This window comes from Effusibacillus pohliae DSM 22757 (genome assembly GCF_000376225.1).
GTDB classification, from domain to species: Bacteria; Bacillota; Bacilli; order Tumebacillales; family Effusibacillaceae; genus Effusibacillus; species Effusibacillus pohliae.
In genome coordinates, this window is record NZ_AQXL01000111.1 from 1 (window position 1) to 44110 (window position 44110).

52 protein-coding genes, 3 tRNA genes and 1 pseudogene are annotated in these 44110 nt (G+C 55.1%); 37 read left to right on the forward strand and 19 right to left on the reverse strand.

The features are described 5' to 3' along the window. Positions 1-176 (forward strand): ATP-binding protein (locus C230_RS19660; protein WP_018131190.1); only part of this gene is annotated, 176 nt, incomplete at its 5' end. A gap of 52 nt (positions 177-228) precedes the next feature. On the opposite strand, the gene C230_RS0106355 is transcribed toward C230_RS19660, so the two are convergent. Further along, positions 229-783 (reverse strand): glycosyltransferase, encoded by a 555-nt coding sequence (locus tag C230_RS0106355; RefSeq protein WP_018131191.1) that lies wholly within the window; start codon positions 781-783, stop codon positions 229-231. A gap of 202 nt (positions 784-985) precedes the next feature. Here C230_RS0106355 and C230_RS0106360 point away from each other — a divergent pair, with 202 nt between their 5' ends. The 12 genes from C230_RS0106360 to C230_RS0106415 all read left to right on the forward strand — a co-directional run bounded on the left by C230_RS0106360 (position 986) and on the right by C230_RS0106415 (position 14655). After that, positions 986-2170: an MFS transporter gene (locus tag C230_RS0106360; RefSeq protein ID WP_018131192.1), complete on the forward strand. Its 1185-nt coding sequence runs from the start codon at positions 986-988 to the stop codon at positions 2168-2170. A 112-nt stretch (positions 2171-2282) separates the two neighbouring features. Continuing rightward, positions 2283-2708 carry a MarR family winged helix-turn-helix transcriptional regulator gene (locus C230_RS0106365; RefSeq protein WP_018131193.1) on the forward strand — a complete coding sequence of 142 codons (426 nt, stop codon included), beginning with the start codon at positions 2283-2285 and terminating at the stop codon, positions 2706-2708. A gap of 3 nt (positions 2709-2711) precedes the next feature. Then, positions 2712-3044 (forward strand): DUF3147 family protein, encoded by a 333-nt coding sequence (locus C230_RS0106370; protein WP_018131194.1) that lies wholly within the window; start codon positions 2712-2714, stop codon positions 3042-3044. 121 nt (positions 3045-3165) lie between these two features. Further along, the gene (locus C230_RS0106375; RefSeq protein ID WP_018131195.1) at positions 3166-4677 is read left to right on the forward strand and encodes a nicotinate phosphoribosyltransferase; all 1512 of its coding nucleotides are present in this window, start codon (positions 3166-3168) and stop codon (positions 4675-4677) included. Between the two features lie 14 nt (positions 4678-4691). After that, entirely contained in the window at positions 4692-5840 is a 1149-nt protein-coding gene (locus C230_RS0106380; RefSeq protein WP_026174178.1) for a glycerate kinase, read from the forward strand. A gap of 90 nt (positions 5841-5930) precedes the next feature. Further along, positions 5931-7637: an L-lactate permease gene (locus C230_RS0106385; protein WP_018131197.1), complete on the forward strand. Its 1707-nt coding sequence runs from the start codon at positions 5931-5933 to the stop codon at positions 7635-7637. Between the two features lie 205 nt (positions 7638-7842). Then, positions 7843-8862: a LacI family DNA-binding transcriptional regulator gene (locus C230_RS0106390; RefSeq protein WP_018131198.1), complete on the forward strand. Its 1020-nt coding sequence runs from the start codon at positions 7843-7845 to the stop codon at positions 8860-8862. A gap of 218 nt (positions 8863-9080) precedes the next feature. After that, positions 9081-11174, forward strand: a complete 2094-nt coding sequence (locus C230_RS0106395) for an amylo-alpha-1,6-glucosidase (RefSeq protein WP_018131199.1) — start codon at positions 9081-9083, stop codon at positions 11172-11174. Positions 11175-11197: 23 nt separating this feature from the next. Then, complete coding sequence (locus tag C230_RS0106400; protein WP_018131200.1) at positions 11198-12451, forward strand: ABC transporter substrate-binding protein; 1254 nt, start codon at positions 11198-11200, stop codon at positions 12449-12451. Positions 12452-12533: 82 nt separating this feature from the next. Further along, on the forward strand, positions 12534-13409 hold the full coding sequence (locus C230_RS0106405) for a carbohydrate ABC transporter permease (RefSeq protein ID WP_018131201.1): 876 nt from the start codon (positions 12534-12536) through the stop codon (positions 13407-13409). 12 nt (positions 13410-13421) lie between these two features. After that, positions 13422-14234 (forward strand): carbohydrate ABC transporter permease, encoded by an 813-nt coding sequence (locus tag C230_RS0106410; protein ID WP_018131202.1) that lies wholly within the window; start codon positions 13422-13424, stop codon positions 14232-14234. A 223-nt stretch (positions 14235-14457) separates the two neighbouring features. Continuing rightward, positions 14458-14655 (forward strand): hypothetical protein, encoded by a 198-nt coding sequence (locus C230_RS0106415; RefSeq protein ID WP_018131203.1) that lies wholly within the window; start codon positions 14458-14460, stop codon positions 14653-14655. A gap of 15 nt (positions 14656-14670) precedes the next feature. Here C230_RS0106415 and C230_RS19665 read toward each other — a convergent pair whose 3' ends face one another. Together C230_RS19665 and C230_RS0106425 are read right to left on the reverse strand one after the other, a co-directional pair. Further along, a complete protein-coding gene (locus C230_RS19665) occupies positions 14671-15291 on the reverse strand; it encodes a hypothetical protein (RefSeq protein ID WP_018131204.1) in 621 nt (206 codons plus the stop codon). A gap of 3 nt (positions 15292-15294) precedes the next feature. Continuing rightward, entirely contained in the window at positions 15295-15498 is a 204-nt protein-coding gene (locus C230_RS0106425; protein WP_018131205.1) for a hypothetical protein, read from the reverse strand. Positions 15499-15693: 195 nt separating this feature from the next. On the opposite strand from C230_RS0106425, the gene C230_RS0106430 reads away from it, so the two are divergent. Both C230_RS0106430 and C230_RS0106435 read left to right on the forward strand, forming a co-directional pair. Further along, entirely contained in the window at positions 15694-16932 is a 1239-nt protein-coding gene (locus C230_RS0106430; protein WP_018131206.1) for a protein kinase domain-containing protein, read from the forward strand. 76 nt (positions 16933-17008) lie between these two features. Next, positions 17009-17254 carry a SelT/SelW/SelH family (seleno)protein gene (locus C230_RS0106435; RefSeq protein WP_156807376.1) on the forward strand — a complete coding sequence of 82 codons (246 nt, stop codon included), beginning with the start codon at positions 17009-17011 and terminating at the stop codon, positions 17252-17254. Positions 17255-17334: 80 nt separating this feature from the next. On the opposite strand, the gene C230_RS19670 is transcribed toward C230_RS0106435, so the two are convergent. Continuing rightward, positions 17335-18186, reverse strand: a complete 852-nt coding sequence (locus C230_RS19670) for a GDSL-type esterase/lipase family protein (RefSeq protein ID WP_018131208.1) — start codon at positions 18184-18186, stop codon at positions 17335-17337. Positions 18187-18239: 53 nt separating this feature from the next. On the opposite strand from C230_RS19670, the gene C230_RS0106445 reads away from it, so the two are divergent. Continuing rightward, positions 18240-19166 (forward strand): ABC transporter ATP-binding protein, encoded by a 927-nt coding sequence (locus C230_RS0106445; protein ID WP_018131209.1) that lies wholly within the window; start codon positions 18240-18242, stop codon positions 19164-19166. Further along, positions 19159-20151: an ABC transporter permease gene (locus C230_RS0106450; protein ID WP_018131210.1), complete on the forward strand. Its 993-nt coding sequence runs from the start codon at positions 19159-19161 to the stop codon at positions 20149-20151. Before C230_RS0106445 ends, C230_RS0106450 begins: the two co-directional genes overlap by 8 nt. Before the next feature lie 105 nt (positions 20152-20256). On the opposite strand, the gene C230_RS0106455 is transcribed toward C230_RS0106450, so the two are convergent. Continuing rightward, on the reverse strand, positions 20257-21207 hold the full coding sequence (locus tag C230_RS0106455; protein WP_018131211.1) for an aldo/keto reductase family protein: 951 nt from the start codon (positions 21205-21207) through the stop codon (positions 20257-20259). A gap of 94 nt (positions 21208-21301) precedes the next feature. Then, positions 21302-22666 carry an RsmF rRNA methyltransferase first C-terminal domain-containing protein gene (locus C230_RS0106460; RefSeq protein WP_018131212.1) on the reverse strand — a complete coding sequence of 455 codons (1365 nt, stop codon included), beginning with the start codon at positions 22664-22666 and terminating at the stop codon, positions 21302-21304. A 95-nt stretch (positions 22667-22761) separates the two neighbouring features. On the opposite strand from C230_RS0106460, the gene acpS reads away from it, so the two are divergent. Next, positions 22762-23142: a holo-ACP synthase gene (acpS, locus tag C230_RS0106465; RefSeq protein ID WP_018131213.1), complete on the forward strand. Its 381-nt coding sequence runs from the start codon at positions 22762-22764 to the stop codon at positions 23140-23142. 60 nt (positions 23143-23202) lie between these two features. Here the strand turns inward: acpS and sda are convergent. Then, a pseudogene (sda, locus tag C230_RS21900) lies at positions 23203-23313 on the reverse strand (sporulation histidine kinase inhibitor Sda); the annotation flags it as partial. 316 nt (positions 23314-23629) lie between these two features. On the opposite strand from sda, the gene C230_RS0106475 reads away from it, so the two are divergent. The 3 genes from C230_RS0106475 (at position 23630) to C230_RS19675 (ending at position 27937) form a co-directional block, all read left to right on the forward strand. Next, positions 23630-24178: a phosphatase PAP2 family protein gene (locus C230_RS0106475; protein WP_018131215.1), complete on the forward strand. Its 549-nt coding sequence runs from the start codon at positions 23630-23632 to the stop codon at positions 24176-24178. Positions 24179-24305: 127 nt separating this feature from the next. Further along, entirely contained in the window at positions 24306-25454 is a 1149-nt protein-coding gene (locus C230_RS0106480) for a citrate/2-methylcitrate synthase (RefSeq protein WP_018131216.1), read from the forward strand. Between the two features lie 422 nt (positions 25455-25876). After that, positions 25877-27937 carry a YhgE/Pip domain-containing protein gene (locus C230_RS19675; RefSeq protein WP_018131217.1) on the forward strand — a complete coding sequence of 687 codons (2061 nt, stop codon included), beginning with the start codon at positions 25877-25879 and terminating at the stop codon, positions 27935-27937. A gap of 119 nt (positions 27938-28056) precedes the next feature. On the opposite strand, the gene C230_RS0106490 is transcribed toward C230_RS19675, so the two are convergent. The 3 genes from C230_RS0106490 to C230_RS0106500 all read right to left on the reverse strand — a co-directional run bounded on the left by C230_RS0106490 (position 28057) and on the right by C230_RS0106500 (position 29486). Next, positions 28057-28527, reverse strand: a complete 471-nt coding sequence (locus tag C230_RS0106490; RefSeq protein WP_018131218.1) for a VanZ family protein — start codon at positions 28525-28527, stop codon at positions 28057-28059. A 128-nt stretch (positions 28528-28655) separates the two neighbouring features. After that, positions 28656-29084, reverse strand: coding sequence for a CBS domain-containing protein (locus C230_RS0106495; RefSeq protein ID WP_018131219.1), 429 nt, complete (start codon positions 29082-29084; stop codon positions 28656-28658). Positions 29085-29153: 69 nt separating this feature from the next. Continuing rightward, positions 29154-29486 (reverse strand): DUF4383 domain-containing protein, encoded by a 333-nt coding sequence (locus C230_RS0106500; RefSeq protein ID WP_018131220.1) that lies wholly within the window; start codon positions 29484-29486, stop codon positions 29154-29156. Positions 29487-29689: 203 nt separating this feature from the next. On the opposite strand from C230_RS0106500, the gene C230_RS0106505 reads away from it, so the two are divergent. Then, positions 29690-29923, forward strand: coding sequence for a DUF3905 domain-containing protein (locus C230_RS0106505; protein ID WP_018131221.1), 234 nt, complete (start codon positions 29690-29692; stop codon positions 29921-29923). A 44-nt stretch (positions 29924-29967) separates the two neighbouring features. On the opposite strand, the gene C230_RS0106510 is transcribed toward C230_RS0106505, so the two are convergent. Further along, the gene (locus C230_RS0106510) at positions 29968-30945 is read right to left on the reverse strand and encodes a M23 family metallopeptidase (protein WP_018131222.1); all 978 of its coding nucleotides are present in this window, start codon (positions 30943-30945) and stop codon (positions 29968-29970) included. 11 nt (positions 30946-30956) lie between these two features. Next, entirely contained in the window at positions 30957-31109 is a 153-nt protein-coding gene (locus tag C230_RS22435; protein ID WP_018131223.1) for a hypothetical protein, read from the reverse strand. Positions 31110-31279: 170 nt separating this feature from the next. Between C230_RS22435 and C230_RS19680 the strand changes: the two genes are divergently transcribed. Then, entirely contained in the window at positions 31280-31540 is a 261-nt protein-coding gene (locus C230_RS19680) for a DUF2621 family protein (RefSeq protein ID WP_018131224.1), read from the forward strand. A 46-nt stretch (positions 31541-31586) separates the two neighbouring features. On the opposite strand, the gene C230_RS0106525 is transcribed toward C230_RS19680, so the two are convergent. Further along, on the reverse strand, positions 31587-32183 hold the full coding sequence (locus C230_RS0106525) for a hypothetical protein (RefSeq protein ID WP_018131225.1): 597 nt from the start codon (positions 32181-32183) through the stop codon (positions 31587-31589). 92 nt (positions 32184-32275) lie between these two features. On the opposite strand from C230_RS0106525, the gene C230_RS0106530 reads away from it, so the two are divergent. Next, on the forward strand, positions 32276-33475 hold the full coding sequence (locus C230_RS0106530) for an iron-containing alcohol dehydrogenase (protein WP_018131226.1): 1200 nt from the start codon (positions 32276-32278) through the stop codon (positions 33473-33475). On the opposite strand, the gene C230_RS19685 is transcribed toward C230_RS0106530, so the two are convergent. From C230_RS19685 to C230_RS19690, 3 genes are all read right to left on the reverse strand, one after another. After that, on the reverse strand, positions 33466-34323 hold the full coding sequence (locus C230_RS19685; RefSeq protein ID WP_018131227.1) for an alanine--tRNA ligase: 858 nt from the start codon (positions 34321-34323) through the stop codon (positions 33466-33468). The genes C230_RS0106530 and C230_RS19685 overlap by 10 nt on opposite strands. Before the next feature lie 161 nt (positions 34324-34484). Continuing rightward, positions 34485-35651: an LL-diaminopimelate aminotransferase gene (locus C230_RS0106540; protein WP_018131228.1), complete on the reverse strand. Its 1167-nt coding sequence runs from the start codon at positions 35649-35651 to the stop codon at positions 34485-34487. 13 nt (positions 35652-35664) lie between these two features. Beyond that, positions 35665-36384 carry an FAD-dependent thymidylate synthase gene (locus C230_RS19690; RefSeq protein ID WP_018131229.1) on the reverse strand — a complete coding sequence of 240 codons (720 nt, stop codon included), beginning with the start codon at positions 36382-36384 and terminating at the stop codon, positions 35665-35667. Positions 36385-36729: 345 nt separating this feature from the next. Here C230_RS19690 and C230_RS0106550 point away from each other — a divergent pair, with 345 nt between their 5' ends. The 7 genes from C230_RS0106550 (at position 36730) to C230_RS0106585 (ending at position 39955) form a co-directional block, all read left to right on the forward strand. Continuing rightward, complete coding sequence (locus C230_RS0106550) at positions 36730-37413, forward strand: TerC family protein (protein WP_018131230.1); 684 nt, start codon at positions 36730-36732, stop codon at positions 37411-37413. Between the two features lie 77 nt (positions 37414-37490). Further along, complete coding sequence (locus C230_RS19695) at positions 37491-38258, forward strand: enoyl-CoA hydratase/isomerase family protein (protein ID WP_018131231.1); 768 nt, start codon at positions 37491-37493, stop codon at positions 38256-38258. 73 nt (positions 38259-38331) lie between these two features. Next, positions 38332-38736, forward strand: coding sequence for an adenosylmethionine decarboxylase (gene speD, locus C230_RS19700; protein ID WP_018131232.1), 405 nt, complete (start codon positions 38332-38334; stop codon positions 38734-38736). Between the two features lie 76 nt (positions 38737-38812). Continuing rightward, a tRNA-Ala gene (locus C230_RS0106565) sits at positions 38813-38888 on the forward strand. A 124-nt stretch (positions 38889-39012) separates the two neighbouring features. Continuing rightward, positions 39013-39087 (forward strand) — tRNA-Cys (locus tag C230_RS0106570). A gap of 7 nt (positions 39088-39094) precedes the next feature. Next, a tRNA-Leu gene (locus C230_RS0106575) sits at positions 39095-39182 on the forward strand. Between the two features lie 200 nt (positions 39183-39382). After that, positions 39383-39955 (forward strand): phospholipase D family nuclease, encoded by a 573-nt coding sequence (locus C230_RS0106585; protein ID WP_083910483.1) that lies wholly within the window; start codon positions 39383-39385, stop codon positions 39953-39955. Positions 39956-40044: 89 nt separating this feature from the next. Here the strand turns inward: C230_RS0106585 and C230_RS0106590 are convergent, their stop codons facing one another. After that, positions 40045-40422, reverse strand: a complete 378-nt coding sequence (locus C230_RS0106590) for a type II toxin-antitoxin system HicB family antitoxin (protein WP_018131235.1) — start codon at positions 40420-40422, stop codon at positions 40045-40047. Beyond that, positions 40415-40660 carry a hypothetical protein gene (locus C230_RS0106595; protein WP_018131236.1) on the reverse strand — a complete coding sequence of 82 codons (246 nt, stop codon included), beginning with the start codon at positions 40658-40660 and terminating at the stop codon, positions 40415-40417. The genes C230_RS0106590 and C230_RS0106595 overlap by 8 nt, the downstream gene beginning before the upstream one ends. 134 nt (positions 40661-40794) lie before the next feature. On the opposite strand from C230_RS0106595, the gene C230_RS0106600 reads away from it, so the two are divergent. The 6 genes from C230_RS0106600 to C230_RS0106640 all read left to right on the forward strand — a co-directional run bounded on the left by C230_RS0106600 (position 40795) and on the right by C230_RS0106640 (position 43682). After that, positions 40795-40977: a helix-turn-helix transcriptional regulator gene (locus C230_RS0106600; RefSeq protein WP_026174182.1), complete on the forward strand. Its 183-nt coding sequence runs from the start codon at positions 40795-40797 to the stop codon at positions 40975-40977. After that, the gene (locus tag C230_RS22440) at positions 40962-41264 is read left to right on the forward strand and encodes a hypothetical protein (RefSeq protein ID WP_156807378.1); all 303 of its coding nucleotides are present in this window, start codon (positions 40962-40964) and stop codon (positions 41262-41264) included. The genes C230_RS0106600 and C230_RS22440 overlap by 16 nt, the downstream gene beginning before the upstream one ends. Positions 41265-41813: 549 nt before the next feature. Further along, positions 41814-42461 (forward strand): PB1 domain-containing protein, encoded by a 648-nt coding sequence (locus C230_RS21275; protein WP_156807379.1) that lies wholly within the window; start codon positions 41814-41816, stop codon positions 42459-42461. 163 nt (positions 42462-42624) lie between these two features. Then, a complete protein-coding gene (locus C230_RS0106630) occupies positions 42625-42888 on the forward strand; it encodes a hypothetical protein (RefSeq protein WP_156807380.1) in 264 nt (87 codons plus the stop codon). 156 nt (positions 42889-43044) lie between these two features. Further along, a complete protein-coding gene (locus tag C230_RS0106635; protein WP_018131244.1) occupies positions 43045-43236 on the forward strand; it encodes a type II toxin-antitoxin system HicA family toxin in 192 nt (63 codons plus the stop codon). 32 nt (positions 43237-43268) lie between these two features. Continuing rightward, complete coding sequence (locus C230_RS0106640; RefSeq protein ID WP_018131245.1) at positions 43269-43682, forward strand: type II toxin-antitoxin system HicB family antitoxin; 414 nt, start codon at positions 43269-43271, stop codon at positions 43680-43682. Between the two features lie 89 nt (positions 43683-43771). On the opposite strand, the gene C230_RS22940 is transcribed toward C230_RS0106640, so the two are convergent. After that, positions 43772-44110, reverse strand: a 339-nt coding sequence (locus tag C230_RS22940; RefSeq protein WP_169332833.1) for a hypothetical protein, incomplete at its 5' end; no start/stop codon positions are given.

Sequence of the window (44110 nt, forward strand, 5' to 3'; positions counted from 1 at the left end):
CGATCATTACGACCAACCTGTCGTTTGAGCGCTGGGGCGAAATCTTTCAGGATCCGGTCATGACCGCCGCCATGATTGACCGGTTGACGCATCAATCGTACATCGTCAACATGAACGGCAATTCATACCGGATGAAAGAAACGAAGGAGTGGCTGTCGAAGCAACAGTTGGCCTAATCTCAAGAAAAAAATCCGAAGGGGAATTACCGCCATCTGTAAGTTCTCTGTTTCACAGGTGGGGGAAAATTAAATGAGCGAATGGCGGAATTTTGGGTTGACAAATACACTCGGCTAATCTGCCTGTTTTCCAGCCTCCAACCGATTCTAAAGCGTCACGTTTGACAAATTGGCCATTTCCTCCAAGACCGCAACATCCAAGCATGGAATCTCGTCCTGATTGAAAAATGCTGCAATGGATGGCGAATTCACTGTCCTGTAACATTGTCCAGATGTTTTGGTTTCGATTATACATACGAACCCGAGTCTGAATACCGGACACAACTGAAGAGGCATCATCAATGACGATAATCTCAATGTTTTGATAGGTTTGATCTAATATTGAATATACGGTCTCCGCAATCACATTTTGTTCATTATGTGCCGGTATCAAAATGGAAACTTTTGGTTTATACGCAAGTTTGGTGCTAATCTTGCGATTGTAAAAACTGTACACGAGAACTGTCATCATATATAGGTTCAGTACAAGCATCAGATATTCAAGAACTTTTCCTGTCCAACCAAATAAACTGGCAAACGTGCTGATGACCAATAAGCTTCTTAGCATAATTGGGTCCCCTTTAAATAAATAAAATAAAAATTAAATAGCATTATTTTTGTGTTTGTGTAACCATGGTGATATGTATGCAGAAGAGGTCATCCGTATACCGATCCAGTGATCAGGGGTCCGTTTTTCAGCCCGAAAACAGGTCCCCGACCGTATGCCGATTTTGCATAATGGGGAATACCAACTAGGAAGGAGGGAATCGGTGTTGGCCTATCGGGACTGGTCAAAATCGATGCGGATGCTGCTTTGGATCGGCGTGTTGTTTACGATGGCCTCCGCGTTGTCTTCCGCGTTTGTCAATGTGTTTTTGTGGAAGCAGACGAAAAGCTTGCTGGCGCTCGCCGTGTACAACGGGTTGCAATATTCGATGATGCCGCTCGTGTTTTTTGTGGCGAGCCGGTTGTACAGGGTTCACCGGGAGACCTATCTGCGTGTCGGAATTTTTCTGCACGCGCTGTTTTATGGACTGGTGCTGTGGGCGGGGCACCGGGCCAATCCCTATTGGATGGGATTGCTGCTTGGAGCGGGGACCGGATTTTACTGGTATGGATACAACCTGCTGTCCTTGCGCCTGACTGAAAGCCGGGCGCGGGGGGAATTCAGCAGTTGGACCGGGATGTTCGGATCGGTTGCGACGATGGCGGCGCCGTTGATTTCTGGGTTTCTGATTACGTCGTTGCAAGGGGTCGGGTACACGCTGGTGTTTTCCCTCTCGCTCGGTTTTTTCGCGGCGGCGTTGGTGGTCAGTCATTGGTTGGATCCGGTGGAAGAGACAGAATTGCCGATGCCGGTGTTTCGGCGGCAGCATCCGAATTGGAACCGGGTGCTGATGGGCAATTTTTTTCAGGGCGTGCGGGAAGGCGTGTTCGTCTTCTTTGCGGCGATCATGGTGATGATCACGACGGGCAGCGAGTGGGGGCTGGGGAAGTATACGGCGGTCAATGCGCTGCTTTCCAGCCTGTCGTTTTTTGCGGTCGGCAAATGGCTGCGCTGGCGGTGGTACAACGAATCGATGCTGATCGGATCCTTCCTGTCGAGCGGCGCGATCGCCCTGTTCCTGTTCGAGCAGAATTACAAAACGATCATGTTGTACGGGATGATCACCGCGATTTTCACTCCTTTGTTTGCCGTACCGTTCGCCGCCCGGGCCTTTCACGTAATCGATGAAGCGCACGAACGTTACGAACGGGAATATATCGTGGAACGGGAAATCGTGCTCAACGCGGGACGCGTGCTGAGCATCGCCAGTTTTATCTCGACCTATCGCTATCTGCCGAAGGAATGGATCCCCGCCTATCTGCTGCTGATCGGCTCGATGCAGATTCTGGCGGTGCTGGTGCTCAGGAGCGTCGGATTCCGGCTGAAAAAAATGTGGGAAGATGCGTAAAATATCGGTACGCCGTTTAAGCGCAGGGCGGCGAATTTGCTGTTCATTTTCGTTTGATTTATATCGTTCATGTAGATATAATCGTTCTTAAAGAAGTATTGGGGGTGTGGGCATGAGCGATTTCTTGCGGTTGGCAGAAGAATTGTCCGCCTATTTTTCCGAAATTTACTATCATTGTCACCCCTCTTTCAGCATCAACCTGTCACACCAAGCGGTCCGGGCGTTGCAGCTTACGGCTATCAGGGGGGGAGTGACGGTGCAGGACGTAGCCGTTCATCTGGGATGCGCTCATAATACCGCATCCGAAATCGTGCGCCGTTTGGCGGATAAACAATTGCTCGTACGGACACGGAGAAAAGAGGATGAAAGAGTGGTAGAACTGCGGGTCACAGAATTTGGAAGAAAGATTCTACAGGAACAGACAGGTCTTGACGTTCGGAAGCTGAGCGGTGTTTTGGCTGCAATGCCAGCAGCCGAAAGGGAAAAGGTGCACTCCGGATTTGCGTTGCTTCTGCAACATCTGAGGGAGGAGACCTAAACATTGGCTGCTTTGAAAGTCATCGTTTCGGCTTTGATCATCCTGGCGGTCAATTGGCTTGCCAAAAAAAATCCGGCGCTCGCCGGCTGGGTGGCGGCACTGCCGGTGATCAGCCTGCTCTCGGCGGTCTGGTTGGCGGCCGATGAGAGAAGCCGGGCGGAGATCGCCGATTTTTTGCAGGGAGTGGCCTGGGGGCTGATCCCGACCGGCCTCATGCTGACTGTCATTGTGATCGCTTTACGTTCCGGATTCAACCTGTTTTTCTCCTTCCTGTTCGGTGTTGGTGTCTGGTTTGTCTATACCTGGTGTCTAAAAAGCGGTCATTTCTTTGGATGACGCTAAATGTCCCTATGCAGGAGACGATTTTGTTATTGCGGGAAGCAGGAGAAAAGGGAAAGACAGCTTGGGCGAATTGAGGTAAAATGGGAAACAAAAAGTGAGCAGAAAGGTGACGCATATGACCCTGTCGCGGGCGGCGGAGAGGCTGCAAGAGGTGCGGCAAAAACCGGTCTACCGGAAAAAATATTCCGCCCTGTTAACCGATCTTTACCAGTTGACCATGATGTACGGCTATTATAAATCGGGCAAGCTGAATCAGCGGGCTGTGTTCGATCTGTTCTACCGGAAAAATCCTTGTGATAACGGATTTGCCGTAGCGGCCGGCCTGGAAGAAGTTGTGGTGTTTTTGACCGGTCTTAAGTTCGAGGAGGAGGATATCGAGTATCTTCGCTCGCTCGAACTGTTTGATGAATCGTTTCTCGACGAGTTGCGCCGTTTCCGGTTTACCGGAACGGTGTATGCGGTGGAGGAAGGAACCGTTGTGTTTCCGCATATTCCGCTCTTGCGGTTTGAGGGGCGGATTTTTGAGCTGCAGTTGGTGGAATCGGCCTGTTTGTCGTTCATCAACCATCAGACGTTGATCGCTACAAAAGCGGCTCGTATGGTGCAAGCGACCCGCGGCGAGCTGTACGACCACTCGGACGAGTCGGTCGAATTCGGGCTGCGGCGGGCGCAAAATGCGGACGCCGCCACGTTTGGCGCGCGTGCTGCCTATATCGGCGGCTGCGTCGGCACCAGCAACGTGTATGCGGGGCAAAATTTTGGCATTCCGGTGGTGGGCACCCAGTCGCACAGTTGGATTTTGAGCTTTCCCAGTGAGTTGGAAGCGTTTCGCGCCTATGCCGCTACCTATCCGGATCGCACCACGCTGTTGGTCGACACGTACGACACGCTGAAAAGCGGCATTCCAAACGCGATCCAGGTGGCTCGCGAATTGCGGGAAAAAGGCTATCAACTGCGCGGCATCCGGCTGGATTCGGGCGATCTCGCCTGGTTGTCGAAAGAAGCGCGCCGAATGCTGGATGAGGCGGGGTACCCGGAGGTGAAGATTCTCGCGTCCGGCGATCTGGATGAGTATGTGGTGCGGGACCTGATTTTGCAGGGCGCTCGGATTGATACATGGTGTTTCGGCACCGCCCTGATCACCGGCAACGATTGTCCCGCATTGGGCGGCGTGTACAAGCTGGTGGCGGAAGAGGAAAACGGGGTGATGATCCCGAAGATTAAAGTGTCTGAAAATCCGGAGAAAATCACCAATCCGGGCTACAAAAAGGCGGTCCGGCTGTACCTGGAAAACGGCAAGGCGACCGCCGACCTGATCATGCTGGCGGATGAACAGTTGGACCCGTCCCGGCCGTTGACTCTGTTTCATCCGATTCACACCTACAAGCGAAAAACGATTCGGAACTATACGGTTGAAGAACTGCTCGTCCCGGTTCTGATCAATGGCGAGATTGTGTACGAACTGCCGGATGTACACCAGATCAGGCAGCGGGCGATCAAACAGCTTGAAGCGATGCCGCGGGAAGTCAAGCGGCCGATCAACCCGCATGCCTACCATGTGGACTTGTCGGAAAATCTGTGGAACCTGAAACAGCGGTTGTTGCAGGAAGCGAAGGGAGTTCAATGACCGGGGGGATGGATATGAAAATCGTGTTGGCGCCCGATTCCTACAAAGGCAGCCTGACGGCCAAAGAAGCGTGTGACGCGATGGAAGCCGGCATCCGCCGCGTGCTGCCGGAGGCGGAGATCGTGAAAGTGCCGATGGCGGACGGCGGGGAAGGAACGGTGCAAAGTTTGGTCGATGCAACGGGTGGACGGTTTATGACGCGGCAGGTGACCAACCCGCTCGGTGAGCCGGTGAACGCCCAATATGGGATCCTCGGCGACGGGAAAACGGCTGTCATCGAGATGGCGGAAGCGTCCGGGCTGTATCGGATCCCGGCTGACCGCCGCAATCCGTTGGTCACCACCACCTATGGCACGGGTGAATTGATCCGTGCCGCTCTCGATCAAGGGTGCCGTAAGTTCATTCTGGGCATTGGCGGCAGTGCCACCAATGACGGAGGCACCGGCATGGCACAGGCGCTGGGCGTCAAGTTTTTCGACAAGGAAGGGCGGGAACTGCCGTTTGGCGGAGGCAGTCTGGGCCAGTTGCAGCGAATTGATATGTCGGGCGTCGACCCGCGGCTGAAAGATTGCGAGTTCACGGTCGCGTGCGATGTCGACAACCCACTGACGGGACCAAACGGGGCAAGCCACGTGTTCGGCCCGCAAAAAGGGGCGACGCCCGACATGGTGGTTGAGCTGGACCGCAATCTTGCCCACTATGCGAAGATGATCGAACGGGATCTGGGCACATCGGTCAGCGATCTGCCCGGGGCGGGGGCTGCCGGCGGACTGGGGGCGGCGATGGTCGCTTTTCTTGGGGCAACGCTGAAGCGCGGGGTGGAAATTGTGGTGGAGGCGACCCGCCTGGCGGAGCATGTGCAGGGAGCCGATCTCGTTTTGTCGGGGGAGGGGCAGATTGATTTTCAGACGGAACGGGGCAAGACACCGTTTGGAGTTGCGAAAGTGGCACAGAAGGCGGGCGTTCCGGTGATCCTGATCGCCGGTTCGATCGGGCGTGGCGTGGAAGTTCTCTATCAACACGGGGTGCAAAGCGTATTTTCGATCGTCAACCGGCCGATGTCCCTGCAGGAAGCAATGGAACAAGCGCGAGATCTGCTGGCAGATGCCACGGAAAGGATCGTCCGAGTGGCGTTTGCAGCGGAAATTATCAAAAAAATATAAAAAGAGGGATTTGCAAGCGTTTTCATTCATGATATATTTGATCTGGGATGATCATATCATCATATCACCTGTTGACAAGGAGGTCAGCGAATGACAACGTGGACGCAAGTTACCAATCCGCTGAACAATCTGTGGCTGTCAGCATTTGTGGCCGCATTGCCGATTTTCTTTCTCGGTTGGGCGCTTGCCATCAAGAAAATGAAAGGGTATCTGGCTGCACTTCTCACCATCCTGCTGGCGACTTTGATCGCGATTTTTGTGTATGGGATGCCGACCGGTATCGCTTTGACGACTGATCTGCTGGGGGCGTTCAAAGGGTTGGCCCCGATCGGGTATGTCGTCTTGACCGGTGTGTTCCTGTACAACCTGACGGTGGAAGCGGGACAATTTGAGATTATCAAGTATTCGATTTCGAAAGTGTCGGACGATCAGCGAATACAGGCGTTGTTGATTGCGTTCGCATTCAGCGCCTTCATTGAAGGGGCGGCCGGCTTCGGTACGCCTGTTGCGATAGCCGCGGCGATGCTCATCGGTCTTGGATTTCCGCCGTTGTACGCCGCCGGATTGGCGCTGGTGGCCAACTCGATACCGGTTGCGTTCGGTTCGATCGGCATTCCGATCACCACGGCCGGCAGCGTCTCGGGGCTGAGTCCCGATTTGATCGGCGCGATGGCGGGCCGGCAGTTGCCGATTTTGACGCTGATCATCCCGTTCTGGGTGGTGATGATCATGGGCGGCTGGAAAGCGGCGAAAGGCGTGATGCCGGCGTTGGTGGTGTCCGGCGTGTCATTTGCTGCCGCCCAGTTCATCAGTTCCAACTACCTCGGGTATCAGTCGACCGACCTGATTGCCTCGATGACCGCGATCGCGGCGCTGATATTGTTGCTGCTGGTGTGGAAACCGAAGGACAGATGGACATTTGAAGGAATGCAAGCGACCGTTCCAGGCAACAAAGGATATCCCCGGCCAGCGGAATTGGAGTTGTCCGCGACTTCTCCAACACAAGCGACCGACACCGGTGGCCAGCGCTATTCGGGAAGTGAGATACTGCGGGCCTGGTCTCCTTACATCATTACTTCTCTGGTGATTCTGCTCTGGAGCCGCCAGTGGTTTAAGGATCTGTTTGATGTGAAAAAAGGGGCGAGCCAGTTCTGGGAAATCAAGTTTAACATGCCGGTCGTGCATAAAGCGGTATTGGTTGGCGGCAAAGCGCAGGACGCAGTTTATTCGCTGAACTGGATCACCGCTTCCGGCACGGCGATTCTGGTCGCCACCATCCTTGGCGGTCTGGTTTTGGGCATGTCGCCCAAGCGTTACATCGCCACCTTCGTCAAAACGTTGAAGCAGCTGGCGCTGCCGCTTGTCGCGATCGCCTGCTTCCTGGCATACGCCGAGTTGAGCCAACGGTCCGGCATGGGCACGACGATGGGACTGGCATTGTCAAAGACCGGTGCGGCGTTTGCGTTCTTCGCTCCGATCATCGGTTACATCGGCGTGTTTTTGACCGGATCGGACACCTCGACCAACGCGTTGTTCGGAAAATTGCAAACGGTGGCAGCGAAGGAAGTGGGGATCGATCCAATCCTCGCGGTCGCGTCCAACTCCACCGGCGGTTGTGCGGCCAAGATGATCTCGCCGCAGTCGATCGCAGTCGGCGCGGGTGCCACCAACATGGTGGGCCAGGAGGGCAATATCCTCCGGTTCACGATCAAGCACAGCCTGATTTTCGTGTTCCTGATCGGGATCATCTCCTGGCTGCAAGCACATGTGTTTACATGGATGATTCCTGGGCATTAAAAACAGGCGGATTCTCGCAAAAGCGAGTAAGCAAGCCATGCTTGCAAGAGGAGAACCTGATGCAAGCGAAGAGCGCTGACCGGCCGCGGTCTTGCGCTCTTTTTCATACGGTGACTGTCGAAAAATACCTATTGCCAAGACTGATGCCCTGGTTGTATGATGAAAGCAACAGATTGTCGAAAACGTTTTCAGGCGGTGTTGCAAAGTGGGCCCGACAATTCGCGATGTGGCAAAGGCGGCGGGGGTTTCGATTACGACGGTGTCGCGGGTCCTCAACCAATATGCGGACGTCAATCCGAAAACGCGGCAGAAGGTGCTGAAGGTCGTCGAAAAAATGGGCTACCAGCCGAACGCGGTAGCGCGCGGCCTGGTGATGAACCGCACGCGGACGGTCGGTCTGGTGGTGTCCGATCTGACAAAATCCCGGACCGGCCATCATTTCATGTTTGACGTTCTGTGCGGGATTAACGACAGGGCTCAGGAACTTGGCTATGATGTGGTGCTGTTTTCCACATCTCCGACCGCGCAGAGGAAAACCACCTATCTGGAGTTTGTCCGGCAGCGGCGTGTCGATGGTGTGATCATGATGGGGATCCGGCTGGATGATCCGTATACGCACGAAGTGGTGGAAGCGCCCATCCCCAGTGTGCTGGTCGATGTTCCGCTCACTTCCAGCACATGTTCGTATGTGACCACCGATAACGTGGCCGGCGCCCGAATGGCGACTGAATATTTGCTGCGTCTCGGGCATCGCCATATCGGGTTTGTCAACGGCCATCAGCAGGCGGCCGTCTCCCAGCAGCGGCTCGCCGGCTATACGCAAGCACTGGCGGCGGCCGGGGTTCCGTTTCGCGAGGAGTATGTGTATTACGGGAATTTCGAACTGGTGGACGGGGCCAACGGTGTGCAACATCTGAAACAGCAACATCCGCACATCAGTGCCGTGTTTTTTGCTTCCGACCTGATGGCGCTGGGCGGAATGAAATACATCCAGGCAAACGGGGGATGCGTGCCTGGCGATCTGTCGATCGTAGGATTCGATGATATCGACCTCGCTTCTCTCATGCAGCCGGCGCTGACAACCGTCCGACAAATGCGCTACGAGATGGGCAAGTCGGCGGTGGATACCCTGCTTCGCATGCTTGAAGATGGGGAGACCGGCAAAGGGATCGTGCTGCCGCCGGAGCTAATCGTGCGGGAAACCGCTCAACCGTTTGCCCAGTGAACGGGCGGCTTAGAAAAGAACGGGCTCCACTGTGGGCCGCAGGCACGGCTTCGGGTGGCTGGTGGCGCCAAGGCTCACGCTCATGCTTCCGCTTGCCGCAGGTGCAAGCAAGGGGTTGCCCGGTTACAATCGAAAACGTTTTCGGTATCGCGCGGCCATCGTATGACGTAACGAACCAACGACTTATCGCACGACCAAATGCAACCAGGGAGGCTGTCATGAACTATCGAGTGATCAAGGAAGACGATCTGTTTTTGCTGACCGATCCGGTCGGCGATATTCGGCCGGGCGAGGAACGGGGGTTCGGGCTATTTACGAAAGACACCCGGTTTCTCAGCCGGTACGAGGTTTCGGTAGAAAATCTGGACATGATTTTGCTGTCGTCGCATGCCGCGGAAAATTATATCGGCACGATCCGCTTGACGAACAAAGAGAAGATGGAAAACGGCGATATCAAAGTCTGGCGCGAATCGATCGCGATGGAAAGGAAGCGGTTTATTGAAGGAGGCGTGCTGTATGAAAGCGTATCCTTCCGCAACCACAATGCCTATCCGGTGGAATTGCAGGTCGCCGTCCGCGTCGATGCCGATTACAGGGATATGTTTGAAGTGCGGGGGTATCAGAACGGGCAAAAAGGAACGCTTCATCCTGTTGAAACGAGTTCCTGCCAGATTCGTCTGTCCTATACCGGGAGTGACCGGGTGAAACGGGCGACGATCGTTGCATTCGAACCGAAACCGAAAACGATTTCGGAAAAAACGGCCGTGTACTCGCTGTCACTCGCTCCGTTCGGCATGGCGCAGATTGCTATTTCGATCGTTCCGGTAATCGACGGACAGGCGCCGGAAATCAGGGACAGTGCGGAAGCGATCCGCCGCCTGCAGGCGTCCTATGCGGAATGGGAGCGGGAATGCACGGTTGTGGAAACAGACAACGAAGCGTTTAACGCGCTGGTGGCCCGCGCCAAGAAAGACATCCGCGTACTGCTCACCGATGTCGGGTACGGACGGTTTCCGGTTGCCGGGCTGCCGATTTTTGCGGTGCCGTTCGGCCGCGATTCCCTGATTGCCGCACTGCAGTTGATGGCGATCAACCCTGATGTGGCGAAAGGGACCTTGCGAACGATGGCGGCGTATCAGGGGAGCAAGCTCGACCCCTGGCGGGACGAACAGCCAGGCAAAATCATGCACGAGATTCGATATGGCGAACTGGCGAATTCCGGAATCATTCCGTTCACCCCTTATTATGGAACGATCGATGCGACTCCCTTGTTCCTCGTGTTGGCAGCCGAGTACTATGACTGGACGGGCGATGAGGAGTTGCTTCGCGAGCTGCTGCCCAATCTCGAACGGGCCCTGGAATGGGTGGATACCTATGGGGATCGCGACGGGGATGGATATGTCGAATATTTCCAGGAATCAAGCAAAGGGATTGCCAATCAGGGGTGGAAAGACTCGGGCGATTCGGTCGTCCACAAAGACGGCTCGCTGGCCCGGGCGCCGATCGCCCTGGCGGAAGTGCAGGGCTACGTGTATGACGCAAAAATCCGTCTGGCAACCGTGTTCGACCGTCTTGGGCAAACCGGGAAAGCGCATGATTTGCGGGAATCCGCCGCCCGGCTGAAGCAGAATTTTGCCCGCGATTTCTGGATGCAGGACGAACAGTTTGTGGCGATCGCGCTCGATCATGAAAAAAAGCAGGTCGAATCGGTCACATCCAATCCGGGACATTGCCTCTGGTCCGGTCTGCTGACCGAAGAACAAGCGAAACAAGTGGCGGATCGCCTGCTGGCGCCCGACATGTTCTCCGGCTGGGGGATTCGCACCATGAGCAGCCGCTCAACCGGGTACAACCCGATGAGCTATCACGACGGTTCAGTCTGGCCGCATGACAATTCCCTCTGTGTGATGGGACTCAAGCGATATGGATTTGAGGAGCATGCCAATCGAGTCATGGAAGGATTGATCGAAGCGGCGAAACATTTCGAGTACGACCGGTTGCCGGAGCTCTTTTGCGGTTATTCGAAAGAAGAAGGCTACCCGGTTCCCTATCCGGTGGCCTGTTCGCCGCAGGCGTGGGCGGCCGGAACCCCGCTTTTGTTTGTGCGGGCGATGCTCGGCTTGCAGCCGGATGTGCCGAACGGCGTCGTTCGTTTGTTCCCTTCCTTGCCGCGGGGGATCAACCGTTTGACAGTCCGCAATCTGCGTGTGGGCAACGGGTCGCTCGACCTGTTGATGCAAAAATACAACGATGCGCACACGACCTTCAAAGTGATTCACAATTCAACCGGCCTGCAAGTGATAGCCGGGTAAAAATCCAAAGGGGGCAAAAAAGGATGCACAAGAAGGCGAAAATGTTGTCTGGGATTCTGGCGGCAACCCTTGTCATGATGGGACTCGCCGGATGTAGCGGAGCCAACAAGGAGCAGGCTTCACAACCGGCCAAGGAAGGGGAAAAAATCACCCTGCGAGTCGGCGGCTGGGCCTCCAGTCCGGAAGAGCAAGCGATTCTGGACGCCCAGATCGCGGAATTCAAAAAGAACCATCCGAACATCGATGTCAAGTTTGAACCGGTGGTCGGCGACTACCTGCAGAAACTGCAGCCGATGATCGCATCGAAAACGGAACCGGATATTTTCTATCTGGATGCCTACGCGGCCCCTGAATTCATGGACAAAGGCGTGATCGAACCGATCGACGAGTATGTCAAGAAAAACAATGTGAACCTCGGCGACTATGAGGACGCTGCGGTCAAGGCGTTCCAGTGGAAGGGCAAAACGTACGGGCTGCCGAAGGATTACAGCACGCTGGCGCTCTTCTACAACAAGGACATGCTGGACAAAGCCGGCGTCAAACCGCCGACCAACTGGACGGAACTGAGGGAGGCGGCGAAAAAACTGACCAAAGACGGCGTTGTTGGCTTCTCGATGTCGGCCGAGCTGCCGCGTTACCAGCCGTTCCTGATGCAGGCGGGCGGATCGGTGTATGACGGGGAAAAAGCGACGTTCAGCAAACCGGAAAACGCCACGGCGATTGACTTTATCTATGGCGAAATGATGAAAAAGGACAAAATCGCTGCCTATCCGAAGACGCTTGGCAAGGACTGGTCCGGTGACGCGTTTGCCGATGGCAAAGCGGCGATGGTGGTGGAGGGTCCCTGGCTGATCCCGCACCTGGCGAAAAAATCGCCGAACCTCAAGTACGGCATCACCGAACTGCCGGTGAAAGAGGGTGGAAAACCGTCGAATATGATCTTTACCGTGGCGTACGCACTGTCCAAAAACTCCAAGCACAAACAGGAAGCGTTTGAATTGATGGTCTTTCTGACCGGCAAGGAAGGACAGAAGTTTGTGGTGGAAAAAGGTCTGGCGATTCCCACCAACAAGGAACTGGGCAAGGATTTCGCGACCAAGTACCCGGAACGGGCGCCGTTTGTCAAGGCGGTCTCCTATGCGACTCCGTTCCAGTACGGAACGATTGGCGTAAAACTGGTCGATGCCGGCAACAAGGCGGCGGAAGCGGTACTGCTTGGCGCGAAGCCGGACGCGAAAGCGGCCCTGGAAGAAGCGCAGGCCAAAATGGGTCAATAATCGAACCTGGTATGGGAAAAAGATGCTCGTTTCTGAAACAGCGGGCATCTTTTCCCATGATTTGCAAAAGGAGGGGAAGCCGGTGCGGACGCGCGGAGATTTGCTGACCGGATACCTGTTTGTGCTGCCGGTTGCTGTTTCGCTGACGGTGTTTCTGATCGGCCCGATTTTTTACGCGTTTTACATCAGCTTTCACGAATTTTCGTTCCTGGCTCCCGATCAGGCAACGTGGGTCGGATTGGAGAATTACGTGAAGCTGTTTCATGACCCCCGTTTTTTGAAAGCGGTGGCAAACACCAGCTTTTATTCGCTTGGCGTGGTGCCGGTTCAGATTTGTATCGCGCTGCTGCTCGCCTTGATCGTGGATTCGAAGATCAAGGGCAAAACGTTTTTTCGCGTGGTCTACTTCCTGCCGACCGTCACGTCGACCGTTGCGGTTTCGGTGATGTTTCTGTACCTGTTCAAAAACGACGGGATCGTCAATCTGCTTCTGTCCAAACTGGGAATCCCGACGGTCGATTGGTTCAACAGCATCCATTTTGCGCTGCCGGCGACGATGATGATGGCGATCTGGACCACGGTCGGCCAGTTTATGGTGATCTATCTGGCCGGTTTGCAGGACATTCCGAACGAACTGTACGAAGCGGCGGAAGTCGATGGAGCAACCCCCTGGCAAAAGCTGCGGTTTATCACCTGGCCGATGCTCAGGCCCACCACATTTTTCGTGTTGATCATGTCGATCATCGGCACGTTCCAGGTGTTTGACCAGATGTACGTGATTTCCAAGGGGGAAGGCGGCCCGCAGGACGCCACCCTGACGGTCGTGTTTTATCTATACCGCGCGGCGTTTAAAGATTTCAACATGGGGTATGCGTCCGCGATGGCGTTTGTGCTGTTCCTGATCATTCTGGCGCTCACATTGATCCAGAAGAAATTTTTCAAGGAAGAAACGGCGTGAGGAGGTGTGAGTATGTGGCGGAGAATGTCAAGATTGCTGTTTTACGCGGTGGTGATCGGCTATGCGGTGCTGACGCTGATTCCGTTTTTGTGGTCCCTCTACACCTCCCTGAAAACGACGCCTGAAATCGATAAACTGTGGGTGCCGTTCAGCCATTTGACGATAGAAAATTACAAGTATATTGTCACGCAGTTTCCGTTTTTCCGCTGGTTTCTCAATTCGGTGCTGATCGCGGTGGCGGTGACGCTTGGCAATTTGCTGTTTAACACGTTGGCCGGTTATGCGCTGGCGCGGATCCGGTTTCCCGGCCGCACGCTGCTGTTTTATGTGGTGCTGGCCGTGATGATGGTGCCGGGCCAGGTCGTGATGATTCCGGTCTATATCATGCTGGCTAACTGGGGCTGGATCAACACCTACTGGGGATTCACGATTCCGTTTCTGACTTCCTCGTTTGGGATTTTCCTAATGCGGCAGTTTTTCCTGTCGCTGCCGCGGGAACTGGAAGAGGCGGCCACGATCGACGGGCTCAGCCGTTGGGGGATTTTCTGGCGGATTGCGCTGCCGCTGGCCAAACCGGCGCTGGCCGCGCAGACCATTTTCATGTTCCTCGGCAACTGGAACTCGTTCATGTGGCCCAGCCTGCTTGCGTCGTCCGACGACATGTACACGCTGCCGGTCGGCTTAAACTCGTTCCACTGGCAGTATGTCGCTTACTGGAATGTGGACATGGCCGGCACGATGTTCATGACGATCCCGATGATCATCGTTTTCCTGATCTTCCAGAAATGGTTCATCAAAGGGATCGCGACCACTGGTCTCAAATAATGCTGCAAATGGCAGCAGCCTGATACTTACTGGAAGAAACCGCTCCGCGCAAAATGCGGTTCCCCGTAAGCGAAGTGACCACGTACAACGGTTTCTGACAGTTGCATAGCAAACGCCCGGAGACAGCACCCGGGCGTATTTTTTGTATATATATTCAATGAGACTTGGCCGCAAGCATAGCGAACCTTGTCTTCCGCATAAATAGTGGGGGAGGAGGGATAGCATGCGAGACATCACTTGCCACAAATGCGGTTCCGAATACTATTTGACGGTGCACCGGTTCTCCGGCAAAAGCAGCGGTTCGGTCCGCTGCCTGGTGTGCAGGACAGGGTTGGTCGCCTGGTCGAACAGTACCACCGCTTACTCTGCGAAGTTGAAAGTGCGGCGCACCGACCATCTGAAACCGAATGCCGGCTCGTGATCGCAGGTTGATTTTTTACAGGAAAAATGTCATGATCAAAGCGGTTAGGAGAATCAACAGAAAACCGCCGAATATGATCGCCGGCAGCGCATTGGCGAAAGTGCGGTTGCGCCGCGTTGCCGGTTCTGTTTCCCGGGAATGGCCGGGCAGCTCTTCTTCCAGGGCAAACTCGAAATCTGACACGTCAAACACCTGAACGGGAATCTCGGCATCGACGATACGTGCTTGCAAGGACGGCTCTTCCGTCAGCAGCGGAACGTTTTCCTTCACTGCGAGCACGATCAACTCCGTTTCGATCGGATCGAACGTTTCTCCGTAAGCGGCCGTGTCGACCGCGTTGACGACCTGAAAAGTGACTTGTTGATTGTAGAGAATCGGTTTGCTGACGGCCCATGGAGCGGTCAGGCACGACTCGGCCTGTTTGCGAACAAACGGATTTTCAAAAAATCGGATCAACCGTTCGATATTCGCCCGGATCGTCGCCTGTTCCGCTGCGTCGGCCGACAGGTTCTCATTCACCAGCAGCGGTAGCTCCTGCACGGTCGAATACGGCAACAAATAACGCACTGGCTGCAGCGGCTGCAGCAATTCGCCAAACATCGCCAGCACCACCGGCTCGGTCACGAATGTGCGCATGCCTTATTTTCCTCTATACCGCTTTTTGTAGTTACGGGCGGCTGAGTCGATCGCCGTGTATCCGACAAAAACCAAACCGTATGCGAGCATCCCCATGACATAGTACGGAATGGGTTCACCCGCCCGTTTGGCGAACGCGTACATAGCGGCGCCTGCGATTGCGATCAGCAGCGAAATCAGCAAGATGACCGTGTTTCGCGTTTGCATGCTACCAGCTCCTTCAACGAGAATGATACCGAAAAGGGAAACGGGTTTTCAACGGAAATTTCACAGAATCCATTGCAGGATTTTATCGAATTCGAACGAAATATAACAAGGCGAACCTGACAGTGAGCGGGTGATTGGCTGTTTCATGCCTGCATTTGTTGGAGTATTGACGATTGGAGAGAGGAGGGACAAGCGTTGCGACAGCGATTGTTTTCGGACCGTTACCGGTTGGAACAACGTCTGGAGACGGCGGAGGGATGGCAGTTGTATCGGGCGGTTGACGTTTGCTTCCCCCGCAATGTTCGGGTCACCGTCTTGTCCCGTCGCGCCCCCTCCGCGATCGAGTTAATCCGCACGCGTGTGCGATCTCTTGCCGGCCTTTCTCACCAGCATATCATCAGCATCTATGATGTGGAATGGGAAGCGGACGGCTGCCGGCTGGTGTCCGAATACCGCGAATGCCTGACGCTGCAGCAGGCGATCGGACAGGGGCGCAGATTTTCCCTGGAAGAAGCGGTTGCGATCGCGCTGCAGATCGCCGGGGCGATCGCGCATGCGCATCAGCAGCAGGTGCTGCATGGACAGCTGTCGTGTGACATGATTTGGATTTATGACCGCCATGCGAAGGTGGATTTCGTTTGCCCGCCCGCTCTGGAGGAATCCACAACGATCGAGGTGCAGGTAGATCTGGTAGCGCTTGGAAACGTGCTGCGGCAACTGTTTGCGGCGACATCGCTTGCCGAGAATCCGGACGTTCAGGCCAAAATCGGAGAGCTGCTGGACCGCTTGACTGACAACCGTCAGCCGTCCTATACGAACGCGGCAGACGTGGCCTACGACTTGAAAATGATTCTGACAAAAGATGTCTGTCCGCTTTGCCCAACCTATTTGCAACAGATCAACGAAACTACGCGCGTATGGGAGGGGCGGCAGGAAACCGGCGAGGCGTTTGCGAACGAGCGGTTCTCGTACAAGCGGCGGGAAAGCGGTTGGCCAATTTGGTCGGGCAGGATCCGCTTCCGTCTGGTACCGTATTTTATCGCTTCGATCGCTGCTGTGCTGGCGGGGATTGCCACATTTTTCCTGGTCTTCGCCAACCCGGACAAGGCAACTCCCGCGCAGCGGACCCCGGTGGCGGACAATCGGCCGGTGCATGTGGCGATGGCCGAAACCACGCAAGCCGCCTCGACGATCACGATTTCGCCGGCGGAACCGATTTCCCGGCTGGAGCAACGGCCGCGGCTAGTGCCCCAACTGGTCGGATTGCAGCAGCAGGAAGCGGAAAAATTGCTGCTTTCCCTCGGGATGCGCTACGCTTATTACCTGGAACGCTCCGACCAGCCGCCCGGCACGGTGTTTAAGCAGGCGCAAGCACCGAATACGCCGTATCCGCCGGGAGAGCGGGTCGTATTTTATGTGAGCAGCGGCAAATAGTGAGATAGCTTACGGTATGCAAGCGCGATTCCGGGTACAATATGGTGGCAAGTATAAGCACAAGGAGGCGTTTCCCATGGAGCAAACTGTCAAGGTGAGGATCGAATATTGCACGATGTGAAACTTCCTGCCGAAAGCCGTCAGTGTGACGGAAGAATTGCTCGGGCAGCACGCGAAGAGAATCGCGGAGTTGAGCCTGATTCCTTCATCGGGTGGCGTGTTTGAAGTGACGGTGGGGGACAAACTGATTTTTTCGAAAAAGCAGTTGAACCGGTTCCCGGAGGCTGGAGAAATTCCCAAATTGTTCTCGGACAATGCTTGATCAGCATATATGGAGCGGGCCGCGTGTGAACGAGCCGGCCCTGCAAGAAAACCTTCTTCGCCAGGCGAAGAAGGTTTTTTCTATATGACGTCTTGCAGCATGCGCTGGGCGATCGCCTGGTAGCCTTGCGCGTTCGGGTGGAACTGGTCGACGCTCAGCAGTTTGGAACTGTTCCATGCGAACAGGTCTTGCGTCGGAACCAGCACAGCGTACGGGTACTTTGCAAGCACCTGCGAGGTTTGCAGGTTCCATTCGTCCAGGATCTGGAGGGCCGTTTGCTGGGACTGGCCGGTCAGCGGGAACGGATTGTACAGTCCGACGAACAAGACGGGTGCCTTCCCGTTAAGTGACCGAATCTCTTTTAAAATCCGGTCAAGTGCTTGCAGATACTGCTCTCTCGTCTGTTTGGCCAGCTGCGGATCCGGCGCGGTAACCGGTCCGGCACCCCGCACCAGGTCATTGCCGCCGATCGACAGGGTGATCAGGTGGGCAGCCTGGATTTCCTTTCGCACATCGGGCGATTGGATGTATTGCAACAGCTCGGGCGCCTTCATCCCGTTGACGCCCAAATTGGTGGTCAGCACTTTGTTTGTTGTCAGCTTCTGGAGTTCCGTTGTCAGGTATCCCACATACCCCTGACCGGTCTCGTCTCCGGTGCCGCGGGTCAGTGAATCTCCCAAAGCGACAACCCGGTAGTTGCCGTTGACCCGCGTCGGCGAAGCGGCAGGAACAGCGTCGGAGGCAGCGGGTGTATCACTGCCGGAACCTGCGTTCGGTTTTGCCTGGCTGGCCGGGTGCTTGTCCGCCGCGGCTTGCGGCGGCGGGCTGGCCTGCGAATCGCGAAATGCGAGAATCGCTCCGGCGCTGAGGAGCGAGAGACTGACGATCGACGTGGTTGCAATTGTATACCAGATGGTTTTTCCGCTTTGCACGTTTAAACCTCCTTCGTTATGATTATAACAAGAAATGGTCGGGAGGCCTAATGATGGCAGAGACAGACGTGATCTTATCGGTGCGCGGACTGCAAAAAACGATCGGCCGCAAAAAGTTGATACACAATATCTCGTTCGACGTGTACCAGGGGGAGGTGTTCGGATTTCTGGGACCGAACGGCGCCGGCAAGACCACAACGATCCGCATGCTGGTCGGTCTTATGAAGCCGACGGCCGGGACAATTCGGATCTGCGGACATGACCTGCAGCGGCAATTTGTGGAAGCGATGCGATACGTCGGCTGCATTGTCGAGAATCCGGAACTGTACAAGTTCCTGACCGGCCGCGAAAATCTGGAACAGTTTGCACGGATGCTGGACGGCGTGACGGAACAACGGATCGAGCAGGTGGTCCGGTTGGTTGGACTCGAAAACAGGATTGACGATAAAGTGAAAACCTATTCGTTGGGGATGCGGCAGCGCCTCGGAATTGCGCAAGCGCTGCTGGCGGAACCGAAGCTGCTGATTCTGGACGAGCCGACCAACGGGTTGGACCCGATCGGCATTCGGGAGCTGCGGGAGTTTGTCAGGCGGCTGGCGGAACAGGAGGGGGTCAGTGTGTTTATTTCCAGCCACCTGCTGAGCGAAATTGAAATGATGTGCGACCGCGTTGCGATTTTGCACCAGGGGAAATGTTTGTACACCGGTCCGGTGAAAGATCTGGTGCAGCGGGAAAACGGCGATACTCGCTGGAGAGTAAGCCCGTTGCAAGAGGCGTTTGAGATGATCGCGGCACAGCCGTATGTCCAACAGGCAAAAATCGAAGCGGACGCGATCCGCTGCCAGATTGCCCCGGAACGAATCCCCGAGTTGAACGGGTTGCTGGTTGCGAAAGGAATCCACGTGTATGCCATTCAGCAGGTGTCTCCATCACTGGAGGATCTGTTTGTGGAAATGACGGGGAGGGACAGAATTGCGTAAGTTCGTCGGATTGGTGGAAAACGAGACGATTAAACTGCTCAAGCGAAAACGGTTCCTCGTTGTGGTCCTGATCCTGGTCGGGCTGGTCACCCTGTTGGCCTACGCCCAGCAATGGACGCAGCAACGGATGTTGCAGCGGGTTGGAACGCTCGAATGGAAGCCGGTTGTCCAGCAGCAGATTGCCGATTACGAAAGCCGCATGCGCAACGCTTTTCTGTCGGAAGACCGCAAGCAATTGTATCAGCTGCGTATCGAGCAGGCTCGCTATTACCTGGCGCACGACATCAATCCTGCCGCACCGGGAACGGCCACTTTTGTCAGAACGTTCATGGATGCCAGCGTGTCGCTGTTGCTGCCTTTGCTTGTGGTGACGCTGGCGGCCGATCTGGTGTCCTCGGAGTGGGGAGACGGGACAATCAAGCTGCTGTTGACCAGGCCTGTCCCACGCTGGAAGATTCTGGCCGCCAAATATGCGGCGCTCATCTTGTTCGTGTCACTGACCGTGATGGCGGCCTTTCTGTCGGCAACGGTCGTCGGGGGATTGTTCTTCGGGTGGATGGGCTGGACGATGCCGGTTGCCACAGGGTTTTCCATCGTGGGCGGGACGCTGGATACATCGGGCGCTCACACCATCCCGCAATGGCAATATATTTTGCGTTCGTATGGCCTGGGCTGGGTCGTCTGCATGGCGGTGGCCACCATCACCTTCACCGTGTCGGTCATTGTACGGCAGACAGCAGCTGCGATGGGGCTGATGCTGGCCGCGCTGATCGGCGGCAATCTGTTGCTCGATCTGGCCAGCTCATGGACGGGAGCGAAATATCTGTTCATGGTCAATCTGCGAATCACCGGGTATCTGTCAGGCATCGTTCCACCGATTGAGGGGATGTCGCTGCCGTTCTCGCTGGCGGTATTGCTCGCCTGGGGAGCCGCTGCGCTGGCGCTGGGATTTGCGGTGTTCACGAAACGGGATGTGCTGGCGTGAAAAGGCAGACCGGCTTACGGCCTGCCTTCGTTGTTGGTGCTGCTTGAAGCCGCTCGGGTTGCCAGCCTGCAGCCCCCCGCGGTTACTGGTTCAGCGGCTAACCGCCTACGATTCCAGTACCTCGTCGATCGCCTGCAGCAGATCGGGCGTCAGTTTCACGCCGGACGCTTTCACGTTCTGTTCGATTTGTGCCGGCCGGGACGCGCCGATGATCGCCGAGGAGACACCCGGCTGGCGGAGGATCCAGGCGAGCGCCAGGTTTGCCAGCGGCATGCCGGCTTCCGCCGCGATTTTTTCCAGTTGGGCTGCTTTTTGCAGGTTATTCTCGGTCAAATAGCGCTCGATAAACATTTTTTGTTCCGGGTTGGCGGCCCGCGAGCCTTGCGGAACCGGTTGGCCCGGCTTGTATTTCCCGGTCAGCAATCCTTGCGCCAGCGGAGAAAATACGATCTGGCCGACCCCTTCCCGTTCACACAACGGCAATACCGATTCCTCGATATACCGGTTGAACATGTTATACACAGGCTGGTTGGAGATGATCCGGTCATACCCGTTTTTGTCGGCCAGGTGCAGGGCATCATTGATTTGTACGGCCGTCCACTCGGACACGCCGACATACAGCACTTTGCCTTGTGTGACCAGGTCGTCCAAGGCCTGTAATGTCTCATCGAGCGGCGTTTCCGGGTCAAACCGGTGGCATTGGTACAGATCGATATAATCAACGCCCAGTCGCTTTAACGAAGCATTGCACTGTTCGATGATATGTTTGCGGGACAGTCCCCGGTCGTTTGGGCCGTCGCCCATCGGAAAAAACACTTTGGTCGCCAGCACGTACGACTCGCGCGGGTATTTGCGGAGCGCTTCGCCGACTACTTTCTCCGATTCGCCGCGGGCATACACGTTGGCCGTGTCAAAAAAGTTGATTCCCAGCTCGTATGCTTTGTCAATACACCGGATCGCCGTTTCTTTTTCGACAGAACTGCCGTATGTAAGCCAACTCCCCAGCGAGATTTCGGACACCCGCAAGCCGCTTTTGCCCAATTTTCGATAGTTCATGACGAATCCCCCTTCGCAAAAGATAGCTACCAAGTTTATCCTATTCGTGTTTGCCCGACCAATTCCTGCTCCTGTGGCAATATTCAAGGCGAGATTACGGGATCCGCAAGCCTTTCGGATAATGATTTTTCAGCGTGCCCTGCACGACTTTGCCCCAGCCCAGCGGAAACCGCAGCACACATACGAGCGTCCATCCCGGTTCCCGTTCCATCAGCAATGTTTCGCCGCGCAGGTAACGGTGAATGTTTGGATCGTCAGGGTGAAAGGATACGGAGCGGACAACATCCGCTTGCTGCAGCGTCATTGCCAGGGTATGGGACGGTTCAAACCGATTTTTCTTCAGTTCGCCCAGATGCAGCCCCGGCCTGACCCATTTCAGCCCTTTCAGATCCGGCAGGGGATCGGGGAGCCGATACAGATGCCCGCCTTGCAGCAAATAGTGCTCCGCAGGCCAAGCGGTCGACAGATTGTCCCGCACAAATGATTGAAAAAGCGCGACGGCCTCGGCGGGAGCTTTTGCCTGAAATGGCTTCCATCGCGGTTCCGGGCCGTCCGTTTTCTCCAGCAGAGCGGCAAAATGGCCTTCCCCGCGCAGCCGGTGGGGCCACAACCGGACGGCATGCTGCAGCTCGCTGCGGCCTTGTCCCCATTCCGGGCGGGCCGGCGAAAACAGGGCGGCGTTCGGGAACGGACGGATGACGAATTCCGGATGCCGGGCCAGAAAGCCATCCAATACGGCTTCGTTTTCTTCCGGTGCAAAGGTGCAGGTGGAATAGACCAGTTTGCCGCCGGGACGCAGCATTTTTGCCGCTTCTTCCAGGATGTCGAGCTGCCGAACCGCGCAATGGGCGGCGCTCTCCGGCGACCATTCTTCACATGCGGCCTGATCTTTGCGGAACATGCCTTCGCCGGAGCAGGGGGCGTCGACCAGAATCCGGTCAAACCAACCGGGAAAAGCGGCGGCCAGCCGGGCGGGCGTTTCATTCAACACGACGGCGTTACGGACTCCCAGCCGCTCGATGTTTTCCGCCAGGATCTTGGCGCGGCTGGCGGTGAACTCATTGGCCACCAGGATTCCCCGCCCCTCCATATAGGCGGCCAGATGGGTGGCTTTGCCGCCGGGCGCGGCGCACAAATCGAGCACCCGTTCACCCGGTTGGGGAGCCAGCGCGGGCGCGATTGACATGGCGCTCGGTTCCTGGATATAGTACAAGCCGGCCGTATGAAACACATGTTTGCCGGGAGATTCCCCGTCCTGATAGTAAAAACCCTGGGGGGCCCACGCAACCTGTTCCAGCCGGAAAGGGGAGATCGCGAGGAACTCCGCAACCGGGATTTTCAGCGTGTTGACGCGCAGCCCCGTTGTTTTCGGCTCTGTGTAACTATTGAAAAAAAGGGCGGCTTCGTCTCCCAGCAACTTGCTCATCCGGCTGATGAAAACTTGCGGTAAGCCTTTCATAATCGTGCCTCCAACGGTATGCTAGAAATTACTATACCACAACAGTGAAGGCCGCATGATGCAAGGCGCTGCCGAAATCTGGAGGTGCAGGCGGATTGTTGATCGGTGTCGACATGGTGGAAATCGGACGGATTGAACGACTTGCGGAAAACCCCGCATTTTTGCAACGGGTCTATACAGCAAACGAACTGCAGCTTGTCCAAGGAGCGTCAAAACAGAGAAAATTGGAAGTTCTCGCAGGGCGGTTTGCAATCAAGGAAGCTGTCGCCAAAGCGTTTGGCACCGGCATTTCCGGCGGACTGACATTTCACGATATTGAAACGATGCGCGGACCGAACGGAGAACCGGTTGTCAGCCTGCATGGCAAAGCGCGGCAACTGGCGGAGGCTGCAGGCGTGGTGCACGTTAAAGCGAGCCTGTCGCACGCGGCCGGCCTGGCGATCGCTTTCGTGCTGCTCGAACAAAATGCCGGTTGAATCGAGTTGGCTGATCGGCTGCAATTCAAGCCGAATGCGATTCGAGTTTTCTTTTCGCAGACCCCGCACTTGAATTTCTTTTCGCAGCAGTTCGATAAACTGCTCGTCCAGTTTCAGTTCCACCGCATGTTTGTATGCTTCCAACAATACTTCGTCGCTGAGCAAACGCATCTCGATCACCTCAGGGCGAAATTTTGGAATTTTTTCGTGTGTGAGACTATCGTATCATTCCCCTATGATCAGAACAAGTGTTCTAATTATCCACAAGGTGCTGTTGATAATGTGTGAACAGGTTGTGGAAAAGGTGTGGAAAAACTCTCCCGGCGTATCGGGGCCGGGTGTGAAAAAAGGGGATAAAGTTATACACAGTTTCTCCGGTCTGTCGTTTTGTGCCGAAAATTTTTTCCATAAGCAAAAGAGGGCATGTTCTATTTTCTTTTACCCAAATCTAATGCATAATAAACACATTGAGGGAGGAGAAATGGACATGCTGCGGGTTCGCACCCTGATTCTGGAAGGAGATCGGAAACTTCTCACTTCCCTGCTGCGGTTTCGTGCATTCAGGACATTGAACGCGTTGATGCGGGTAATCACTGTTTTCGGCGGGGCCGTCTTCAGTGTCGGAATCGTGTTGTTGCTTTTGCTTGTGTCGGACGGACGGACCAAACAAGCGGCGTCCGTGGCGGCTGTCGGGTTGGCGGGAAGTTTTCTGATCGTGCAATGCATCAAAAAAACGGTCAAACGCTTCCGCCCGTATCTGGTGATAGCGGAGATCAAGCTGCTGGGCAAGCCGCTAAAAGATCATTCTTTTCCATCCGGTCACACCACTTCGATCTTTTCCATCGTGACCGCTTTTGCGCTCGCGTTCCCCGCGCTGGCGGTATGGTTTTACGGATTGGCGGCGCTGGTGGGAGTTTCGAGGGTGTATCTCGGCTTTCATTATCCATCCGACGTATTGGCCGGCATTCTGATTGGTGCCGGATGTTCGATCGGATCGCATTTCGCGCTGCATTCCTGGTTATTGCAAGGCGCATAGCAACCGTGCTTTTTTTGCACCCTATTTGTGGATGGAGAAAATATGGTATTATATTCTAGCAGAATCTGCACGCGTACATAGAAATTCAGCATGGTCGCTGATATTTCATCAGGGGGTGGAAGACAAAATGACAACTCAAGTGAAAGCTGGACTGGAAGATGTAGTGGCGGGTACGTCCGAAATCTGTTTTGTCGACGGTGAAAAAGGCCGCTTGGTGTATCGCGGATACGATATCAACGAGCTGGTCGGAAAAGCCTCATTCGAAGAAGTGGTGTATCTTTTGTGGCACGGCAAGCTGCCCAACCGGACCGAACTTGACCAGCTGGAGGCCGAACTGCAAAAATATCGCGACATTCCGGCTGACGTGTTGGAACTGGTACGGACGCTGGCGCAACACCCGGCCGGTGCCACCGGCATGGAAGTCCTGCGGACGGCTGTCAGCTATCTCGGCGCCGTGGACGCGGACAAATCGATGGATCGGGAAACCCATCTCAAGCAAGCTGCCAAACTGATCGCTCTGTCCGCTTCGATCACGGCTGCCTTCGGCCGCTTTAAAAAAGGGCTCGAGTACGTGCCGCCGCGCAGCGATCTGAATCATGCGGCCAATTTCCTCTACATGCTGAATGGACAAGAACCTGACCAGTTGGCGGTCGAAGCGTTTGATGTAGCGCTGATTCTCCATGCCGACCACGAGTTAAACGCTTCCACATTCGCCGGCCGCGTGACGGTCGCCACATTGTCCGACTTGTATTCGGGCGTCACCTCCGCCATCGGCGCGTTGAAAGGGCCGCTGCACGGGGGAGCGAACGAAGATGTGATGCGCATGCTGATGGAGATCGGTTCCGTCGAGAACACGGCCAAGGAAGTGCAGGCGCGCCTGGACAGCGGCGAAAAAATCCCAGGGTTCGGCCACCGCGTGTACCGCAACTACGACCCGCGCGGCCTGGTGTTGAAACGGTACGCCAAGGAACTGACGGCGAAAGCGGGCAACACCAAATGGTTTGAAATGACCGAGATCACCGAGGATGTCGTGCTGAAACATTTCGAGAGAAAAGGCAAGGAACTCAAATACAACGTCGACCTGTATTCCGGCTGCCTGTACGATGCGATGGGTATTCCGGTCGAACTGTTCACCCCGATTTTTGTGATGAGCCGGATGTCCGGCTGGACTGCTCATTTCCTAGAGCAGTACGCGAACAACCGGATCATTCGTCCGCGCGCCGAATATACCGGTCCTGTCGATCTGGAATTCGTGCCGGTCGATCAACGCCAATAAGCAAGCAGCTTCGAACCCCTGCGTCAGCGGGGGTTTTTCGTTGTGGTACGCACAGCATGGGCGTCATCTATAAGGTGAAAGTCTCGAACGGGGGATCGCGAGCGCCTACCGTTAGCCAAAAGCAAGGGTTTCCGTCGTGAGGCGGGATCTGGAGAAGGCTGTTATAGCCCGGATGAGCCTTCAGGACAAGGTGGAATAAAAAAAAGCCAAAAGCTATGGCAGTAGCTCTCTTACTCGATTGTGGGCTGCAGGGATCCCGCGTGATCGGTCATGTTTCTTTGAATCGGGCAGCTTTGGAGAGATAACAGCTTACGATCAGGAAAATTGCAGAAGCGCAGCTGTTTATCGTTTTTGTACTGACTAGTCAGTTTAAAATAAGATAAGGGTGTGTTTTTAACAAACGGGAAAGGAGGGAATCTGCAATGGATGGTTTGCGCGTCGCCAAATACGAGTGGAGAGCCATTTTTCGCAATCCAAAAGCCATAATTTCGATCATTGCATTGCTGCTGGTTCCGCTCTTGTACAGCTACCTGTATCTGTGGGCGTTTTGGGATCCGTACGAACGGCTGGACCATCTGCCGGTAGCGGTGGTCAACCAGGACCAGGGCGCCGAAATGGACGGAAAACCGGTCAACATCGGCCAGGAATTGGTTGATAAACTGAAATCGGATCCCAAACTGAAATGGGAGTTTACGTCTTACGAGAAAGCACGGGAGGGGCTTGAAAACCAGCGGTATTACATGATGGTGCAGATTCCGGCCGATTTTTCGAAAAAAGCGGCGAGCCTGTCGCAAACAAAGCCGCAACAGGCGGAAATCCTCTTTGTGCCGAATGAAAGCCGCAATTTGCTGGCCTCCCAGCTGGGGGCGCGGGCGATGGAGGAAATGAGGGCGCAAATCCAGAGGCAACTGACGGAAAAATATGCGGAGGTTCTGTTTGAGAAGCTGGGTGACACCGGAAAAGGCCTGGCAGATGCCGCATTCGGAGCCTATCAACTGTCGGACGGACTGCTTACAGTAAAACAGGGAACCGTACAATTGCATGACGGTGCCGGCAAACTGTCCTCAGGTGCCCGCCAGTTGAACGATGGTGCCCAACAGCTGTACGGCGGACTGCAGAGCCTGGAATCCGGCCTGAAACAGGCGAGCGACGGCAGTGCGCGACTGGCAGCAGGACTTGCCAAGTTGAACGATAAAGGCAAGGAGTTGTCGCAGGGAGCCGGGCAGCTGGCCGCCGGGCTGCAACCGATTTCCCAGGCAATCGCCAGAATTGCCCCGGACTTGCAGCAAACCAGTACAGGACTGAAACAACTTGCGCCGGTCGCTGGCGACACACTGACGCAATGGCAGGCGCTGGTAGCTAAACATCCGGAATTGTTGCAGGATCCGGAAGGACAAAAACTGGCACGAGAGCTGGGCGAGATATCGCAGACTGTGCCAAAAGCGGCGGCTGCAAGCGAGCAGATTGCCACCGCGTTGAACCAGGCGGCTCCAGGCGTCGCCCGGTTGGCCGCTGGCAGCCAACAATTGGCAAGTGGTGTCGAGCAATATGTGACAGGGGTAGGACAGGCGAAAGACGGGGCCCAGCAAGTGGCCGAGGGTTTCAAGCGGCTGTATGAAGGAGCCGGCAAGCTGACGGCTGGAGCTGCCAACCTGGCAGCCGGAAGCGGTTCGCTGGCTGTGGGTGGAACAACGCTGCAAAACGGGGTCGACCGGTTGGCGTCCGGTGTGGTCAAATTGGCGGACGGATCCAAGGAGTTGGCGTCCAAATTGGCCGAAGGCTCACAGCAGGTGAATGACGGAATCGCCGATTCCAAAGACAAGGCGAACATGATCGCCGAGCCGGTGCAGTTGGAGGAAAACAAACTGCACCCAGTACCGAATTACGGTACAGGCTTTTCTCCCTACTTTATTTCCCTTGCGCTCTATGTCGGCGCGTTGCTGTTGTTTATCATTCTGGACGTCCGCCGGGTGGCGGTGCAGCCGAAACGGGCTACCGCTTGGCTGTTTGGAAAATTTTCCGTGTACGCAGCGATTGGCGTGTTGCAGGCGTTGATCGTCGGCTATTCCCTGCAGGCCGGACTGGGACTGCAGGTGGTCAACCAGCCGATGTTTTATGCGATGTGTATGTTGATATCTGTCACGTTTGTCGTTCTGATACAGGGGCTGATCACCGTTTTTGGGGAAGCCGGCCGATTTTTGGCGATTGTCATTCTGATGTTGCAACTGACATCTTCGGCTGGCACATTCCCGCTCGAGATGACGCCCGAGTTCTTCCAGTCGCTCAATCCGTACCTGCCGATGACGTATACGGTTGCAGGCCTGAAAGCGGTTATTTCGAACGGGGACAGCAGCTGGATATGGGCGAATGTCCGCACACTGGCGCTCTTTACAATAGGGGTTGCGGTGGTCACGGTGCTGTTGTCGCTACGCCGTTACCCGGGCGCAAAAACAAAAAGTGTGGCGGAAAGCGCCACCGCCTGATCGAGGACGTGACTCCACCCGATCTCCAGCGCGGAGGAGATGCCCGACATCTCCCGGACGCCTTTACCGTTCTTGCCAATCCAAAGGAACTTTCACCCGGCAAACCACGCCGGGTCTTTTTATGCACTTTTCCCGATGAGGACAATCAGAGCTATGCCGAGCGAATCGACCGCCACGTCGATCGGATGGCCTGTGCGGCCAGGGACGAACGTTTGGTGCCATTCGTCGGAAGCTGCATACAGCAGGGCGATGCACGCGCTCGCGAGCAGGATCTTGCAACGGGTGAGAGACGTGTATGCAAGCGTGCGAATCCAGAGAAACGTGAGGATCGCGTATTCGCTGACATGGGCCGCTTTGCGGATGAAAAATTCCAGCATGCCGTAAGGCTGTTTCCATGTCACCAAATCGTGGTCATAGTAAAATTCGATGTGCGGCAACCATCGCTCCAACGCGGATGCAGAGATCCAGGCGGCCAGTTTTGGCTTCAGATCCTGTTGCGCGTAAGGTTCTGCCGATTTCAGGAAGATCAAGGCCATGAACGCCAGTGTCAGCGCGAACCAGACATAGGCTCGCCAATTTTTTTGCAACATCAACGGGCACCCCCTTTCGGTGGAATTTCCTTTCCTGATTCTACCTTCAGGGCTGTTTTTTTGCCAAGGGGCAGGTGTTGGGGAATAAGGAAGGACAGGGCTCCCCCTGTCCTTTCCCACGCGATCGTTTAATGTTGCGGTTGGCTTGGTTCCGAAATCTCCGAGAGGGCGTAACCGGCCTCATTTTCGTGAATCGAGACGGTTGCCAGGTCGCCGATCGCCACGATGCCGACGAGACGGCCGTTTTCCACCACCGGCAAGCGGCGGATTTGGTGTTCAGCCATCAGATCGGCTGCCCGGTGGGCGTCCATATCCGGCGTGCCGGTCACCACAGAGCTGGTCATGCAGTTTTTGACGCGGGCGGTGTTGACATCCTGGCCTTTCGCCACCACATTCAGCACGATGTCGCGGTCGGTGACCACTCCCACCAGCTTGTCCCCTTCCACCACCGGTACAATCCCTACGTCGATATTGCGCATTATTTGAGCAGCCTGTACAACCGTGTCTTGGGGACTGCATGTTTGAACGTCACTTGTCATGAGTTCCCGCAATTTCATGGTATCGCCTCCTGATTCAAAGTAAGGAAAAAAAGACTGCGGAAGATCCCCCGCAGTCTGTAGGATGAGCTATTCGGCTGTCCGATATACTCCGGCCCACATTCCCCAGCCGCCGAGCGCAAAATGCAGCATGTTTTCGAGTGGTTCCAGGTGTATTCCCCCGAGCGGGGAGACGAAGAATCCGACGATGCCGAGCAGCAGCAGCAAAGGACCGGCAACGACGGCGTACAAGCGGGCTTTTTGGTTGGCTGCGGCCGCCAGCGCCAATACGCCCAGCATGAGATGGAGCAGATTGTGAACAGCATCAAACTGAATCAATCCGGCCAAATGGCTGACAAAAAAACCGAGTATGCCGAGAATCAGGAAAATCCAGCCGGCAGTGCGGGCGAACGTGGTTGCCAATTTGCATCCCTCCCGGAAGATCAATCCTGTCTACTACAGATAGATACGCGCCTGATACAAACCGTAAGACAGATTTTTTGATCGATACAGAAGGAGGGCTCGATTGGCGGGAGCGCCTCACCCGCTTTGCCAGCATGTACCGGATTGTGTTCTGTCATGAGCGCGTGCCGTAGAGGGGAGACTAGGAAGAGGAGGTGGGAACCATGGCCGACATCAACCCGCCTTTGCGGGAAAAAAAGGCACCCTGGCGGGATACGCCGCTGGAACACTGGAGCCGGGAGATCGATCCGGCGATCCTGTCGGGCGACCAGTGGGCGGACAATGAACGCGACCCAGGATCGGAGAGAAGAGAGAACCAGTACTTGCTGTCAGGCGAAGTTCCCCTGCTGGCTCCCTTTATGCATCCTACACATGACGTCACCTACGGGGATGAGTAGCCAAAAGCCCGCTCGATCGGATGAGCGGGCTTTTGTTGACGTTTTTATTTTTTCTGTGACTGGAGTTCCCAGCGGCGCAAATACGGCGTCGGGTCAAACGCAAATTCCCTCGTCCCGGTATCGCGATACATTCCGTAGTGCAGGTGGGGGGCGAATTTTCCGGATGTTCCCGGTTTGCCGTAGCCGGAAGAGCCGACATATCCGATCACCTGGCCAGGGGTGACGATGCTGCCGATCTGGATCCCTTTTTTGAAGCTGGACAGGTGGGCATAGTAGTGGTACACATTGTTGAGATCGCGAATTCCAATGCGCCAGCCGCCGTAATCGTTCCACCCTTTCAATTCGACGAACCCGTAAGTGGTGGCAACCACGGGCGTGCCGTAGTCGGCAAATATGTCGGTTCCTTCATGTATCCGCCTGCCGCCCCAGCCCCTGCGGTCCCCCCACGTGCTGCGGTAGGTGTAGTTGTACTGCTTGGGAATGGGAAAGGCGTTGCCGTGCAGTTCGGTTGTCCCAAACTGGTTGTAGATTCGGGCAAAATGGGTGATCCGGTCGACGATCAACGATTCGTGATAATGATTCCACAGCGCGATTCGGATATCTTCTTCCGAAGTGCCGTTGGTACCCAGCAAGATCCCCAACGCGTACAGGACATCCTGTTCGTTTTTCGGATCGGCGATTCCATCCTGGTTGCCGTCCCGGCCGATGCCTCCATAGACGCGAATCGTCCCCTCATAACGGTCCTGCTGGTTGGGATTGAGCGACCCGCACCACAACCCGGCCGGCATTTCAATCACCGTTTCGCCGGATCCCTTTTTTTTCTTCCATTGCAGACTGGATTCATATTGGTAAATCGCCGCAATGTAATACCATGGGACTTTGGTTGCCGCGGCCGCTTGCTTGAACTTCCCGATGGGATCCGAATGGGGGGCAGACTCGCCCCGATTTTCCGCGAAAGCGGGAGTTCCGGCCAGCAACGAGACTATCACGATATACAGGAGAACACGCAAAGCTTTCAGCATGGTCTATCACCTCAATACTCGTCAATCTGGGTGATCTTGCCGATGGCAACCATCGGATCCAGCTTGCGCGCCCGCTTCAACAAGCTTTCATGGCTCGGATCCGCCAGATCAAAATGGAAAAATTTGATTCCCTTGCGCTGTTCACGCCGGACTGCAGGTCGCATCTCGGTTCTCTCCTTGTCGATTGAAGATATCGTACCCATAGTGTCTACCGAAACCGGAAATCGGTTGACAGGAAAAATCCGCCTCCCACGCCCGCCACTGGAAACGTCGGCGCGACAATGGTAGAATCGGGAATGATTGATCACACATGTTGGAACAAGGGGCGTGAACCATGGAATATACCGAAACAGCAAAGCAACTGTTGGAGGAGCTGCTCGCTCCCATCCCGTTTTTTGTACGGCCGATGGCGAAAAAGATGATCGACAAAAAAATCCGGGAAGTCGCTGCAGGGCAAGGACATACCCAGATTGAAGAAGACGACGTGATTCGCGGCTACATTCTCGCCGGCGAGCAGAAAGATCAGAAGCGAATCAAGGATTTTCTAGTGAAAAAAGGGATCGACCTGACGCCCTATCAAGACCTGTTCAAGTAAGAGCACAGCTCGGACATACTCCCAACCCGACCAAGCGGTTCGGGATTCAACGCGTATCTTTCGTCCACCACAGTCCGCCGTCGCCGATCGCGTTGATCTGCACGAAGCGGGTGTCGGTCCCCGGCCGGATGATGATAAATCCGCGCGATTGGGTGACGTCCGCCTTGATTTTGGTCGTGTCGCGGAAGTACGCTTCGATGCTTTTGATATAGGGATTGTGCACCGTACCAAACAGCACGCCGTTATCCGGATCCCATGGATTGCCCGCAATGATCGTGTTGTAGGTCACCAGTTGATCCTGCGGGTCGCCCGGCGGGATCGGAATGCGCTCGAGGATGCGGACGTTTCCACCCTGTTTTGTGACAACTGCCAGACCGTCATTGTTCGGGATGCTGTACAATACATAGGAGACGCGTCGGGTATGGGCGGTCTGGCGGATTTGCAGGGATCGCGCCCGGTCGGCACTCAGTTTCATATGGTCGGCCAGCAGCCGTTCGACAACCGGCAGATCCAGTTCGCTGACCGGCCCTTGTCCGATCACTCCCTGGATGGCGGGACCTCCCGTTTTCGGAACCGCCTGCCGGGCGCAAGCGGGCAGCATGATCAAAGCGACGACGAGCAGACAATGGATCAGGTAGCGCACAAAGAGCCCCCCTATACGGTGATTCTCAGAATTAGAATTTCCTAACGGGGGGATGCCAATACAAATGCATGCAGAAAAAGGAGGGGATCTCAATGTTGAATTTCCAGTTGCACATGCCGACCCGGATTTTGTTTGGCGCGGGAGAAGTCGAGAAGGCGGGGGAGGAAGCGGCCCAATACGGCCGCAAGCTGCTGCTGGTGACCGGCCGCACTGCCACGAAAAAAACGGGTGTCCTCGACCGCGTCGTACGCTCGTTACAAACGGCAGGCCTAGAGGTGCTGGTGTTCGACCGGATTGAGCCGAATCCGCGGGCTGCCACGATTGATGAAGGAGGCCGCATCGCCCGTGAAGCAAAATGTAACGCGGTCATCGCGCTTGGCGGCGGTTCCGTGATGGACGCGGCGAAGGCGATCGCCACAGTGGCCGTTTCCAACCGACCCATCCATGAATACTTGGCGGGCGGCCAGACGGGACTGTGGAAGGAACTGCTGCCGATCCGGGAGGCGCTGCCTGTTATCACGATTCCGACGCTGGCGGCAACCGGATCGGAAGCCAACTCCATCGCAGTGGTGACCAATTGGGAAACGAAGGAAAAAGCGAGCATTTCCGGACCGGCTCTGTTTCCTGTCGTCGCCATTCTCGATCCGGAACTGACCTATACGGTACCTGCTTCCTATACGGCTGACGGGTGTGCCGACATTTTCACCCATTTGTATGAGGGCTATCTGACGGGCGAAGGGAATGCGCATGTGCAGGACGAGATCACGGAGGGATTGATGCGGACCGTCATCCGGTTCTCCCGGACGGTACTGGACGATCCGACCAATTACGAGGCGCGGGCGGCAATTCTGTGGGCCAGCACGCTGGCGTTGATCGGCATCGCTGGCGCTGGTCGCGGCGGCTCGTTCCCGCTGCACCAGATGGAGCATCCTCTGTCGGGCCACTACGATATTTCGCACGGCAGGGGACTGGCGATTCTGGCGCCCGCCTATTTTCGCCATGTATACCGGGACCGGCCGGAACGGTTTGCCCGGATGGGCAGGCGGGTGTTCGGCGTGCAGGAAACGGATGATCTGAAAGCGGCGGAAGCGGCGATCGCGGCGGTGGAAGCCTGGTTTGCCGAAATCGGTGTCGCCGGTTCCCTGAAAAAACAAGGCATCCCGCGGGATGCCTTGGCCCGGATGGCGGCCGACGCGGTCCGCATCGGCGGCCGCGGCAACGGATTCATCCCGGGGATTCGCGAATTGCGGGAGCCTGACGTGCTGGCGATTTATGAAGCTTGTTACGAATAGGACCGATTTTCCGTTTGCTCTGTGAGCAGGTGCAGTGCTTGCTCCAGCACCGTTTGGGGGTTGCCGGTTCCAGCGCCGCCGCCTTGGGCGATGGAATCGTTGCCGCCCCCTTTTCCGTTGACCAGAGGCAAAACGGCTCTCAGCAGGGACACCATCGACAGGTTGACATCGTTTGCTTTGGCAAACACGAGATTCGTTTTGTCTCCTGCGCTTGCCAACAGCGCCACGCGGTTGGCGGCGGCCGTCACAAATCCAGCCAGACGTTGCAGTTCCTGCATCGGCCGATTCTCGTAGACGGCGGCGGAGACCAGCAATGATCCGACCAGTTGAGCTTGGTTCCGCAATTGTTCCGCTTCGTGTTGCAATAAGGTCTGTTTTGTTTCCTGCAGGCTTCGCTCCAGTTCCTTGCGGTCGTTCATCAGCTTGGCAGCGGAAGCGTACAGCTCGCTTTCGCCCGTGCCCAACAGTCGTCCCAGTTCGCGCAGGATTTGTTGCTTGCGGTCCATCGCGGCAACCGCTCTACCGCCGCAAACGAACTCGATTCGGGTGCCGGCTTTGTATTTTTCCCATGCCAGGACTTTGACGAAGCCGATCTCTCCCGTCCGGGCGGGATGTGTGCCGCCGCAAGGCGAATGGTCAAAATCGGCGACCGTCACGATCCGGATGTTTTCAGTAACGGAAGGCGGTTTGCGCAACGGCAGCCGCTTTGCTTCTTCCGGTTCGACAAACGCGGCTGTGATCGGCCGATTTTCAAAAATGACGCGGTTGACCAGCTTTTCGACCGCCGCCACTTCCTCGGGCAGCAGCGGGTGGCGGGCAATATCGACCGTTACCACTTCCTTGCCCATATGAAAGCCGAACGTCTCCGCATCATACAGCTGTTCAAAAGCGGCAGACAGCAGGTGCTGGCCGGCATGCTGCTGTAGAACAATTTTCGCGTCACATTTCGCCCTCCTTCTTCACAGTGCAGTTCCCTGTTGGTGTTGCCTGTTGGTTTCGCCTGCTTTCTTCACCGGAGGATGCCGCTTGCGCCGATCCGCCTGACCGCTTCCTGCAATTGGTCCTCAGGCTGCACCAGGGCGATTCGGACGTATCCTTCCCCCTGCTGGCCGAAGCCAACGCCGGGAACCACGGCAACCCCCGTTCTTCTCAAAAGTTCGCGTGTGAATTCGCGCGATGCCATCGCGACCGGAATCTTTGCCCAGACAAACATGGTGGCCTTCGGTTTCGGAATCTGCCAGCCGATTTGGGCGAGTCCGTCGAGTAACACATCTCGCCTTGACTGATACGTTTCGGCCATCCGCCTGGTATGCGACTGGTCGCCGAGCAGGGCGGCGGCCGCCGCTTTTTGCACTGCGGTGAACACGCCGTAGTCGATGTTCGATTTCACGACAGCCAGCGCCTGCAGGATGTCGCGGTTGCCGACGGCAAAGCCGATCCGGCAGCCGGCCATGTTGAAGCTCTTCGACAAAGAATGAAATTCGACGGCAACATCTTTCGCGCCTTCGATTTCCAGTATGCTCATCGGCCGGTAGCCGTCAAACGCCAGCTCGGAGTAGGCGATGTCGCTGACGATCGCAATCTGGTGCTGCTTTGCGAAGGCAACCGCTTTTTCGTAAAACGCACGGTCGGCCACCGCCGTCACCGGATTGTTGGGGTAATTGAGGATCATCAGCTTCGCCTTGCCGGCCACCTCCTTCGGAATCGCGGAAAAATCCGGTAGAAACTGGTTCTCTTCCGTCAGCGGCAGCCGATAGGGAATCCCGTTCGCCAGATGAATGCTGACTTCGTAGATCGGATAACCTGGATCCGGCACCAGTACATAGTCACCGGGATCCACCAACGCGAGCGCCAAGTGGGACAATCCGTCCTGCGACCCCATCAGGGCCATGCATTCTCTGAGCGGGTCCACTGGAACGCTAAACCGATTTTTATACCAAGTCGCGACCGCTTCCCGGAAAAACAGACTGCCCTCGGAAGTCGGATAGCCGTACCCACCGGGATCGGCGACTGCCTCTGCCAACGTTTGGATCACATGGGGAGGCGGCGGCAAGTCGGGCGAGCCGATGCCCAAATCGATGATCTCTTTGCCCTCCGCGCGCAGTTGCTGCTTCAAATCGTTCAGTTCAAAGAACACAGCGGAACGAAACTTCTCCAGCCGACGCGATTGTTTCATACAAGTTCCTCCATCATGTCCACATCGATTTTAACTGGCCGTATTTTTCCATAATTTCCTTGAATAACTCGGGATTCTCTTTTTTCAGCCGGGCGCGCGCTTTTTTCCAGGCGATCGCTTCCGGACCATAGATGTCTTTTGCGAGGTCCCACAGTTCCGGGTCGTGCTGGCGGACTTGCTCCCACATCAGATTGACCACTTCGAACGTGTCCGGTTGGGCGCCAGGCTCCCAGATCCGTTGCGGGAATACCGCTTCCATCAATGTCAGGAAGTTAAACTGCAGAATGTAGTGCAGTTCCACGCTCATCGGTGCGACGGAACGGGCGGCTTGCAGGCGGAGCCGTTCGGTCGGATCGTTGGTGTCGGGATCGATGCCGCGAACCAGCATTTGGTAGGTTTCCAGGTGACGCTGCCCGATCTCGTATAGCTCGGGAGCCTCCACGGGCGGGATGAAATATTGCGCTTCATTCGCACGCAGGCCGCCGCACGCCCGCATTTGGGCTGTGGTATAAGTCACAAGGTGATCGTATACGACTTTTGTGGTCCAGAACTCAAACTTCACGTGTTCGCCGCGGAAGATTGAGGTATGGCCCTTTTTCAGCAAATTCAAGGGCCGTTTCACGTTGTCTTCATCCGATTTGCCTAAAAAAATCGCCGCATTTTTGGCGAGGGACAAACGATCCGGGTCGGTGTAACGCAAAATTTTGACGCGGGGTTTGATCCGGTTTTCCAATGTCACAACCTCCATCTGGAATGCATATTCTATCTAAGATTCGATACCAATCGGGGGATTCCTGTCAACCGCCGCGATTTTCCTCCGGAATTCGATCCCGGATTTTCAAATCCCGGATTTTCTGATTGACAAACAGGGGCGGGACTCGGTATGCTTTTCTCAAGCATATAGGGTGTTCCGCAAAGGGGAGTAGCTTTTACAGTAAGGTCGTCATGACGGGATACACGGATCCCCGGCTTTACTGGCAACGTCACGTTGTTTGCAAGACCTTTGCCTCTCTAGTAGAGGTGAAGGTCTTTTATTTTTGCAGATTGTGGAACACTATTTGGGGGAGGCGAAAGCACGATGTGGGAATTATTGGTGGCCTTTTTCAGCATAATCATCATCAATCTGGTATTGAGCGGTGACAACGCGATTGTGATCGCGCTCGCCAGCCGGAAACTGCCGCTTGACAAACGGAGACAGGCGATTCTCTGGGGGACGGCCGGGGCGATCGTGTTGCGGATCGTGCTGACATTGGTGGTGGTATGGCTTTTGAAGATTCCGTTTTTGATGGTGGCCGGCGGACTGATGCTGATCTGGATTTCGTACAAATTGCTGATCGACAAGGAAGAGGGTGTCGAGATTAAGGCGGCCAACAATCTATGGCAGGCGATTCAAACGATCGTCGTTGCCGATTTTGTGATGAGCCTGGACAACGTGCTGGCGATTGCCGGTGCTGCGAACGGAAAGGTTTATCTGGTGGTGATCGGTATTCTGCTGAGCATTCCGGTGATCGTGTGGGGCAGCACGATGATTTTGAAGCTGATTGAAAAATACCCAGCGATTGTCTACATTGGCTCCGGAATCCTGGCGTACACCGCCGGTGAAATGATTGTGGGAGATCAAACGGTGAACCATTGGGTGCACGGCGTGCCGGGGATTCATTACATCGTTCCGATCGCTACCGCTGTCCTGGTGCTGGCAGCCGGTCACCTGATGAAAAAACGGGGGCCGATCAAGCAGGAGGGGATTTCAAACAGCCAATAGCTGTGACGCGGAACCGTTCACAACCCTATCGAAGTCTGTTACGATAGAAAAAGAGATTATTGAACGGAGGTTTCTCCATGTCTGCACTTGTTGTCACCGAATTGGCCGAACATATTGCCGTCATTCGAATCAACCGGCCGGAGTCCAGCAATGCGATCAACTCGGAAGTGATGGACCGCCTCTCGCATGCGCTCGATCAAGCGGCCGTCAATGCGGATGTACGGGCGGTGATCCTGACCGGGACCGGCGACCGCTCGTTTGCCGCCGGCGGCGATCTGAAAGAGTTCCACCAATCGCTACGCACGCCGGATGATGTCTATAAAAAATGGTCGGATATGCGCGACATCCTCTACCGGATCGCGACTTTCCCGAAGCCGGTGATCGCCGGAGTGAACGGCGCCGCCCGGGGCGGCGGCGGGGAACTGGCGGTCGCTTGCCATTTCCGCGTGGCTTCGTCTGCCGCGACGATCGGATTTGTACAAGTGAAACTCGGCATTTCGCCCGGTTGGGGAGGCGCGGCGCTGCTCGCCCGAACGATCGGGTATCAGCCGGCGCTACGGCTGATTTTGACGGGCAAGGTGATTACGGCGGAGGAAGCGAAACAGATCGGGCTGGTGGATGAAGTGGCGCAGCCTGACCGGTTCTGGGAAGCGGTATGGAAATTTGCCCGCGAGTTGGCGGATAATTCGCCGGCGGCGGTGCAAAGTATTCTGCACATCATGCGGCAATCCCGCAATCTGCGCCTGGAAGAGGCGATGGATCTGGAAAGCCGGCTGTGTGCTTCGCTTTGGAATTCGGATGAGCATCAGACGGCGATCGGAAAATTTTTGATCGGCAAGCATTAAATATTCCCAGTCTAATCGGACGCCCCTTGTCAGATACTAAACTCCAGCGAATGGGTCTCAGGGGGGATCGTGGATGGACACAATGGGGCGTCATGTGATTGCGGAGCTATGGGAGTGCAACCCGCAGATTTTGAATGATATCGAGCAGGTCGAGCGGATGATGGTGAATGCGGCTCTCGAGGCGGGGGCGGAAGTGCGCGAAGTGACGTTTCACAAATTTACGCCGCACGGGGTCAGCGGTGTCGTGATTATTTCGGAATCCCATTTGACGATTCACAGTTTTCCGGAACACGGGTATGCAAGCGTCGATGTATACACTTGCGGCGACCGGATCGATCCGCGTGTGGCGTGCGAGTATATTACGCGGCGGCTGGAGTGTCGGCGAAGACAGTGGATTCAGATCGAACGGGGCGAAGGGTTTACCGGAGCTTTTAAGCAGCATGTGGAGATTTTGCCAGCGTCCGTGGCTCCGCATTGACGGTGGATTCCTTGGTAGTTTTTTGCCCCTTGCCTATCCCGGCGCAGCTATGTATAATAAAAATTGTCGCTGATGCGGGGTCGTAGCTCAATTGGTAGAGCACTGCGCTGGCAGCGCAGGGGTTGTGGGTTCGAGTCCCATCGATTCCACCAGCTTGGACTTTTGCTTGGGGCCCGGTTGCGTACGGCGAATGCCTGCATACGGGTCCCATTGCTAGCTAGTGGTGTTGCGGGTTCCGTCCTGGCGGCACCGAGACGGTTGATCCGATCCTGTTATGGCGCCATAGCCAAGTGGTAAGGCAGAGGTCTGCAAAACCTTTATTCCCCGGTTCGAATCCGGGTGGCGCCTCCATTCATAAGCCGGAGTGGTGGAATGGCAGACACAAGGGACTTAAAATCCCTCGGGTGGTTGCACCCGTGCCGGTTCGAGTCCGGCTTCCGGCACCAGTAAATCAAGGGTTTTCGGCAGTCACCAAGACTGCCTTTTCTTGTGGTTGCAAATCTATTGCAAATCTTTACTCTGCTAAAGTATCTTTGATTCATTGATCTAAGAGATACCTGTTCAGACACGGAGGCTTATCAAAAAGCGGTGGCTGAGATCGAGAAGCTGAAAGCGAACGGAATCAAAATCGAACGGTTTGAGATCGATGAGCAATCGTTTGAAAATCATGGCTATGACTAGTGCAATCGCATTGTTTTTCCCTGGCTGCGCGCCGGTGGATCACGCAGTTTCTGCTGATCGTTCGAAGAGTGATCAGACAAGAGTTGAATATGCGTTCACGCAGGCGGACCAGCACCCGGAGACGCTTTTAAAAAATGTGATCGACTCAGCGAAATCGTCGCTCGATATTGCGATTTATTCGATTACGAAAGATGACATTCGCGATGCGATTATTGCGGCGAAGAAACGCGGGGTGAAAGTGCGTATGATCACCGATCACCAGGAAGCGCAAGGGAAGTATCAGGCGGAAGATTTGAAGCGGCTTCGTGAAGCAGGAATCCCCATCAAAGAGAATACCCACTCGGGCCTGATGCATCTCAAGGTCACCATCGCGGACCAATCGTTGGTCACGACGGGATCGTACAACTACACGGTTGCAGCCTCGACCACAAACGATGAAGTGCTTGTAGTGCTGAGGGATCCGTCCATCGCTAAGGATTGGGAAAAGCAGTTTGAGCGTATGTGGGAGGATACGAAGAATTTCACGGATATCAAATAAAAAATCCTTGGTTGAATTAAACATCCCGGATTCGGACCGGGATTTTTTAGACACCGGTATAGAAAAAACAACCCAGCGGAAAAGCTGGGTTAAAGAGATCTTTTTGTTGGATAACCAACGCCGCGGGAGAGCTGATAATTGATGTACTGGTTCAGGCTGACGTTTTCTTCTTTTGCTTTTTCGGACAAGATCCGATGAAGCGACTTTGGAATCCGAATGTTGAGTTTCCCTGAGTATTCCTCGGTGTCCCGTGCGGGTTCCGGAATCTCTATTCCTTCTTCCAATGCGACTTCCAACCAGGCACGCTTGGCATCCTCGATCATCTCCAACGCTTCTTCAATCGTTTCTCCTTGACTGAGGCAACCGGGCAGTTCCAGAATTTCAACCACGTACCCGCCCTCATCAGCAGGGTGAAGTACGATGCGATAGGGAAGATCTAAGTAATATTGCAGGTCTTTCTTACTCATCGTCCATCTCTCCTTCCAAAAGTTTGATCGCTCTTTCTACATAAACGGCTTTGATATGAGGCTTTTTGTAGGGAACAGTAAGGAGTTTTTCACCCTTTGTGTATGTATAATGGCTGGAACCCCCTCTTGGACTCCGCCGTTCAAACTCGGCACGGATCAGGATTTTATCCAGTTCTTCAAAACGCACTTGTTTGGGATTGTTCTTGATTTTTTGCAGAAGCTTTTCTAGTTTGCTCATTCTGCCCTCATCTTCGATATTATGGTACCATATATAGTGGCAATGCACAAGTGGGCTTTTTTCGCCAAAACCTCCCGCCCATCGACAAAGGATTCGACAAGTCGGCTGCCGAAATATGCGGTGAGGTGGGGGATGTGAAAAATAGGATACGGGAATTGCTGGATGGCAGGCCGGTTACCTGGCTTGCGGAAAAATCGGGCGTTAAACGCACGACGATTCATACATACATAAAAGGCGGGATTCCCCAGTTGGATAAAGCGTATGCTATAGCGAGAGTCTTCGGGGTGTCAGTATACGATATATGGCCGGATCTGTGACGGCCATTATTTTTTGTCTGTTTCGACAATTACTTATCATAAGTGTCGAATACTCGACATATGCATTTACCATCACACCGCAAGAGGAGAGGGGATGCGACGTGATGGATGGCGAAAAGAAGCGGTTTGTCACTTTTAACCTGGCAAAACCGGAAGAAGCAAAACTGTTTGAGTTCTCTAAGACGATCAATTTCGCCCAGTTTGTTAAGCAGGCTCTGGCAGCGGAAATGCGAATCAGAAACCATGTGAGGGGAGATGGGTGGCAACAAAAAAGACCCTCCGAATGAGGGTCAGGGATGGCCTATAGCCGCTGCGTCGCGGCTTGCTAAAGCTGCGCTTCGCTAGCAGTGTATGCGGGAGGATGCGAAAATATGCATGGCCCGCAACTGGGAAAATTTCACCCGATGATGCCTGCGTCAATCAGTATCTTCAGAACAAAGATTGTTCCACCAGAAGCCACTAATCCGTACCCAAGCAGTGTCAATATCGGCATCTGAAGTCCTCCTTCGCGGTTTGTTGTCAGTATCACCAATTGAGAGGAGAGATATACCATGTTTTATTCGATGGCGTTACCACGCCGGCGTCAAAATGTCGAGGTGATTTCCTTGGAGGATTTTTTCGGGCGGAGGGAGGGCGTTATGACTTAGAAGGAAAAACGGCTGGTCAACGCTCTCCTGTCCAGCGCGACAGCGGTCTTTCTGATCAAGGCGGATCTGGCAGAAGCCGCCGGGATCGCAGACCGGATCATTCGGGCGTTCGATCCACTTGTCGAGCTGGCGAAAGGGGTGTCGTACCCGATTGCCTTCCTGATGGTAACCGGAGGGTTTCTGCTGATCATGTTGGGTCAACGCCACAAAGGCCTGCAGATGATCAAGTGGGCCGCGGTGGGGTATATCGGTCTGCAGTTCGTGCCAGCCATCATGCAGATCCTGGTCGAGGTCGGTCGGCAACTTAACAAGCAGGGGGCTGCGCGGACCGCGCTACGGATTGCCACTGGAACCGTCCTGGAGACCATTAGCATTGTAACGGAACTGATTACAGGTGAGGAACCGGAAAAAGTGCGGCTTGACGATGCCGAACGGGCGGTTATTCTTCGTGACGGTTGGCTGCGTACGGAAACACTGGCCAAAACCCGTGGGGATGCTTTCGACGTATCTGGACGAGTGGGGGTAGTATGCGATTCACCGGCCCGCGCTCGAGCATTACTGCGCAGCGCCACGATGGCATTCCGGGAATTGGATGGCGACAATCACTTGATTCCCGCCGAGATGTCCTCGGAAAAGATGTGGCGGAAGATGCAGCAGCGCAGTATGGGGATCCGGCTGCAAAAGGACTACCTTTCGATCCCGGAAGTTTCCCGTCTTTTTCTGCTTCCGACGGGTCCGCTGCAGGAAAAATATCATCTTCAAAACATCCGCTCGCTGGAAACCGACATACCGGAGTCCATTCTCCAAGGCGACATCCTGCTTGGGGCGCACGAGTAGAACGAAAGGCGATCATCATCGATGTGCCAAAGACAGAGTTGGGGCCGGAAGGTGTGGATCTGATTGTGAATCTGCTATCCACAAAAATTGATCTGGCCATGACGCTTCGAAAGGAGCAAGATCAGTTTCCCTTTTTGTGATTTTCGATGAGCCACATCAATATATGCGATCGGAAAAAATCTGGAAGGCCGCAGCCGTCGAATCGCGAAAATGGCGAGTCGGATATGTCTGGATGTTCCACTCGTGGGAGCATATCCCGCACAATTTGGCCGAGATCATAAAGGCAGCCGGCGTCCATTATCATCTGTACAATAGTAGCAAAAAGACATTTCGGGATCTTGCGGAGGACATTGCGCCGTTCACCATTGAAGATGGAATAAAACTGCCCCGATTCCACGCCATCAACGTGCTGCGCGCTGGCGGGTAGATGGTGACACCGTTCATCGCGAAGATGGCATCGCCGCCGTCGAAGAGAAAAGAGGCCGAGTGACGGCCTCTTTTCGACGACGTGATACAATTTCTCAACCACAATTGACACGTATAAAAATACGTATTATAATAAAGGTGTAAGGAGGAGGGGATATTGAAAAGCTACTCGTCAAGGGAATTGATCAAACTGATTGAGGTGGATGGGTGGTACTTGGTGGCGGTGGCCGGGAGTCATCACCAGTACAAACATCCAACCAAACCTGGGCGGGTGACAATCCCTCACCCGAAGAAGGACCTTCCAATTAAGACGGTCAAGAGCATACTCAAGCAGGCAGGGCTGGAATAACCGACCTGCCTGCAAAGGAGGTTTCAATATACGTGAAAGATCGGTACATTTATCCAGCGATTTTCGATTATGCAGAAGATGGGATTTCGGTTGAGTTTCCTGATTTGCCGGGGTGCCTGACTTGCGGGGACACGGACGAGGAAGCGCTGCACAATGCGAAAGAAGCGATGGCGCTGCATCTGTACGGAATGGAGCAGGATGGAGATCCCATTCCGGCTCCTACTCCCGTATCGAAGCTGCGGACGGAGGAAAACCAGGCCGTGGTATTGGTGGAGGTCTGGATGCCGCCGTTTCGGGACGAGATGGAGGATCGCGCGGTGAAAAAGACACTGACCATCCCAAAGTGGCTGAACGACCTGGCAGAAGAACACAAGGTGAACTTTTCGCACGTGCTGCAGGATGCGCTGAAGCGGTATCTGGGTGTCGAACGTCGGAAAGCAGAATGAGGCCCAGCCTCAATTCGACCCCTTTTTATATTGTGTTATATTGTGTGGGAACCTGCTGGGTTCCTCTTTTTTTGGAGGTCTGCATATGATCATGCATATTGGACACTTGAAATGTGGAATGTGGAATGGTTGGAAGTATACTGTTGCCACTCACGTAAAATGACGGCGTAAATCTCACCGACAATGACGGGAGAAGGGGAACGCCAACCTGCCAAATCAATGAGAAGTGTAACGCCGCTCAAAACGAAAGGCACACGCTGCTCGTTGTGAATAGAAGCGGCATGTGCCAATCGATGTGAGTTGTGGGGACAACGTAAAATCAACTCGTAACGCCGCGCTGCCGGTGTCAACATCGGATGTAAAATCCCCAATAGCATCGGATAGCAATTCCCCAAAATCACCGGCATGATTTCCTCAAAATCATCGGG

What these genes read in the sequence shown, in the direction of transcription:
- C230_RS0106380 (WP_026174178.1), top strand. Translation starts at nt 4,692, where the DNA reads ATGAAAATCGTGTTGGCGCCCGATTCCTACAAAGGCAGCCTGACGGCC.
- C230_RS0106410 (WP_018131202.1), top strand. Translation starts at nt 13,422, where the DNA reads ATGTGGCGGAGAATGTCAAGATTGCTGTTTTACGCGGTGGTGATCGGC.
- C230_RS0106495 (WP_018131219.1), bottom strand. Translation starts at nt 29,084, where the DNA reads ATGAAATTGCGGGAACTCATGACAAGTGACGTTCAAACATGCAGTCCC.
- C230_RS0106375 (WP_018131195.1), top strand. Translation starts at nt 3,166, where the DNA reads ATGACCCTGTCGCGGGCGGCGGAGAGGCTGCAAGAGGTGCGGCAAAAA.
- speD (WP_018131232.1), top strand. Translation starts at nt 38,332, where the DNA reads ATGGACACAATGGGGCGTCATGTGATTGCGGAGCTATGGGAGTGCAAC.
- C230_RS0106510 (WP_018131222.1), bottom strand. Translation starts at nt 30,945, where the DNA reads ATGCTGAAAGCTTTGCGTGTTCTCCTGTATATCGTGATAGTCTCGTTG.
- C230_RS0106505 (WP_018131221.1), top strand. Translation starts at nt 29,690, where the DNA reads ATGGCCGACATCAACCCGCCTTTGCGGGAAAAAAAGGCACCCTGGCGG.
- C230_RS0106590 (WP_018131235.1), bottom strand. Translation starts at nt 40,422, where the DNA reads ATGAGTAAGAAAGACCTGCAATATTACTTAGATCTTCCCTATCGCATC.
- C230_RS0106355 (WP_018131191.1), bottom strand. Translation starts at nt 783, where the DNA reads ATGCTAAGAAGCTTATTGGTCATCAGCACGTTTGCCAGTTTATTTGGT.
- C230_RS0106455 (WP_018131211.1), bottom strand. Translation starts at nt 21,207, where the DNA reads ATGAACTATCGAAAATTGGGCAAAAGCGGCTTGCGGGTGTCCGAAATC.
- C230_RS0106445 (WP_018131209.1), top strand. Translation starts at nt 18,240, where the DNA reads ATGGCAGAGACAGACGTGATCTTATCGGTGCGCGGACTGCAAAAAACG.
- C230_RS0106475 (WP_018131215.1), top strand. Translation starts at nt 23,630, where the DNA reads ATGCTGCGGGTTCGCACCCTGATTCTGGAAGGAGATCGGAAACTTCTC.
- C230_RS21275 (WP_156807379.1), top strand. Translation starts at nt 41,814, where the DNA reads ATGTTGGGTCAACGCCACAAAGGCCTGCAGATGATCAAGTGGGCCGCG.
- C230_RS0106530 (WP_018131226.1), top strand. Translation starts at nt 32,276, where the DNA reads ATGTTGAATTTCCAGTTGCACATGCCGACCCGGATTTTGTTTGGCGCG.
- C230_RS0106540 (WP_018131228.1), bottom strand. Translation starts at nt 35,651, where the DNA reads ATGAAACAATCGCGTCGGCTGGAGAAGTTTCGTTCCGCTGTGTTCTTT.
- C230_RS0106395 (WP_018131199.1), top strand. Translation starts at nt 9,081, where the DNA reads ATGAACTATCGAGTGATCAAGGAAGACGATCTGTTTTTGCTGACCGAT.
- C230_RS0106490 (WP_018131218.1), bottom strand. Translation starts at nt 28,527, where the DNA reads ATGTTGCAAAAAAATTGGCGAGCCTATGTCTGGTTCGCGCTGACACTG.
- C230_RS22435 (WP_018131223.1), bottom strand. Translation starts at nt 31,109, where the DNA reads ATGCGACCTGCAGTCCGGCGTGAACAGCGCAAGGGAATCAAATTTTTC.
- C230_RS0106630 (WP_156807380.1), top strand. Translation starts at nt 42,625, where the DNA reads ATGCGATCGGAAAAAATCTGGAAGGCCGCAGCCGTCGAATCGCGAAAA.
- C230_RS0106460 (WP_018131212.1), bottom strand. Translation starts at nt 22,666, where the DNA reads ATGAAAGGCTTACCGCAAGTTTTCATCAGCCGGATGAGCAAGTTGCTG.
- C230_RS0106415 (WP_018131203.1), top strand. Translation starts at nt 14,458, where the DNA reads ATGCGAGACATCACTTGCCACAAATGCGGTTCCGAATACTATTTGACG.
- C230_RS0106595 (WP_018131236.1), bottom strand. Translation starts at nt 40,660, where the DNA reads ATGAGCAAACTAGAAAAGCTTCTGCAAAAAATCAAGAACAATCCCAAA.
- C230_RS0106480 (WP_018131216.1), top strand. Translation starts at nt 24,306, where the DNA reads ATGACAACTCAAGTGAAAGCTGGACTGGAAGATGTAGTGGCGGGTACG.
- C230_RS19695 (WP_018131231.1), top strand. Translation starts at nt 37,491, where the DNA reads ATGTCTGCACTTGTTGTCACCGAATTGGCCGAACATATTGCCGTCATT.
- C230_RS0106400 (WP_018131200.1), top strand. Translation starts at nt 11,198, where the DNA reads ATGCACAAGAAGGCGAAAATGTTGTCTGGGATTCTGGCGGCAACCCTT.
- C230_RS19685 (WP_018131227.1), bottom strand. Translation starts at nt 34,323, where the DNA reads ATGGGCAAGGAAGTGGTAACGGTCGATATTGCCCGCCACCCGCTGCTG.
- C230_RS0106550 (WP_018131230.1), top strand. Translation starts at nt 36,730, where the DNA reads ATGTGGGAATTATTGGTGGCCTTTTTCAGCATAATCATCATCAATCTG.
- C230_RS0106365 (WP_018131193.1), top strand. Translation starts at nt 2,283, where the DNA reads ATGAGCGATTTCTTGCGGTTGGCAGAAGAATTGTCCGCCTATTTTTCC.
- C230_RS19675 (WP_018131217.1), top strand. Translation starts at nt 25,877, where the DNA reads ATGGATGGTTTGCGCGTCGCCAAATACGAGTGGAGAGCCATTTTTCGC.
- C230_RS0106585 (WP_083910483.1), top strand. Translation starts at nt 39,383, where the DNA reads ATGAGCAATCGTTTGAAAATCATGGCTATGACTAGTGCAATCGCATTG.
- C230_RS19680 (WP_018131224.1), top strand. Translation starts at nt 31,280, where the DNA reads ATGGAATATACCGAAACAGCAAAGCAACTGTTGGAGGAGCTGCTCGCT.
- C230_RS19665 (WP_018131204.1), bottom strand. Translation starts at nt 15,291, where the DNA reads ATGCGCACATTCGTGACCGAGCCGGTGGTGCTGGCGATGTTTGGCGAA.
- C230_RS0106425 (WP_018131205.1), bottom strand. Translation starts at nt 15,498, where the DNA reads ATGCAAACGCGAAACACGGTCATCTTGCTGATTTCGCTGCTGATCGCA.
- C230_RS0106385 (WP_018131197.1), top strand. Translation starts at nt 5,931, where the DNA reads ATGACAACGTGGACGCAAGTTACCAATCCGCTGAACAATCTGTGGCTG.
- C230_RS22440 (WP_156807378.1), top strand. Translation starts at nt 40,962, where the DNA reads ATGGCCGGATCTGTGACGGCCATTATTTTTTGTCTGTTTCGACAATTA.